The sequence below is a fragment of the Pandoraea thiooxydans genome (genome assembly GCF_001931675.1).
GTDB lineage: Bacteria > Pseudomonadota > Gammaproteobacteria > Burkholderiales > Burkholderiaceae > Pandoraea > Pandoraea thiooxydans.
On sequence record NZ_CP014839.1, the window covers coordinates 2,508,807 to 2,566,477 of the forward strand.

Here is a 57,671-nt window from a genome sequence, read left to right on the forward strand (position 1 = left end):
CTCCAGCTGCTCCTGCGGGAACGGCGCCACATCGCGGCGAATGAAAACGACAACTTCAATGTCATGGACACCAAGCAGATCGCCGAAGCCCTGTCCGGCACCACCAATGTGCTCACCACCCTGCTCGGCGCGGTGGCGGCGGTGAGCCTGCTGGTGGGCGGCATCGGCATCATGAACATCATGCTCGTGTCGGTTACCGAACGCACCCGGGAGATCGGCATCCGCCTGGCCATCGGCGCGCTGGAGCGCGAGGTGCTGCTGCAGTTCCTGATCGAAGCGGTCGTGCTGTCCAGCCTGGGCGGCCTGATCGGCATCGCCATCGCCACGGCGGCGTCGATCTTCCTGGCCGGCGTCATGCAGGTGCCCTATGTCTTCAACCTCGGCATCAACGTGCTTTCCTTCGCCTTCTCCGCAGCCATCGGCGTGGTCTTCGGCTATTTCCCGGCCCGCCGCGCAGCGCGGCTCGATCCTATCGAGGCGCTCAGGCATGAGTGAGGTTGGGTGGCGGGCCGGGGGGGTAGATGGGTCGGAGCGGGTGCGGGGTGGAGGGTGCGGAACTGGTACACGCGACGCCGCATGACGCGGGCGCGCAGGTCGGGTTGGTGTGTTGCTTAATATCGATCGGCGCTTGGCGACCCATACCCGACGTCGGCAGTACGGGTTTGGGCGCCCAGTAGCTGACGCTCGTACAGTCGAGCAACGAAGGAGATGTCGCCGCAGGCCCGTGCTCCCGATGGAGGTTGACTGCCCCTTAGGGGGCCGGGGACAGTCGCCCTGGCACCGCTGCATTGCAGTCGACCGCTGTCTGCACCTGGCGCTCGGCCTCAACTCCGCCCTCGGCCAAAAGCGCTGGAACTTTGCTCTCTGCGAACAATGTCCGCAACAACCGTCCGAAACGATTGTCTTCCTCGGCTCTGACGATGCGCCGGCATGCTTCCAAGAAATTCATCCCAGCCTGGCCGAAGTGTTTCTCGTACATTTCGTGCTGCTCGAGAATGTCCAAACTTTTGAGTACGAAAAGCTTAAAATCACGACCTTTCAACGTCCGCATCGCAGTCTCGAAATCGTCGATCGTAGCCGCTCGCATCGCCGCTTCTTCCCGATGCCCCCATCCGTTGTTCTCATGAATGTGCTTGATGGCATCGACGACAGTCGCACTGTGAATTCGAGCATCGCGCGCTTTGTCGATTGCTGCCTTAAGTCTTGGATGTAGCGGCTGATGGCCCGGTAATTCTCCGAATTCGGTGTTGTCGGCGATGGTCGCGAAGTGAACCAACCAACCATCAATCAAATCATTTTCAAGTTTGGCACCGCCGGGTAGATCGAACATCTGCTTTCCGAGCGCCGTGACAGTGTAGGGGTCAAGGTCCGCCACTCTGGCGATGAGCTTGACCGCATCATCTACGAGATCGTCGTCGCAGTCTGTGACGTACCAAACGGAGCGCTCGAAGAATGCACGCGCGAGATTTCTAGCTTCGGTGCGATTCTCGTTGTGTTGGTAGCCTTGGACGATGGCCTCAATCGCCCTTGCGTCGTGCCTTCCGTCGCGAACGAAGCCGACAACCAGTTCTTCAAATTCGTCCGAAGAATTGATCTCTAGCTTTGACAGCAGAACTTTCCATGCGGCTGGTGTGGACTCCTCGCTTTTCTCCTTTGACGCATCGCCTCCCTGCCTGAGGTGGCGGCTAAGAAAGTCGCTCGGACCTCGGTTGTAGCCTGCGACATACTCCAGAGTCGGTCCGTCCTTGATGGCATTGTTTGCAAGAGCGGAAATGAGCACAATCGAGGGAACGGTCCGTGCCTGTATCCCGAGAGGCATGTCGCCAGTGTCACCGAGGAGCTGAACCACAAGACGGTAAGCCTTACGGATGACCCGGATATTGGTGATCCCGCACGCGTCCACCGCAGTCTTGGCCGTCGCGCGGTAAGGACTATTCAAGTTCGGAACCGCGATTTCAAACGCTTCCCCAGGTGTCGGCGTGAAACGAAGCTCTTCTTCGACCACCTTCTCTCGGAATGCCACCCAGAGCGGGCTGTCGGTAGGCGCGGAGAACTGGTCCGAGTTGAGAATCAAGAGGAATCGCGTACCAAAATTCTGAGAGTATTCGTTGACGAAGCCTAGGACCTCGTCGACTGACAACGAGGCATGCTTTCTTTCGATGTCATCGATGACTACGAATCGGTCGCGCAAAGCGACAGGAACTGCTACCAGCGCAAGCTCGTCGAGCGCCAAAAACCCCGGGTGGACCTTCTTCAAGGCGTCGACGCTGGCCTTCCAAGTCTTCATCAGACCTTCTGTCAGCGAGCTGCTGTCGCCGCCTACTGGGAGCGCGCTTTGGACCACCTTGAGCTTGAGCTGATTGATGTCTTTCAATCCAAAGAGGGACACGTAGCGCGCGCCTTTGACAATCGGGTCCTCCGACTCTTTGCGAATCTCGTTCCAGAGGTGAGTTTTGCCGGTGCCCCATGCGCCTGTCAGCGCGATGACTTTTAGGTCGGCGTTGTCGATGAGCGAGATCAACTGCGCTTTAGAATGTTCGATCGTCATTTGCTTTATTCGGTGCTGAATCCAGCAGGCAGTCCCGCCAGTACGACGTTTGGGTTGCATCACTGGCGCACTCGACCAGCCAGATCCTGTGAAGATTGTTCGAGATTCAAGGATAACGCGTCGTCATATTGCGATTCTAAATCAGCACCGGGCCACCGCGAGTTTATGGGACGCTCCGAAGCTGCCGGTCGAGAACGGCAGCAAATGGCCGATCGCCGCCCGACGCATTCCCCTGAAATCGACCCCGAATAGACGTTTGCGTCACCCGGAAACGGCCATTCGCCAAGCAATGAACTGCGGATCTATCGATAGCCAGGTCGTGCGCTGAAACCAGATTTGTGCGCGCCCGAGCTGGCGATTTTATGCGTCGAGCACAAGTGGCCCCAAGGAATTGTCGATCAGGACCTTCCAGCCGCCGCCGGGCTGCTTGCGGAAGACCGTCGTTGCGACGAGTTGCCTCGTGGCAACCTCCCCATTCGATTCCTTGTACTCCAGCGTCCACCGAGACAGGAACAGCGCAATCCCATCTGCCTCGAAAACACGGCTTTTGAGCTGCGTGGCCGACGCGCCCGATTTCATCGCACGCTCGAAAAACTCGAGTAGCTGCGCTCGTCCGCACACTGCTTTCCCCGGCTCAGTGACGACGACCGCCGTGTCTTCATAAAAGCTCATGACGGTATCAATGTCACGCTCATTGAACGCTCGATCCAGTAGTTCTACTGCATGCTCGGGGCTGTGCGCGATCATAATTTTCCTCTGAGACACATCACATGGTGGACGGGTGACCGGTCAGAAACGGGCGCAATCTATTAGGAGAACGTGTTCGACCTGGCCTCTATCGTATCCTGCGTAGCAATGCACTGGCTTGTCGGCGGTCTGTGCATCGGTGTCGATTGACGCTTCCTGCCGACGATGCCACTTCAGCGCTCGGGTGATCTGCCCCGCCACTCGTACCAATGGGCTTCCAGTAAAGCTCAATTAAATTAGCGCCTGCATGGCGGCATGAGAATCCTCGGTTGCTCTGTGCTTGGCCGCTGCCGCCATTGCAGCATCAGCAGCTATGGTTGCTCGAAGCGAGCCAGATCATGATTACACACGCGGCCAGTGTCGAGGTAATGCCCTCCCGCAAACAGACGCTGGGAGAAATAGAATCTTCTCGTTAAGGTGGAGTCCTGCAGATAAAGAAGTCAAGATTTACGGACAGCCAGACCATGGACGCGCTCAAGCATGCGGAGTCCGACTCACCGACCGCCCGTGGCCAGTGCACTGCTGCTCGCAAGAACGTACGAGCTCAGATCTCGATCGCTGTACTGCCGCGCAAGCGCCGATCCGGCCGTTTGAGCGACCAGGACTGCACCCCACACTTGCGCGAACGGCCATTCAAAGGAGTCATATCGCGCCGAGACGTCGGGAAACACCAAAGCATTTCTCACAATCGTGTCGAACACCTTGTTCCCCGTGATTGTGTGGCAGTGCATCGCTATGTCTCCTATCCGATGACCGAAGCGCTTGAGTTCAGATTCGCTCGCATTCGACTCTTGTATGAGCACTGCCTTGAGAAAAATTTCAGTCGCCATTCGAAAACCAAGGATCGATTTCGTGTTTGGCTTCGGAACAGTCAGTTGAGCTATAGCTCCCGCGAGTTCCTTTGCACCGCTCAGTGCGAATTCGAGGGCACGGCTTGACAGCGACTTTAGTTTTCCAATGTCGTCAAGCCCGTATGCATAATCCACGCAATCAGCCCAATAGAGCGCGAGTCGCCACAGCTCCCCCGGTTGCTTAAGAACGCGATCCTTGACGGGCCGAGGCATCGCTTCCAAGCAGTCTAAGGCGCTTAACTGCACTTGACCATGGACGATGGGAACATGAAGCGGCCAAAAGGAAGCGTCGAAGTAGAAGGCGCCGGTAAACATAGCACCTACGGTGTGAGATCCAGGCGCACTATTCTCTCTAAACCAACAGAATATCTCGCTGGCTACGGGCGATGAGAGTTCTAGTGTGCAACGATACTCCCTTGTAAAATCGCTCATTGCACGAAACGGCCGCGCTTGATGCGGCAATTCTTCTTCACTGTATCGCTCGTTCGCATACTCAAGCCAACGGTGTAGTGCCGTTCGGTTCATGTTAAATGAACAATGGATCTAGTATGGTGCATTGACGTGGATCTCTGTGGCGAGCGCCTTTAGATTATTGGCTATTTTTGAAAATCGCTCTTGCCTTTTGAGCCAAGCGCCACTACACGACAATCTTTTCGCTCCGATAGCCTCCAGGGCTGCGCGTTTAGAAGGGGTGCTTTCATGAGCGGCAAAGTTGCGAAGAGTTGCAAGCCGCTCAAGCGCTACCTTATACACAGGCTTCTTGATGATCACAACCAGATAGTGCGTATCTGGAACGAACGACTTTATGGTTTTGATTAGTCCAGAACGCCCCTTGAAGTCAAAGTACCCCGTTCCTGTTATCAAAAATTCACATACTTCGTCGGTTAGGTGTTTTGGAAACTCCACGTCTGTGGTCGCGGCCAGAGTAGAAGTGTCGTTGTTTACAGCGCCAACGAGCGCGTCGAGCATTAGTCCTTCGAATTCTTTGTAAAGTCGAATAATCGCGTAGTTGTGAAGCCAAGTTACATGCTCATCAGTCTGTGCCATGGACACGGAGGACAGAAAGGCACTTATCTTATCGACCTCCGTATTGAAGTCGTGTGCCGAAAGTTTGATACTTTTTTTTCGTGGCATGGAGGCAGTTATCGTAGATCCAAGTGATTATTTGTTATCTATACAGATAGTTCGGGCTAAAAAATACGGGAAGCAGCTCATAAACCCATCTGGACAACCCTCCAAAAAGTCCCGTCCACATTCACATCGCAGGGGCATTGTTTAAAAATTAGCAGACAATCACGTGAAAAACATAGTTCTCTTCCAACAGAAACCGCGCGATTGACGGGGTATGCTCCCACGAAATTATGGCACGAGCAAAAATAAATCGCCGGGGGGAACGAATAGCCGGCTCCGGGGCCTATGGCGCCCGATGCAACCGGCGCTTGGCAACCCGGTGTCCTCCTCCGGGTTGCAGTGGTACGCGTGGTCATTCTGAATGCATATCTATTGCTAAACATTCGCATAGTTGGCACATATCCGACCATGCCTTACCCGGCCGGGCGCGGCTCATTTGAGGTACTCGCCAGGCTACCGGCTTTGGCGGGTGTGCGTCGGTTATTTCGGGTGACCTGATGACCCGCAGAATCTTTGCCCCTTGGCCTTGCCGACTTCCCATACCGACCCCATAATTCTGATTGCACCGACATCTCTCGCACCAAATATGTCGAATACAAAATTACGCGACGAACAAATCGAAAAGCTACGACCACTAGAGAAGCGGCTACAGCAAGCCGTTCAAGGAGCAGAGTCGGAGATGGCGGTTGAGATTGCAACTGAAATCCAAGCGTTATTTCCGAATGATCGAGGTCATCATCGTCTTTTAAAAGCAAAATTGTGGGCGTACGAGGCATGTATTGACGCCAATCGGTTGACATACGCCGAAGCCGGGTTGATAGGGGTTAGAAAATTATCAAATTCAGATACCCGCCTCTACCTTGAGGCAACCTCTTTGCTCGCAGTTTGTAGGCTTCGCTTAAAGAAAATCGAAGATTCAAAGATTTTGATAAAGGAGGTGATATCCAAGCTCAACAATATTCAGTCAGACAAAACTCGTCATCGTTTTCAAAAAAGTTTCATTGAACGAATTGAAGAGGAATGTATCCTCGCTGAGTTGATAGGAACGGAACAACTGCCAATGAATGCCACTGAAATTCAAGCAAAAGCCGTGCTCCTGCTGCATCATAGTACCGATGATGAAATATTCAGATTCATCGGGAATAGTGTTCCTGTTGCAAGCCTGAATTTGCTGGGGGATATGCGATCGTTCTCAGTGAAGCAGATTGCCGCACCGGACCGAAAGCTATTGCCGCCGCCAGAAAGGGCAGCTGATCCAAAACAGATTGGCCGAACCACTTTTGCTTTGCTTCGGCGCGTCGCGTGGAAAACTTTCTGCAAACCATCAAGCCCAATTTACAAGCTTTGGTCAAAAAATATGCCTAAAGTATTTAATGATGAATACTTCTCAGCCGCAATAATAACGACCATGAGCGACTTTAAGATCGGAGCGCCACTCCTCGCCAGCGGCATCGTGGCTTTAATAATGAAATACTCTGCGGAGGAATTTTGTTCGCTGGCGCAACCGAAAGGATTGATGTCTGAGAGAAATAACAAATGAGGTTTCAATAGAATCAGGATTTATAGAGAGCCTAGCGCATCCTTGCCCTCCATCCAGCACCTGCGTTTTGATGATGTAGGGCTGCCTATTGGCTGGCGCAAAGTCCATGTTTGGATGTCGACTGAGAACACGAGTCAACGTTTCCTCTGCCCCCTTTCTGCTTTGCAGCAAGCAATGCTTAGCAAACCAATGTTGACCCTCAGTTTCTGAGTTCGATAACCGTGGCGTAGCCATTCATGATCGGGTCGACTTGGAGTGGCGCAATGAGTGTACCATTGCCGTCACAACGAAATCGCACTGCAACACAACGCTATGTCTAAGCCAGTCAATCCAAAACCTGCGACTGAAGATCTACTGCTAGAAGCGCTCCGTTCTATTCAAATCGCGGCCCGGGAGTACCCTGGAGGACTAAGCGCCGCGCTTAGGTCAGTTGACCGACGCGTTAATTCAAGTGCGACACTCCGACTGCAGGAGTTATCGGAATGTTTATCAGACATTATCGTCAAAGACAGCAGGTTCCTTGGTGACGTTGTACACATGGTCGCCTCGGTGGGTGGCAAGTCGGGATTCTATCCAATGTTCGTCGGACAGAAGTTGGTCCTACAACTCTTGGAACTAGGATCATCCGAGAAGGCTATCCAATGGTTGGACAAGGTCCTGCATACGTCTGAGGCGGACGGACAGATGATCACGCTCATCCGCGGCGCTCCCGTCACGACATCTGTCGATCTGACGTCTCGCCTCAGACTTGTCCCGCTGAGCGACCTACCAGACAGCCCGCAAAAGCGCCGGATGACGAGCTTTGATTTTAGCCAACGTCCAAGTGTCGCGGGCATGCTCGATTGGGAGCCGCCAAGCTCTGCATTGGTCATCTCGTACCCCAAGCACCCTTTTCTGGTTGGCCAAGAAGATCCTGTTGCGGGCGACTACATCGCCGACAGCGATCTCGTTTCGGACGCCATCTTGGCTTTGACTATTGTTGGCCCGCGCATCGTGATCCACGCGGTGAATTGGTTCAGTTTCGATGATCCTGATTTGGAAGCCGCCCGCCTTGGAGTCTCATTGAGTAGCCGGAATGTGGAAGTCATTCCGAACCGAAGACTGGAAGCATTTCCACCTCTTGATGCGGCAATGGCTCAGCAAGCGGTTGAGGCTTTCATATCACTTAAGGGCAGCGCTAAGGAGAAGGTGCGCATCGCATTGTCGCGTCTCCGGTTGGCGCTTTCGAGACATAGCACTGGGGACAAAGCGCTTGAGGTAGCGATAGCTTTCGAGACACTACTGGAAGACGGTGGCAACGCGGAGATGACTCACAAGATCAAGGTGCGCACGGCACGTCTAATCGGCGGCTCCCCGGCTGAACGCGAACGTAACGCCGCGATCGTTGGAAAGACCTACGAAGTGCGAAGTGCGGTCGTGCATAAGGGCCACGTCGACCCATCAATGTCATTAAGGCTCCGTCAGGGCGAAGCAAAGGTATCCGCTGAGAGCGTAGTGGCACTTGCCATGGAAGTCTGCGCCAAACTCATTTGGACGATCCTCCGACGCCAGAACATTCCAGTCTGGACCAGCTTTGACGTTGCCGAGCATACTGGGGGCGAGTGAGGATTGACGCTCCCCACGACTCCCGAGACCGCCGATGCATTCCACGACGGACTGTGGTGAGCACGGCCGAGATTGGCTTCTTCCGACCAGACATCCACCGGCGCAGTAGGCATCGGTTTCGTCTCGAATCTACATATGCCCGCGGGAAAATGAGCGCATACTCGTCCGACATGCCCGACACGGATGGACTCTGACTGTTAAGTCGTTAGCCGAAGCTGCCCTACCCCCCGTTTTTCCCTCCGGTTTTTGTTCCGTTTTTCTCCCCCCGCTTTTTCTCTCTCCAGCACCAGCAGCTTCGAGCGGCCCCCCGCTATCCGCCGCATCCTTGTGCTAAATCAAGCCGCCGGTCCGCATCGGGTGCAACGATGACAAGGCGCCGTTATCGCATTTAGCGTCGAATTCGCCTGGGCATCGCGTCGGCGCGCAGCCGGCCTGCTGGCCCAGCCCGGTTGCCGGGTCTGGCGGGTTTGGGAGGAGACGGCGATGAGCAACGATATTTCACGGGTGATGTGGTTCGAGGATTTGCGGCGTAGCGACGTGCCGACGGTTGGCGGCAAGAATGCCTCGCTTGGCGAGTTGATCAGCGCGCTGGCGCCGCACGGCATTCAGGTGCCGCCCGGTTTTGCGTTGACGGCGGCGGCGTATCGCGAATATCTCGACGTCAATCATTTGCGCCCGGTGATTGCTTCGCTGCTCGACGATCTGGCTGCCGGCAAGCGTACGCTGGCCGAGGCCGGCCAGGCGATTCGTCGCGCGATTCTGGATGGGAACTGGCCGGCGGCGACCGCGCAGGCGGTGGCGCAGGCTTACGCCGAGTTGAACCGCCGCAGCGGGCGGCCCGAGGTGGATGTGGCGGTGCGCTCGAGCGCGACCGCCGAGGATTTGCCGGATGCGAGCTTTGCCGGCCAGCAGGAGACTTTCCTGAATGTTCGCGGCGAGCGCGCGGTGCTCGACGCGAGCCGGCGCTGCTATGCGTCGCTGTTTACCGACCGGGCGATCAGTTACCGGCAGGCCAAGGGTTTCGATCATATGAAGGTGGCGCTGTCGGTGGGCGTGCAGCGCATGGTGCGCTCCGACCGGGGCGGCGCCGGTGTGATGTTCACGATCGATACGGAAACCGGCTTCGACAAGGTGGTGCTGATCAACGCCGCCTGGGGGCTGGGCGAGAGCGTGGTGCAAGGCACGGTCGAGCCGGACGAGTACGAGGTGTTCAAGCCGCTGCTGGCTGACGAGGCGCTGGCCCCGATCATCGGCAAGCGCTGCGGCGCGAAGGAGCACAAGCTGATCTATGCGACGAGCGGCCAGGGCACCACGCAGTACGTGGCCACCGCCAAGGCCGAGCGTGTCGCCCTTGTGCTCGACGACGCGCAGATCCTCGCGCTGTCGCGCTGGGGCTGCCTGATCGAGGCGCATTACGGCCGGCCGATGGACATGGAATGGGCCAGGGACGGCGAGACCGGCGAGATGTTTATCGTGCAGGCACGGCCCGAGACCGTGCAGTCACGGCGCGAAGCGGGCTCGACAAAACTCTATCGCATCAAGAAGGCCGGGCGCACGCTGGCCACCGGCGTGAGCGTGGGCGACGCGGTGGCCACCGGCCAGGTGTGCATCATCGAGAGCCCGCGCGAGATGGCGAAGTTTGTCGACGGTGCGATTCTGGTCACGCAATCGACCGACCCCGACTGGGTGCCGGTCATGCGCCGCGCCTCGGCGATCGTGACCAACGAGGGCGGCCGCACGTCGCACGCGGCGATCGTGAGCCGCGAGCTGGGGCTGCCGGCCATCGTCGGCACCGGCAACGCCACCGAGGTGCTGCACGATGAGCAGCAGGTGACGGTGTCCTGCGCGCAGGGGCGCGAGGGCTTCATCTACGAGGGCCTGGCCGAGTACGACGTCGAAGACGTCGATTTCACGCAGTTGCCGGCCACGCGCACCAAGGTCATGCTGAATCTGGCCAACCCCGCCGCGGCGTTTCGCTGGTGGCGGGTGCCGGCCGACGGCATCGGCCTGGCGCGCATGGAGTTCGTGGTGAGCAATCTGATCAAGATCCACCCGATGGCGCTGGTGCGCTACGACACGCTGGCCGATGCGCAGGCCAAGGCCGCCATTGCCGCGCTCACGGCGGGTTACGAGAGCAAAACCGAATATTTTGTCGACCGGCTCGCGCGCGGGCTCGGCCGAATCGCCGCGCTGCAATACCCGCACCCGGTGGTCGTGCGCATGAGCGATTTCAAGACCAACGAGTATGCGCACCTGATCGGCGGCGCCGCGTTCGAGCCGAAGGAAGAAAACCCGATGCTGGGTTTCCGGGGGGCTTCGCGCTATTACTCGCCGCGCTATCGCGAGGGCTTCGCGCTGGAATGCCAGGCGATTGCCCGCCTGCGCAATCAGCTGGGGTTCACCAATGTGATCGTGATGATTCCGTTTTGCCGCTCGGCCAGGGAAGCCGACCGCGTGCTCGCCGTCATGGCGGAAAACGGCCTGGTGCGCGGGCAGGCGGGCCTCGAGGTGTACGTGATGTGCGAGATTCCGTCGAATGTGATTCTGGCGCACGCGTTCGCGCAGCGCTTCGACGGCTTCTCGATCGGCAGTAACGACCTGACCCAGCTCACGCTCGGCGTCGACCGCGACTCGGCCGAGCTCTCCGACCTGTTCGACGAGCAGGACGACGCCGTGAAGTGGATGATCCGCAACGTCATTACCGAGGCGCACAAGAGCGGCGCCGATGTCGGCCTGTGCGGGCAGGCGCCGAGCGATCACCCCGAGTTCGCCGAGTTTCTGGTCGAGTGCGGCATCGACTCGATGTCGGTGAGCCCCGACAGTTTCATTGCGGTCAAGCGGCGCGTCGCGCGCGCCGAGGCTGCCCACCAGCCGGGCGCGACGCCCCCGGCCCTTTGAGCGAGGCACAGCCCTGCGATGCCCGAGATCCTGACCTTTACGCCGAACCCGTCGATCGACGTGTTCACCACCGTCGAGCGTGTCGTCGATACGCGCAAGATGCGCTGCGGCGCCGAACGGCGCGACCCTGGCGGGGGCGGCGTCAACGTGGCGCGCGTCATCCAGCGGCTGGGCGGCGATTGTACGGCCGTGGTGATGGCCGGCGGCCAGACCGGCGAGATGCTGCGGCAGTTGCTGGCCGCCGAAAAAGTGCCCACCGCGTGCGTCGGCATCGCCGGCCACACGCGCGAGAGTTTCTCGGTGCTGGAGACCGGCACCGGGCGCGAGTTTCGCTTCGTGCTACCGGGCCCGGTCATCACCGGCAACGATTGGCAGCGCTGCCACGACGCGTTGGCCGCGTTCGATCCGGCGCCGCGCTTTCTGGTGCTCAGCGGCCGGCTGCCGCCGGGCGCACCGGTCGACGGCTACGCGCAACTGGCGCGCGCGGCTGCCGCACGCGGCACGCAGGTCGCCATCGATACCTCCGGCCCGGCATTGGCCGCGGCGCTCGAGGCGGGCGTGGCGATCGTCAAGCCCAGCGTCGATGAATTGCGCGAGCTGACCGGCCAGCCGCTGACCGACGAGACGCAGTGGTGCGCCGCCGCGCGGCAGATCGTGCGGGACGGCCGCGCGCGCATGGTGGCGCTTACGCTGGGCGGACGCGGCGCGCTGCTGGTCGAGCGCCATCGCGTACTGCGCGCGCCCGCCCTGCCCGTCAAGATGGTCAGCGCGATCGGCGCGGGCGACAGTTTTCTGGCGGCGCTGGTGTGGGCGCTGAATCGGGGCGCGGGCACCGGCGAGGCGTTCCGCTATGGCATGGCGGCGGCCGCCGCGGCGCTCTTGAGCGCGGGCACCGGGTTGTGCCACAAGGAGGACGTCGAGCGCTTCTACCGCGACATGCCGAGCCACGCGGCGACGCTGGAGTAACGGTCGAGTAAGGGTCGGGCAATGGGTGGAATAAGGACCGCCCGCTCAGCGCTGCCAGGCGATCTGCGAGGCCTCGGCGGGCAGGAAAGCGTCGGCGTGCCAGGCACGCACGCGCGGCGTGTAGTGTTCGGCCGGGCGCTCGGCCGGGATATGCGCCGAGAAAATGTAGCCTTGCAACGCGCCGGTAATCGGGCCCAGCGACTGCATCGGAATCGCTTGCGCCGGCAGCTCGCCATAGGGCATCGCATACAGCTCGACCTTGACGCCGTCGGGCATGATTTCTCCCAGATAGACCGGTACGTCGAAGCGCCATTGATCGCCCTGCCGTTTGACCTCCACGCTGCCGAAGTGCACTTCGTGCCACTGCGCGGCCAGGGCGGCCTGCCACGCGCACAGCTCGCGCGCGAGTTTGGCCTGGTTGTCCTCGCGGCGGCGCACCGCGCGAATCGCCGGCAAATAGAACTGCTCCAGATATTCGGCCAGCATCCGGTTGCTGCTGAACCGGGGCGCCAGATTCGCCATGCTGGCCCGCTTGCGCTTGACCCATTCGCGCGGAATGCCTTGCGCGTCGCGCGCGTAAAAGAGCGGCAGCACTTCGTCTTCGAGCAGCCGGTATAGCCGCTCGGCGTCCGCCGCGTCGTCGCTCGGCCCGCCCTCGCCGATCGCCCAGCCGAAGGCCGGCTCGTACGCTTCGGCCCACCAGCCGTCGAGCTCCGACAGATTGAGCCCGCCATTGGCGAGCACCTTCATGCCGCTGGTGCCGCAGGCCTCCCACGGGCGGCGCGGCGTGTTGATCCAGACGTCGACGCCCTGCACCAACTGCTGCGCCAGCGCGATGTCGTAGTCTTCGAGCAGCACCACGCGCCGCCGCAGTTGCGGGAGGTGCGAGAACTCGAACCAGGCCTTGATCAGGCGCTTGCCCTCTTCGTCCTCCGGGTGGGCCTTGCCGGCAATGATCAGCTGCGCGGGGCGCTGGTCGCAGCACAGCAGGCGCGCCAGGCGCTCCGGATCGCTCAGCAGCAGATTGGGCCGCTTGTAGGCGGTGAAGCGCCGCGCCATGCCCAGCGTCAGGATGTTGGGGTCGAGCACCTGCGCGGCCACCGCCACCACCTGCGCCGATTCGCCGCGCTGGCCCAGATGCCACATCAGGCGCTGCCGCGTGTACTGCACCAGGTCGCGGCGCTGCGCGGCGGCCAACTCCCATAGCTTGCGGTCGTCGTTGACGGCAACCGCGGCGGGCAGCGCGTCCACCGCGCCCAGCCAGCGCTGCTTGCCGCAGGCTTCGGTCCACAGCCGGTCCGACCATGCCGAATCCCACGACGGCACGTGCACGCCGTTGGTAACGTGCCGCACCGGCACTTCGTCGATCGGCCAGCGCGGATACAGATCGGCGAACAGGCGGCGGCTGACCTTGCCGTGCAGGCGGCTGACGCCGTTGACCTGCGCGCAGCCGCGCAGCGCCAGGTAAGCCAGTTTGAAGGGCTCGTGGTCGTCGAACGGATCGAGCCGCCCCAGGCCCAGGAAGTCGCGCTGCGAGACGCCGACGTCCTGCAGATATTCGTGGGCGTACTTGCACACCAGCGCCGGCGCGAAGGCATCGAAGCCGGCCGCCACCGGGGTGTGCGTGGTGAACACGTTGCCGGCGCGGGTCGCCCACCAGGCCTCCCAGAACGAGGTGCCCATGCGGCGCATGAAGCTGCGCGCGCGCGCCAGCACCAGCAACGCGGCATGCCCTTCGTTGAGGTGACAGACGTCGACCTTGAGGCCCAGCGCCCCCAGCATGGCCCAGCCGCCCACGCCCAATATCACTTCCTGCAGCAGGCGCATTTCCGAGCCGCCGCCATAGAGCTTGGCGGTGATGCCGCGGTCGCCCGGGCCGTTGCGCACGTCGTTGCTGTCGAGCAGATAAAGATGCGTGCGCCCGACGATCGCCTGCCACACGCGCAGATAAACCTTGCGCCCCGGCAGCCTGAGCCCGACCTTGACCCACGCGCCGTCGCTGCCGATCACCGGTTGGATCGGCAGGCTGTTCGGGTCGTTGTACGGATAGGCTTCGCGCTGCTGGCCGCCGGCGTCGATGGTCTGCCGGAAATAGCCTTCCTGGTAGAGCAGGCCGACGCCGACGATCGGCGCGTCGAGATCGCTGGCGGTTTTGAGGTAGTCGCCGGCCAGCACGCCCAGCCCGCCGGCATACAGCGGAAATGCCTCGCTCAGGCCGAACTCCATGCTGAAGTAGGCGATCGTCGCCGGCTCGCCCTCGCCCACGCATGCGCGGCACCAGCCGGGTTCGTCGTGGTAGCGCCGGTGGCTCTCGAGCACCCGTGCGAGCTCGTCGAGAAACGCGCTATCGCGGCTGAGCTCGTCGAGGCGGTCCTGCGAGACGTTCTGCAAAACGGCCCACGGGTTGTGCGTGCGCTCCCACAACTCGGCGTCGATCGTGCGCCACAGGGTGTCCAGCTCATGGTTCCAGGTCCAGCGCAGGTTGAGCGCCAGATCGGTCAGCATCGCCAGCGGCGCGGGCGTTACTCGCGGCAGGAAGGCGAACATGAGGCGCCACGCTGCGATACCGGCGACGCAAAATGCCGCCGCGCCGTCGCCGGCACCGCCGTTTGCGCCGTGGTTTGCACGGTTGTCTGGGCCGGGGCCCGCTCGTCCGGGGCGACACGTCCGGGCATGCTGCGCGCGGGCGCGAGTGTCGCATAGAGGCTGGCGTAGCGGCGCGCCGAGGGTCCCCAGCCGAAATCGGCCGCCATGCCGCGCTGCTGCAAGGCGGTCCATGTCTCCGGGTGGTTGCCGTACACATCCAGGCAGCGCGACAGCGCCGCGTCGACTGCCTCGGCGGTCGGCTCGTCGAAAGTGAAACCGGTCGCGTCGGCGGAGCCGGCCGCGGCCTCGGCATCCGCGTCCAATACGCTGTCAGCCAGGCCGCCGACGCGCCGCACCACCGGAATCGTGCCGTAGCGCATCGCATACAGTTGCGTGAGCCCGCACGGCTCGAAGCGTGAGCCGTGCAGCAACAGATCGGCGCCGCCATGCAGGCGATGGGCCTGCGCCTCCTCGTAGCCGATGCGCACCGCCATGCGGCCGGGATAGTCCTGCGCCAGGCGGGCGAAACCCGATTCCAGCGCGTGCTCGCCCTGGCCATGCAAGGCGAATTGCAGTTGCGGAAATCGCTGCATGATCCCCGGCAACTGCGCCAGCAGAACGTCGGCCATTTTTTGCGAGGTCAGGCGGCTCAGAAAAAGCGCCAGCGGCGCATCGGCGTCGATGCGCAGCGCCAGCGCCTGCTGCACGGCCGTCTTGCAGGCGCGCTTGCCGGCCATGTCGTGGCGCGAATAGCGGGACGGCAGGTAGCGGTCGGCTGCCGGGTTCCAGACCTGCGCGTCGATGCCGTTCATGATGCCGCTCAGGTCGTCCCCGCGCGCGTCGAATAGCCCCTCCAGCCCGCATCCGAATTCGGATGTGCGGATCTCGCGGGCGTAGGTCGGGCTGACGGTGGTGACCTTGTCGGCATAGCGCACGCCCGCCTTGAGAAACGACAGCTGCCCGAAAAATTCGATACCGTCGGGCACCAGCACGTCGCCCGGCAGGCCCAGGCGCGCGGCGCCCGCGAGCGGAAAATTCCCCTGAAACGTGGCGTTGTGCACGGTGAATACCGTCTTTGGCCGCTCGGCGCGGCGCGCGCGCAGCAGCAGCGGCAGCAGCCCGGCATGCCAGTCGTTGGCATGCACCACGTCGGCCCGCCAGCCCAATCCGGCCTCGTCGCAGGCCAGGCGCGCGGCGGCGTGGCACAGCACCGCGAAGCGCAGCGCGTTGTCGCCCCAGTCGGCGCCATTGGCGTCCTGATACGGCGAGCCCACCCGGTCGTATAGTGCGGCGCATTCGACCAGCCAGATCGGCAAGCCGGAGTCTTCGGTGCGCCCGGCGATGATCCGCACGTGCGCGCCCGGCAACACTTCGCCGAGATCGGCCGCGATGCGCGGCGCGACGACATGCGCCAGCGCCTGCGGGTAACCGGGCATCACCAGCCGGACGTCGGCGCCCAGCCGCGCGACGGCAACCGGCAGCGCGGCGCATACGTCCGCGAGCCCGCCGGTCTTGGCCAACGGATAGATTTCGGAGGCGACGAACAGCAGCCGCAAGCCCTCGGAATCCTGTCGATAAGCCTGGGCGCTCGATGGACCGGATCGGTCCGACAGCATTGTCTTCATGCCGCTCCCCTGCCTCCACCACGATCAGCCCCGATCGATGTCGCTTTCTTTTACGTTCATTGTGGGGATCGCCGATGAGCTCGGATTGATCTGAATCAACAATTGGGCAGCCTGGCCGATGCCGCGTGTTGACGCTGCCGATGCCCACGCCTAGCATCGAAAGCAACTGGCGACGTGAGGTGCGCCAGTGTTTCTTTCCGAGGGTCGGCCATGATGCACGAGCCTGCCGGCATCGCACCCATTGCAGCGCGTTGCGACGCGGGGCGGCATGGATAACGTCCATCGCCCGCCCGCCGCCGCATGGCTGGTCGACGCCACGGACATGGTGCGTTTGCTGCGCGGCGAACACGACGACCCGTGCGCGGTTCTCGGCATGCATCCCGGGGCGGTCGCGCATGAGGTGATCGTGCGTTGCCTGCTGCCCGGCGCGCGGCGCGTCGAGGTCATCGAGCGCGGCTCGGGTGCCGAGGCACCCCAGGTGCGCGGCGTTTTGGAGCGGCTCGACGCGCGGGGATTTTTTGCCGGGGCGATTCCCGCCCCGCTCGGGCGCTTTCGTTATCGGCTGCGCGTGACCGATGCGAGCGGCACGCACGATGCACTCGATACGCACTCTGCGGCCGCAGTGCGCGAGATCGACGACCCCTACGCATTCCCGCCCTGGCTGGGCGAGCTCGATTGCCATTTGCTGGCCGAAGGCGAGCACTGGCATATCGAGACGCGGCTGGGCGCGCATGCGTGCGAACTCGACGGCGTGGCCGGCGTGGCCTTCGCGGTGTGGGCGCCGAACGCGCAGCGCGTGAGCGTGGTGGGGCCCTTCAACGGCTGGGACGGCCGCGTCCACGTGATGCGTCGCCGCGCCGAGTGCGGCGTGTGGGAAATTTTTCTGCCCGATGTGAGTGACGGCGCGCTCTATAAATTCGAGGTGCGCACGCAAGCGGGCGAGATCCTGTTGAAGTCAGACCCCTGCGCCGCGCAAGCCGAAGCCGCGCCCGGCACCGCCTCGCGCGTGTGCGCGAAGCGCCGGTTCGACTGGGGCGACGCCGACTGGATGGCGCGCCGCGCTGGCCCCGACGGGCCGAACGGCTTGCATATGCCGCTGGCGATCTACGAAGTGCACGTCGGTTCATGGCGGCGTCATCCCGACGGGCGCGCCTATACGTACGACGAACTGGCCGACGCGCTGATTCCCTATGTGCTGGAGATGGGCTTCACGCATGTGGAGCTGATGCCGGTCAGCGAGCATCCGTTCGCCGGCTCGTGGGGCTACCAGCCGACCGCGCTGTTCGCGCCCTCGGCGCGCTGGGGCGAGCCCGACGGCCTGCGCCGGCTGATCGACCGCTGCCACCGCGCCGGCATCGGCGTGCTGCTCGACTGGGTGCCGGCGCATTTTCCGCAGGACGCGCATGGCCTGGCCCGCTTCGACGGCACCTGCCTGTACGAGCACGAAGATCCGCGCGTCGGCCAGCATCGCGAATGGGGCACGCTGGTCTATAACCTCGGCCGCCGCGAAGTGGCGAATTTCCTGCTGGGCAACGCGCTGTACTGGCTGCGCGAATTCCATATCGACGGCTTGCGGGTCGACGCGGTGGCCTCGATGCTGTATCTCGACTACAACCGCGCCGCAGGCCAGTGGCGGCCCAACCCGTTCGGCGGGCGCGAAAATCTCGAGGCGGTGGCCTTCCTGCGACGCTTCAACGAATTGGTTCACAGCGCGCAGGCGCCTGCCGGGGCGATCACCCTGGCCGAGGAATCCACCGCGTGGCCGATGGTGACGCGCCCGACCTATCTCGGCGGCCTGGGGTTCGACTACAAGTGGAACATGGGGTGGATGAACGACACGCTGGCCTATATGCGGCATGATCCGGTGCACCGCCGCTACCATCACGGCCAATTGACCTTCGGCCTGCTCTACGCGTTCAGCGAGCAGTTCGTGCTGCCGCTCTCGCACGACGAGGTCGTGCACGGCAAGGGCTCGCTGCTCGGCAAGATGCCCGGCGATGCGTGGCAGCGGCTGGCCAACCTGCGCCTGTATCTGGCGTTTCAAACCACACAGCCGGGCAAGAAGCTGCTGTTCATGGGCGGCGAGTTCGCCCAGCCGGGCGAGTGGAATCACGACCAGGAACTGGCCTGGCCGCTGCTGGCCGATCCGGCCCACGCCGGCGTGCAGCACGCGGTGCGCGATCTGAACCGGCTTTACCGCGAACTCGCCTGCCTGCATCGCCACGACAGCGACGAGCGCGGGTTTCGCTGGATCGATTGCAACGACAGCGAGCAAAGCGTGCTGACCTGGCGCCGCCACGGCGACGATCCGAACGACTTCGCGGTGATCGCCTGCAACTTCACGCCGGTGCCGCGCCATGGGTACCGCGTGGGCGTGCCCGTCGGCGGCACCTATCGCGAAGTGTTCAACGGCGATGCGCTGGCGTATGGCGGCAGCGGCCTGGGCAATGCCGGCGCGGTGCGCAGCGAGCCGCTGCCCTGGCATGGACAGCCGCATTCGCTGGCCTTGACGCTGCCGCCGCTGGCGGCGTTGATCCTGCTGCCGCCTCCGGCGTGAGCGCCGCCGATGTCCGCGATCGCGCTTGAAGCCGGCACGAGCGCCCCGCTGGGCGCCAGCTGGGATGGCCGCGGCGTCAACTTCGCGGTCTATTCCCGGCATGCCGAGCAAATCGAGCTTTGCCTGTTCGATGCGGCCGGTCACCGTGAAATCGCCCGCGTGCCGCTGCCGGCGCGCAGCGGCGACATCTGGCACGGGTATCTGGCAGGCGCGTCGCCCGGGCTGCTCTACGGCTACCGTGCGCATGGCCCCGACGCGCCGTGGCTGGGCCACCGATTCAACCCCGCCAAGCTGCTGCTGGATCCCTACGCGCGCGAGCTGTTCGGCACCTTCACATGGCACGACGCGGTGCTGGGCGCGACGCCCGACGGCACGCCCGACCGGCGCGACAGCGCGCCGTATATGCCGAAGTGCCGCGTCGTCGTGCCGCTGCCGCGCTTCGGCGCGCGCGCGCCGGATGCCGCAGCCGAGCTCCCCCGCCAATCGCTCCACCCTCGCCCCCCTCGGCCGGACACGCCGTGGCGCGACACGGTGCTCTACGAGCTGCACGTGCGGGGTTTTACGTTGTGCCACCCGGAGGTGCCGCCGGCGCTGCGCGGCACGGTGGCCGCGCTGGCCGAGCCGGCTATCGTTGCGCACCTGCACCAACTGGGCGTGAGTGCGATCGAGCTGTTGCCGATTTCGGCGTTTATCGACGAGAAGCATCTGGTCGATCGCGGGTTGCGCAATTACTGGGGCTACAACCCGATCTCGTTTCTGGCGATGCATCGCGCCTATCTGGGCGAAGAAACGATCGAGGCCTTCGTGCACACGATCGACCGCCTGCACGAGGCCGGTATCGAGATCGTGCTCGACGTCGTCTTCGCGCATACCGCCGAAGGCGATCAGGCCGGCCCGACGCTGTCGTTTCGTGGGCTGGACAACGCCGTCTATTACCGGCTCGCCCCGGCCACTCCGGGCGCCCCGGCGCGCTATGTCGACGATACAGGCTGCGGCAATACGCTCGATTTCTCGCAGCCGGCGGTGGTCGCGCTGGCGCTGGCGGCACTGCGCTACTGGGCCTTCGAGGTTGGCGTGGACGGTTTTCGTTTCGATCTGGCGCCGGTGCTCGGGCGCGATCGCGACGGCGTCTTCCGCGCGCACGCGCCGCTGTTCGAAGCGATCGCGGCCGACCCCGATCTTTGCGCGCTCAAGCTGATCGCCGAGCCGTGGGACATGGGCGCACCGGGATATTTCCTGGGTGCGTTTGGCGCGCCGTTCGGGCAATGGAACGATCGCTATCGCGACGGCGCGCGACGCTTCTGGCGTGGCGACCGGGCCGCGCGCGGCGAATTCGCGACCCGTCTGGCGGGCTCGGCCGACATCTTCACGCACGCGGCGCGTGCCCCCCAGGCCAGCATCAATTTCGTGACCGCGCACGACGGCTTCACGCTGGCCGACTTCACCGCCTACCAGGCCAAGCACAACGAGGCCAACGGCGAACACAACCGCGACGGCACCGACAGCAACTGGAGCCTGAATTGCGGCGTCGAGGGCGACACCGCCGAGCCGGCCATCCTGGCGCGGCGGCGACGCCTGCGGCAGTCGTTGCTGGGCACGCTGCTGCTCTCGCACGGCACCCCGATGCTGCAAGCCGGCGACGAACTCTCGCGCAGCCAGCGCGGCAACAACAATGCCTACTGCCAGGACAATCCGACCAGCTGGATCGATTGGTCGGCGCGCGGCGATGCCCTGCGCGATCTGCGCGCCTTCGTGCAACGCGCCGCCGCGTTGCGCCGGCATCTGCCGCTGCTGCGCCAGACGCGGTTTTTCGATAGCCACCCGCTGCCCGCGCATCCGGGCTACGCGGACATTGCCTGGCTGCGTGCCGACGGCACGCCGATGACCCCGGCGGACTGGAACGACGACGCGGCGCACGCCGAGAGGGCCGCCAATACGCTGCTCATTCTGCTGACGGACCCCGCTGCCACGGCCGGCGCGTGCGACCAGCTGCTGATCGCCTGCAATGCCGATACGCGCTCACGGCATGTGCTTCTGCCGGCACCGGCGCGCGGCACGGATTGGCTTTGCGTGCTCGACAGCGCCGCCGCGCCGCATCAGGGTGCGGCGGCGCTGCATGCGGCGGGCAGTTGGATCGAGTTGCCCGACAGCACGCTGATCGCCCTGGTGCCGCGCGATGCGGGACCGCTCACGCACGACCTGGGCGTGACGCCCGGGTTGGCCCGGCGTGCCCGGGACGCCGGCGTTTTGGACGAATACGCGGATATCGACGGCACGCGCCGTCAGGTGCCGGCGCAAACACTCGAACGGCTGATCGCCGCAGCGATGGGCGCCTCGCCGGTAACAGCAGCGGCCGCGGCCACGCACCTGCTCGCCGCCAGCCAGGGTCCGCCACCGGCCTGCTGGCTGCCGGCCGGCCTGGCCAAAGCGCCGGGCCGCTGGGCGCTGTCAGCGCAAATCTACAGCCTGCGCTCGGCGCAGAGTTGGGGCATTGGCGACTACGATGACCTGGCGCATCTGGTCGAATTGGCGGCCCAGGCCGGCGCGGACGGCGTGTTGCTGAGCCCTGTGCATGCGTTGTCGCTCACGCGCCCGGACTGTGCCTCGCCTTACGCGCCGAGCGATCGCCTGATGCTCAACGTGCTGCTGATCTCGGTGCCGCGCGCGGCTGGATGTGAGCCGCCGGAGCGCTATCGCCGCTTCATCGAGCGTGACGACGTGCGCGCCGAGCTTGTGCGCCTCGAAAACGCGCCGCTGATCGACTATGCGGCGGTCGCCGCCCTCAAGCTGGGTGCGCTCGCGCTGCTGCACGAGGCGTTTGCCGCCCGCCATCTGGGCACCGCGCCAAGCGCGCTGGGTGCGGCCTTTTTGCGCTTTCGCGAAACGGCCGGCACGGCGCTGCGCGATTACACGGTGTTCGAAGCATTGAACGAAAGTCTGGCGCGGCAGCACGGCCGGCATCTGCCCTGGTCGCAATGGCCGCAGGCGCTGCGCGATCCGCGTTCCACCGACGTCGAAACGTTCGCCGCCACGCATGCCTCGCGTGTCGAATTTTTTGCGTATCTGCAATGGCTGGCATGGCGGCAATGGCGCCATGCCAGCGCCCGCGCGCGCCGTGCCGGCATGTCGCTGGGCTTGATCACCGACCTGGCGCTGGGCGCCGATTGCGACAGTGCCGAGACCTGGCGATGGCCCGGACTCGCCGCGCTCGAGGTCGAGCTGGGCGCGCCGCCCGATGCCTTCTCCCCCAAGGGGCAACGGTGGGGCGCGCCGCCGTGGCGCCCGCGGCGACTGGCCGAACTCGACTATGCGCCGTTCGACGCCTTGCTGGCCGCGGCCATGCGCGGGGCCGGCGCGATTCGTCTCGATCACGTGATGGGGCTGATGCGGCAGTTCTGGCTGCCGCGCGAAGACACGGCCGCGCAAGGCGGCTACGTCGCTTATCCGTTCGATGCGCTGCTGGCGCGGGTCGCGCTGGCGAGCCGGCATTACCGCTGCGCGGTGATCGGCGAGGATCTGGGCAATGTGCCGCCCGGCTTGCGCGAGCGGCTGGCCCAGGCGTGCATCCTGGGTTGCCGCGTGGTTTATTTCGAGCGCGCGAGCGATGGCCGCTTCGTGCCCGCGCAGGACTTCACGCCATTGAGCGCGGTATCGATTGCAACGCACGATTTGCCGACCGTCGCGGGTTTTCTTGGCGGTGCCGACATCGACGAGCGTGAAGCGCGCGGCCTGTATGAGAGCCCCGGACAAGCGGCGAGCGCGCGCGCGGAGCGCGCCGACGCGGTGGCTTGCCTGCGCCGCGCGCTGGCGCCGCATGGCCTGCCGCAGGAGGGCCCGCAGCCCGACGCCGAGGCATTCGCACGCGCGCTGCACCGCTTTCTCGCGGCCAGCGGCAGCCGCCTGGCCATCGTGCAGTTCGACGACGTCGCGGGCGTGCGCCGGCAGGCCAACCTGCCCGGCTGGGGCGACGCCGCGCCGAACTGGCGCCAGCGCCTGCCGCAGAGCCTCGAGGCTCTGGCGCACGACGGCAGGTTTGGCGAATTGGCGTCGATCTTCAGCGTGCGTTCGAATTCGCCCGACGGGCCCGGTGCCGTTTAGCGACAGGCAAATCCCGAGCCGGCCAGAGCGCGCCGGACGCCGGTGTGGCGCGACGCTCAGCAGATGCGCGGCAATTGCTCGCCGCTGAGCCAGTCCAGCTCCCGCAGGCCGCCAAGTGTCGCCAGATGCACGCCGGACGCGCGCTCAGGTGCGATGACGCGCCCGATCGCCGCGGCCTGCGCGTCGAACCGGCGCAAATGCGCCAGTGCGCGCTCGGCATGATCGGCCGGCACCACGGCGACGAAACGTCCTTCGTTGGCGACATAGAGCGGATCCAGCCCGAGAATTTCGCAGGCGCCGCGAACCGGCTCGGCGACGGCAATCCGGTCTTCGTCGAGTTCGATGGTCACGTTGGCATCGCGCGCGATCTCGATCAGCCCGGTCGCCAACCCGCCGCGGGTCAGATCGCGCAGGCAATGCAGCTCGACGCCGCCGTCGATCAGGTCGAGCACGGCAGCGGCCAGCGGCGCGCAGTCGCTGGTAATCTCCGTCTCGAACCCCAGTGCCTCGCGCACGGCCAGAATGGCGACGCCATGACGGCCGATGTCGCCGCTCAGAATCACCGTGTCGCCCGGCCGCACGCGGCGCGGCGCGATCGGCCGCGGCGCGCGCAGCAAGCCCACGCCGGCCGTGTTCACATACAGGCCGTCGCCCTTGCCCCGCTCGACCACCTTGGTGTCGCCCGTGACGATCCGCACGCCCGCGGCCAGCGCCGCCTGTCGCATGGAGGCGGCGACCCGGCGCAAGTCGTCGATGGGCAACCCCTCTTCCAGGATCAGGCCCACGCTCAGATAAAGCGGTTGCGCGCCGCACATCGCCAGGTCGTTGACGGTGCCATTGACCGCCAGCGAGCCGATGTCGCCTCCCGGGAAAAACAGCGGCCGCACCACATACGAGTCGGTGGTAAAGGCCAGCCGCGCGCCGTCGATCCCCAGTTCCGCGCCGTCGTGCGTGAAGTCGTCCGGCGCCAGGCCGAAGGCGGGCCGGAAAATATCGTCGATCAGCCGGCACGTGAGGCGGCCGCCGCCGCCGTGGGCCAGTTCGATGATGTCGCTCGCGCCGGCCGGCAACGGACAAGCCGGCGCGGTGAAGGATGAATCGCTCATGGTGCCCCCCTGCCAGGATTGGCGCCGTCGGCACGCTCGGCGGCCTGCCGTGGCCGATATCGGAAATAGGCCGCGCAGACACCCTCGGACGACACCATGGTCGCGCCCAGCGGATGCTCCGGCGTGCAGCGCGTGCCGAACGCGGGGCAATCGCACGGTTTCTTGCGCCCGCGCAACAGCTCGCCAGCGATGCATTCGCCCGGCCGTTCGCGCGGCGCCGGTCCGCTCGCGAAGCGCTCGAGCGCATCGAAGCGTTTGTATGCGGGCGCCAGGCCGAGCCCGCTGGCCGCAATCTCGCCCATGCCGCGCCATTGCTGGGCCTGCACCGTGAACACTTTGGCAAGCGCCTCGCGCGCCAGCACGTTGCCTTCGCGCCGCACGACCCGGCTGTACTGGTTTTCGACGACGGCGGCGCCGGCCTCCAACTGCCGGATGCACAGATACAGGCCCTGCAGCAGATCGATGGGCTCAAAGCCCGTCACCACGATCGGGATGTTAAAGCGCCTGGCGATGGGTTCGTACTCGGCGTACCCCATCACCGTGCAGACGTGGCCGGCCGCCAGAAAGCCCTGCACCAGATTGCCGGGGTCGCCGAGGATCGTCTCGATGGCGGGCGGCACGAGCACGTGGCTGACCAGCAGGAAAAAATTGTCGAGCTGCTCGCGCTCGGCCTGCAGCACCGCCATCGCCGTGGCCGGCGCGGTCGTCTCGAAGCCGATCGCGAAAAACACCACCGCGCGCTCGGGGCGCGCTCGCGCCAGCGCCACGGCGTCGAGCGGCGAGTAGACGATCCGCACGTCGGCGCCGCGCGCCTTGGCCGCCAGCAGGCTGTCGCCGTCGCCCGGCACCCGCAACATGTCGCCGAACGAGCAGAACGTCACGTCGGGCCGGGCCGCGATCGCGACGGCCGCATCGATCACGCCGGCCGGCGTCACGCACACCGGGCAACCCGGGCCATGCAGCAGCGTCACGCCCTCGGGCAGCAGCCGGTCGATGCCGTAGCGCACGATCGAATGGGTCTGCCCGCCGCAGATTTCCATGATGGTCCAGGGCCGTGTCGTCACGCGCGCGATGGCCTCGGCATAGCGGCGCGCCTTGGCCGGCTCGCGCCATTCATCGACGTATTTCATGCGTCGCCCTCCTCTGCATTCTCCTCGGTAAAGCAGGCCAGCGTGCGCAGCGCCTCCTGCTCGTCGAGCACCGCGATGGCCAGCCCCGCGTGCACCAGCACGTATTGCCCGGCCAGCGCTTGCGGCACATAAGCGAGATTGACCTGTTTGACGATGCCGGCGAAGTCGACTCGCCCTTGCCGCGTCAGCGGATCGTCGCCATCGGTGTCCAATATCCTTCCGGGAACGGCAAGGCACATTATGTTTTCTCCTCCATCAACGGGTGGCGGGCGAACGCCGCCTGGCCGGCGGCGAGCCCACCGTCGTTGGGCGGCACGCGGTGGTGCCGCCAGACCGCCAATCCGGCCGCGCGCAGCCCGGCGGCGGCGCGCTCGCTCAGCAACGCGTTCTGAAAACATCCGCCGCTGAGCAGAACGCGCGGCTCGCCCACCCGCGCGGCGACTTCGACGACGAGCTGCGCGAGCGCCTGGTGAAAGCCGGCGGCCAGATCGGCGGCGTCCACCCCGTTCAGGCGGGCCCGCACCAGTGCGGCCAGCGTCGGCCGCCAGTCGGCGACGATCCGGCGCGCGGCTTCGCGAAGCACGGGCGCGGCCAGCGGGTAACACCCCGCCGCGCAGGTCGCTGCAGCTTCCAGCGCGATCGCGGCTTCGCCATCAAAGCTGCTGCGCGCACACAGGCCGAGCAGCGCGGCAACCGCGTCGAACAGCCGCCCGGCGCTGGATGTCCACGGGGCGTGTGCGCCGCGCGCGAGCATGGCCGCGAACACGCGCCGCTCACGCGGCGCCAGCGCGGCGATGGGCGGCAAAGCAGCCAGCGACGCGTCGTCGAACATGGCATCGCCGAACACCGCATGCAGCGCACCGAGCGCCGCGCGATCCGGCTCGCGCACCGCCGCTTCGCCACCGGGCAGCCGAAACGGCTGCAGATGGGCAACGCGGCAATAAGCATCGCGCTTGACCAGGATGAATTCTCCGCCCCACACCGTGCCGTCGCCGCCGTAGCCGCTGCCATCCCAGGCTACGCCGAGCAACGGAGCGGACAAGCCGTTGTCGGCCATGCCGGCCAGCACGTGCGCCAGATGATGCGGCACATATTGCACGGCGCTCGCCTCTCGTTCGGCCACCTGCGTGCTGTGGTAGTCCGGATGCGTGTCGCATGCCACGGTTTGCGGCCTCACGCGGTAAAGCCGCCGCATCGCCTCAATGCCGCCGGCAAATGCCGTGCGCGCGCGCACGCCTTCGAGATCGCCGACATAGGGCCCCAGCACCAGTTGCTCGGCATAGGCGAGCGCGACCGCGCTTTTGCCATGCCCGCCCAGCGCCAGGGTCGGGTTCGGGTTCGGGGTCAGGGTCGGGGATGCATCGGACTCATCGTTTGACGACAGCACGAGCGGCGCGTACCCGCGCGCGTTGCGCAGCACCACCGGCTCGCCGCCGATCACGCGCGTGACGGAGTCGTCGACCGGATGCGCGATCGGCCGGTCGTGCACGAGAAACAGGTCGGCGAGCCCGGCCAGCTGCTCGAGCGCCTGCGTTTCGTCGGCGACGATCGGATCCCCGCCCCGGTTACCGCTGGTGGCAACCACCGGGGCGCCGAGTTCGCGCATCAGCAGGTGATGCAGCGGCGTGTACGGCAGCATGATGCCGAGCCAGGGGTTGAGCGGCGCGACACTGGGCACGACGCTCGGCGGCACGCCGCCCATGCCGTGCGCGCCGGTGGCCGGCGAAAACCGTATCGCACCCTCGCGCGCGCGCAGCAATACGATCGGCGCGGCGGGCGAACACAACAGTTGCCGCTCCAACGGGTCGACCTCGGCCAGTGCCTGGGCCGCTTCACAATCCGGCACCATGAGCGCGAACGGCTTGGTCGGCCGGCCCTTGCGCTCGCGCAGGCGGCGCACCGCCAGGTCGTTGCGCGCATCGACCAGCAACTGGAAACCGCCCAGGCCCTTGAGCGCGACGATCACGCCGTCGCGCAGCGCACCGGCCGCGCCGAGCAGCGCCTGGTCGCCGGCGGCGATCTCGCGCCCGGCCGCATCCCACAGACGCAACTGCGGACCGCAGCGCGGGCAGGCGTTCGTTTCGGCGTGAAAGCGCCGCGAACGCGGGTCGTCGTATTCGGCCTGGCACGCCGCGCACATCGCGAAGCGCCGCATCGTCGTGCGCGCCCGGTCGTATGGCACGTCCTCGATCAGGCTGAAGCGCGGGCCGCACTGCACGCAGGTGGTAAACGGATACCGGTAGCGCCGGTTGCCCGGCTCGCGAATCTCGGCCAGGCAGGCCGCGCAGGTCGCCAGGTCCGGCAGCACGACCGGTAAGCGGGGTTGGTCCGGCGCCCGTTCCTGCCGGCTCGGCAAAATGGAAAAGTCCCGCTGGCCGGTCGGCGCGATCCGACGCACGCGCCGGGCGCGCATTGCCGCCGGCGGCGCGAGTTCCGCTTCCAGCCTCGCCAGGAACCGCGCCAAGGCCGGCGCCACGCCTTCGATCTCGAGCGCGACGCCCTCGGCCGTATTGCGCACGAAGCCGGTCAATCCCTCGCTCACGGCCAGGCGATGCACAAAGGGCCGAAAGCCGACACCTTGCACCGCGCCGCCCGCTTCGATCCTTAGCCGGCCCACCTCGTCCGGGTCTTGCGACAACGCTTCGGCATCCTGACATTGATTCACGATCCAGATTTCCTCCGGGTTCTGGCGACCTATCACCCCTCGCCCTCGTCGTCGGGCACTTCGAGTTCCAGGCTCTGCAAAACCACATGCTGCGCGTTCGGATCGAGCGGGTCGTGCGAGGTGACGATTTGCAGACTCGCATGTTCGGCCAGCGTGCCGCGCGCGGCCTCCTCGAAATGCTCGCGAAAATGCTCGGGCGAAAACTGGCTGAGCGCGCCAAGCCACACGCACACCTGCTTGATGCCAAGCGCATCGGCCTGGGCCGCGGCGACCGTCAGGCGCTCGACCAGGTCTTTGGCAATTCCGGTTTCATGCATCGGGGACCTCCGTTGACGGAGCGCGTCGCAGCCGCTCCACTTCCTCTATCACGCGCTCGACGACTGTCTCGACGGCCGCCGCGACGGCGGGGGTAAGCGGCGCGCCAGGATCGAAACAGGCGCCCTCGAGCGCATATACGATGGTCGTCCTGGGCGCCAGGCCCAGAGCGTCGGCCAGCGCCAGCGACTCGGCCAGGCCGAACGCGTGGCTGGACGCGGGCGACGCTTGCAGCGCGAGCGCCTCAAGCCCGGTTTCGGTCGAGTCGATGCGGCTGACCCGCCCGGGCACTCCTCGCGGCGCCGCGGCATCGACGCACACCAGCGCATCGATGCCAGCGACGTCGTCGCTCAATAGGGTCATATCGCCGCCGCGCACCAGCACACGCACGCCGTCGGGCAGGCGGCCGGCCAGCCGGCGCGCGACCTCGGGGCCCGCGCCATCGTCACCGCGATCCGGATTGCCGACGCCGATCACGCAAACGCGGAGCGAAGGAGCGGCGCAGCGCATCATGCCCGCTCCACCGATAGCTTGAGAAAGTGGGCGGAACACGAAATGCACGGGTCGTAGTTGCGGATGCTGCGCTCGCAGCCGTCGCGAATGACGTCGTCGGATCGATCCAGCAGCGAGCTGGCCACCGCGACCAGGTCCGCCTCCATGCTGGACTGGTTTTGCGAGGTCGGCGGCACGATGCGCGCGGCGTCGATGGTGCCGTCGGCGGCGAACGCGTAGCGATGCCAGCATATGCCGCGCGGCGCTTCGGTACAGCCGAAACCGACGCCCGCGCGCGGCTCGACCGGCACCGCTGCCAGGGCCGGCGGCTCGTAAGCGGCGATCAGCCGCAAGGCCTCGTCGCACGCGTAGGCGATTTCGAGCGAACGTACGATGATGCTGCGAAACGGGTTATTGCATACGGGACCGAGCCCCGCCTCGCCTGCCAGCTCCCGAAGCCAGGCCGGCAGGCGGTCGAAGTTCAGCGCGTAGCGTGCGAGCGGCCCGACCAGATAGGCGCCGCGCCGTCTGAGCAGCGAGTGCAGCGCGGTCGAATGGCGCACGTGCCGCTCCTCGAATTCGCTTTCGTAGGCATCGATGCCGATGTCGATATCGCGATTCGAGACCAGGCGGCCCTCATTGAACGGATATTCGTCCGGGTGGCGCAGCGCGACGAATTCGTAGTCGCGCTCCAGTTCGGGAAACGGAAACGTCGCCACCCATCGCACCAGCTTGATCGCCAGCTCGCGCGCGCGCTCGAGGCTGGCGGCAACCGGGGCCAATTCGGCCCGCGTGGGCAGACGGTGAAAACCGCCGACCTTGACGTTGACCGGATGAATTTCGCGCCCGCCCAGCACCCGCATCAATTCGTTGCCGGCTTTTTTCAGGGCGAGGCCGTCGCGCACCGCGTCGCCGTGTTCGCGCGCCAAGGCGATGGCGTCGGGGTAGCCGAGAAAATCCGGCGCATGAAGCATCACCACGTGCAGCGCATGGCTCTCGATCCATTCGCCGCAATACAGCAGCCTGCGCAACGCCCTGAGTTGCCCGTCGACCCGCACTCCGAAGGCATTCTCGATCGCATGCACCGCGCTCATTTGGTAAGCGACCGGGCAAATACCGCAGATGCGCGCGACGATGTCGGGCGTCTCGGCATAGCCGCGCCCGCGCAGCATCGCCTCGAACAGGCGCGGCGGCTCGAAGATTTCGAGCCGCGCGGACGTCACGCGCCCGTCGCGAATGCGCAGGTCGAGCGCGCCCTCGCCTTCGACGCGCGCGAGATAATCGACGTGGATTCTTTTAGTCGCCATGGGCCTCGCTCTCTTTGCGAAACGGCTCGGCCGCGGCGTTGAAGGTTCGCAAGGCACGGAAGACGTCGCGCCGCGTCGCGCCGAGCGTTTGCCATTGGCGCGCCAGCGATGCGGTGTTGGGTGTTTCCATCGGACCGTAGCAGCCATAGCAGCCGCGCCGGAACGACGGGCACAGCGCCCCGCAGCCGGCGTGCGTGACGGGCCCCAGGCATGGCGTGCCCTGCACCATCACGCAGACGTTGCCCTGCTGCTTGCACTCGACGCACACGCTGTGCGCGGCGATCGCCGGCTTGCGCCCCGCCAGAAACGCGGCAATCACTTCGAGGAGTTGGGTCTTGTTGATCGGGCAACCGCGCAATTCGTAGTCGACCGCCACATGCGCCGAAATCGGCGTCGAGGTCGACAGCGTGTCGATGTATTGCGGCGAGGCATAGACCGCCGCGACGAATTCGTCGATGTCGGCAAAATTGCGCAGCGCCTGGATGCCGCCGGCGGTCGCGCAGGCGCCGATGGTGACGAGGAATTTCGATTGCCGCCGCACGCGCCGGATGCGCCGCGCGTCGTGTTCGGTGGTGATCGACCCCTCGACCAGCGACAGGTCATAGGTGCCGCCGGCCGTCGCGCTCGACGCTTCGGGGAAGTTGGCGATCTCCACCGCGTCCGCGAGCAGCAGGAGTTCGTCCTCGCAGTCGAGCAGGGAGAGCTGGCAGCCGTCGCACGAGGCGAATTTCCAGACGGCCAGCCGAGGACGCTTGCGTTCGCTCATCTCAGACCTCGCGCACGGTGAAAATGCCGGCGATCGCGTCATAGCGCATGACCGGCCCGTCCTTGCAAATGAACGCCGGGCCGAACTGGCAGTGTCCGCACAGGCCGATCGCACACTTCATATTACGCTCCATCGACAGATAAATATGCTCGTCGGCCACGCCCCGCTCGCGCAGGGCGCTGAGCACGAAGCGCATCATGATTTCCGGGCCGCACACCAGCGCGGTGGTCTCGCGCGGGTCGAATTCCGCTTGCGCGATCAGCGCCGGCACCACGCCGACGTGCCCGCGCCAGCCGGGCTCGGCGTGATCGACGGTGACTTCGACGTCGACGTCGAAACGCCGGCGCCACTGCGCCAGCTCGCTGCGATAGAGCATCTCGCCGGGATTGCGGCAGCCGAACAGGATCGTCACCCGGCCGTAGCGGGCACGCTCGGCGAGGATCGCGCGGATCGCCGGACGCAGCGGCGCGAGGCCCAGCCCGCCCGCGACGATCAGCACGTCCGTGCCGGCGGCGGCCGCCACCGGCCAGGCGGTGCCGAATGGCCCGCGCACCCCGAGGGTCGCGCCCGGGCGGAGCTGTCCGAGCGCGCGGCTGACCGCCCCGACTTCGCGGACGGTATGCACGAAAGTATCGGTATCGGATGCGGCGCCACTCATGCTGACAGCGACCTCGCCGACGCCGAACGCATACAGCATGTTGAATTGCCCTGGCGCGAATGCGGGCGGCGCGCCGGATAGCGGCGCGAGCTCGAGCGTGACGACGCCGGCCAACTCCCGGCGCCGGCGCGCCACGCGATAGACGCTCGGTGTGAAGGCATTGGCGGGCATGGCCCGAGCCGGGTCAGCGCTTGCCATAGACGTCGAGAATCTGCAGGCGGGTGGCATGCAGCCGCCGGGTCACCACCGGCAGGAAGCGCTTCATCATTTCGTAGCCGAAGTCATGATCGGCCTCGCACTTGCCGCGCAGGCACGCGGCGTCGATGCCGATCACGCGCGTGAGCGCCACGGCGCGCGCGTCGAACATCCAGCGATACGGCGGCACCACCCAGGACGCGCCGAGGATCTCGCCTTGCCCAAGGGTGGCGAATACCACCGGCGCGCGGCCGGGTTCGGCGATTTCGAGCGCGACGCGGCCGTGGCGAATGACGAAAAATTCGTCGGCCGGCTCGCCTTCGCGGAACACGTACTGCTCGGCGTCGAAGCGCCGGTTGCGCGCGCAGCCGGCGACCAGCCGCAGGTGCTCGGCAGTGAAGCCGGCGAAGAACGGGTGTTCCTGCAGAATGTGTTCAAGTCCCTCCATGCGGGTCTCCATCGGAGCTCCGCTGCGCGGGTTCGGCCGCACCGCGCAACGCGTCGATCTCCTCGGTAATGTCGATGCCTACCGGACACCAGGTGATGCAGCGTCCGCAGCCGACGCAGCCGGAAGTGCCGAACTGGTCGATCCAGTTGGCCAGCTTGTGGGTCAGCCACTGCCGGTAGCGCGCCTGCGTGGTGTGGCGCACGCTGCCGCCGTGGATATATGAGAAATCCAGGGTGAAGCAGGAGTCCCAACGGCGCACCCTTTGTGCCGAAGCGCCGGCAAGATCGCTATGGTCTTCCACGGTGGTGCAGAAGCAGGTCGGGCACACCATGGTGCAGTTGCCGCAGCTCAGGCATCGATCGGCCACCTCGGCCCAGCGCGGATGGCCCGGATTGTCCTGCAGCAGTGCCTTGATGCCGTCGGTATGCATGGTGCGGCCCATCTGGCCGGCGGTGCGCGCGACGATGGCCCGCGCGGCGGCAAGCTGCGCGTCGCTGGGCGGACCGTGCGGCACCTGGCCGAGCAGTGCGGCGCCGGCCTCGCTGCCGACCTCGACGAGAAAATCGCCGCCGGCCGCATCCGGCGTGCCCGATTCTTCCGGCCACGGATGGAGTTCGGTCAGCGCCAGATCGAATCCGGCGTCGGCTTTCGGGCCGGTTTGCATGGAAGCGCAGAAGCACGTGCCGCCGGCCGTGCCGCAGTTGAGCGCAACGATAAACGTGCCGGCGCGACGCGAGGCATAGCCCTGATCGACGTAGGCGCCCTCCTGAAAGACCCGGTCCTGGATCGCGATGGCGTGCAACTCGCAGGCGCGCACCCCGACGAAAGCGAATCGTTCGGGCGCTTGCGGTGCCTCGCCGCTTCCCTCTTCGCTCCCCTCGCCGCCTTCGATCGTCATGCCGGCCTGCCCGAGATGCGCGGTAAAAAGCAGCTCGAGCGGCGGATGCAGGAAGCGCTTCCAGGATTGCGGGCCGACCGCATAGCCAAACAGCGCCTGGTCGTCGCGCCGCTCGAGCCGGTAGCTGCCGGGCGCCTGGCGATCGGTCCAGCCGGCCGGCAAATCCTGCACGCCGGCGATGTCGTCGTAGACGATCGCGCCGTCACGCACGGTCGGCCCGATCACCCGATAGCGGCGCTCGATGAGGCCATCGATCAGCGCCTGCAAGCCGTCTCGCGACAGGATCGCGGTTTGGCCGATGGCGAGAGGCGTCTGGTTCATCGTGTTTGGCGCGTCGGGCGCCGATATGCCTGGCGCGGTGCAGCGGGGTCGAGCGACGGCGGCCCGCGCAGCGGCATCTCGGCGTGAGGCTAGAGGCCGATGGGAATCGGCGGCTGCTCGGTGTGATCCACCACGCTCTTGACGCCGGGTATGCGCTCGGCCGCCACGCGCACCGCGTCGACGGCGGCCTGCGAGCGGAACACGCCCCACAAATGTACGACGCCGTCACGCACGATCACGCCGCGTCCGGCGAAGCCCCAAGGCTGATCCTCCAGCTCCGCCAGAAGCCGCTCGCGTATTTCGCGGTCCGAAACGAATTCGTCGGCCGCCGATGGCGCCGAGCTGCTGGCAAGCGCCTGGACCAGATTGGCACGGCTGACCAATCCGACCACCTTGCCCCCGCGCAACACCGGCACCCGTTTGATGCCGCGGGTCTCGAGCAGGCTCGCGACGTCGCCCAGCGGCGTCTGTTCGTCGACCGAGATGACGTCCCGGGTCATCACGTCGGCGACCAGGAGGCCATGCGATTTGACGTATTCCTGCGCCTGCGCATCGGTCGAAAACAATCCGAGCCACCAGGACCGGTGCGGCTTGTCCGTACCGATTTCGGCGCGCCGGATCAGATCGCCTTCGCTGACGACACCGACCAGTTTGCCGCCGTCGTCGATAACCGGGGCGCCGCTGATGCGGTGCTCCAAAAAGAGGTTGGCGACATCGCGAATCGTCGCATTGGGTTTGACTGAAATGACGTTCGGCGTCATGACATCGAGAGCACGCATTGTCCGTCTCCTGACGAGGTATTAAGGCATTAACGGATCCGAATGCAATTCCGGACTCCAATCGATACTGCGATCGCATTCCAGCTTAGCCCTGTGCGCCGGCACGCTCTTGATATTTGTCAACCGACGGGCACGCATGTCGGTCATCGCCGCACCCGCGCAGGATGCAAAGCACGCCACGGCACGAAAATTGCGTCCCGCGCGTGAGCGGCGAAGGCCGTCGCACGATCCGGTCCGACAGCCGCGGATGGCCTCGGCAACCAATTCGGTATGTGGTGCGCCCTGCGGGAATCCGCGCTCGGCAAGCCGCCGTCGCAACTCGCGGGCGCAAATAAGCGCGACGCATCAAATCAATTGAAATACAATTAAAACAATCCTGATTCGATAATTTACAAGCGAGTGCCGATCGGGCCGCACGTGTGCCGCTTTCCCATTGCCTGTATCGATATGCCAAAAAAGACGCTCCCCACCCCGGGCGAATCGCAACGCGAGCCACGCGAGCCGCGCTCGTCGCTGTTCGTCGGCTCCACCGAAAAAGCCTTTCAGGTCCTGCATGCGTTCGACGGTCCGAGCCGCCATATGACGCTGGCCGATATCGCGCGCAGTTCGGGGCTCGATCGCAGCGCGACGCAGCGGGTGGTGTACACGCTCGAGAACCTGGGCTACCTGTATCGCGTCCCGGAGACGCGCAACTACGGCCTGACGCCGAAGGTATTGCAGTTTTCCTACAATTACGTGCGCGCCAACGAGTTGATCGACAAGGCGTCGCCCTACCTGCTCGACATCAGCCGGCGGGTCGGCGAGACCACCAATCTGCAGGAACTCGACGGTAACGAGATCGTGTTCGTGGCGCGCTTTCCCGGGCACCATCTGGTCAATATCGACATCGTGGTGGGCAGCCGCCTGCCGGCGCTTTTCACCGCGTCGGGCACGGCGATCCTGGCGCGCCTGCCGCAAGAGCGGTGCGAGGAAATTTTCGCGCAGACGCGGCTCGAGCCGATCACCCCGTACACGGAAATCAATCCGGACAGGCTGCGCGAACGAATTCGCAAGACCGCGCAAACCGGTTATGCGATCGTCATGAACGAGACGGTGCTGGGGGATATTTCGGTGGCCGCGCCGGTCACCGATCACCGGGGCATCGCAGTGGCCGCCATCAATATTTCGGTGCCGACCTCGCGCTGGACGGTCGAGCGGGTCGAGGCCGAACTGGCGCAGCACGTGCAGGTCGTGGCGACCTCGATCTCGAAAGCGAAATTCAGCAGCTACACGCGATAAGCCCGGGCCTGCGCCAGGCTCACGCCTGCCGCTCGAACACCGCGAGTTGCCTGGCCAGTTCGTCGCGCAGGCTGGCCTGCAGCGCCGGCGCCGCGGCGACCAGCGGCGCGAGCAGGTCCGGGGCGTTCACGCCGATCAAATCGATGACCGATTTCATCGGTCCGGGATTGGTTTCCGAGAACGCGAGGTTCATCAGCGGCATCAGTTGGCGATGGACTTCGAGCGCCTGTTGCGTGTGCCCCTGCGAGGCGAGCCGATACATCTTGCGCCATGCGCTGGGCAGGAGATTGGCCGTGACCACGATGCCGCCGCGCGCGCCGGCGGCCACATGCAGCGGAAACAGCGTGTCTTCGCCGCTGAGTACCGCAAACGATGCATCGACACCGGCGATGGTACGCAGGAAGTGATACATGTCGGTGTTGCAGGCCTTCATGCCGATGATGCGCTCGTGTCGCGAGAGTTCGTGCAGCACTTCCGGAGCGATCGAGATACGGGTGCGGTAGGGAATCTCGTAGATCAGGATCGGCACCGGCGAGGCGTCCGCATAACGCAGAAAGTAATCGCGAATGCCGGCCTGGGTCGGGTTGGTGTAGTAAGGCGTGAGCACCAGCAGCGCATCGACGCCGGCCGCGGCGAATTCCTTGCCGGCCTGCAGCGCGTCGTAGTACCCCGGGTCGAGCACGCCGGCGATCACCGGCACCTCGCGCCCCACCGCATCGACGGTGATCTCGGCCATGCGGATGCGCTCGGCGTGCGGCAGCGAGCCATACTCGCCGGTGCCGCCCAGCGGCACGACGCCCTCCACTCCCTGCTTCAGCAAATAGGCGATCAACGCGCGCGTGGCGGATTCGTTGATCGTGTCGTCCGGATTGACCGGGGTCGGTATCGCGGGCATGACCCCGCGTAACTGGTTGGCATTGAGCATGAAATGTCCTGGTATGGAAAAAATCGGCCGGCGCGATCAGCTCGGCGCGCCGCGGCGATGCAGCCTGGCGGCGACCCAGATCAGGCCGGCGGTAAAGAGGAACAGGCACGTCGAGACGGCGGCGATCACCGGCGATATCTCCATGGTGATGGTGTCCCAGAACTGCTTGGGCAAGGTCGTGCTCAAGCCGCCCGAGGAAAACAGCGCGATGGTCAGTTCGTCGAACGACGTGGCGAAGGCGAACAGGAACGACGACATCAGGCCGGCGGCCAGAATCGGGAAGGTCACGAAGCGCAGCGTGGCGCCCGGGCGGGCGCCCAGGCTCTGCGCGGCCTGATCGAGGCGCACGTCGTAATTGCGCAGCACCGCCATCATGGTGATGACGACGTAGGGTACGGCGACCACCGTGTGGCCCAGCACCAGTCCCAGCGACGTGCCGACCAGGCCGATATGCGCGTAGAAATAGAACAGCCCGACGGCCAGGATCATGCGCGGCACGACGATCGGCGCCATCACGAACGCCAGCATGAGCGCCTTGCCGCGCAGCTTGCCGCGTGCCAGCAGGAATGCCGCCGGCGTGCCGATAAGCATCGACAGCAGCGCGGTGCAGGTGCCGACGATGAACGAGCGCGCGATCGATTGCATCCACAGCGGCGAGCGCAGCATCTGGTGATACCACTGCAGCGAGAAGCCGTGCGGCGGCCAGGTGAGCCCGGAGGCGCCATCGAACGAGAGCGGAATCATCAGGAAGGTGGGCGCGCTCAGGAACAACAGCAGCAGGATCACCACGCCCCAGTTGAAACGCGACTGCCCTGGGGCGGCCGCGCCGGCGCGGCGCCGGCGCCTGGGCAGGCAATCGATCAGCCGGTCGGTCAGCACGGCCAGCACGGTCAGCACGGCGTCGCCCGCCCGGCGCGGCCAACTGCCGAGCGACGACTGGCGGGCGCGGGCCTCGCCGCCGGTCATGGTGGACAGCCCCACCAGCTTGTCGTAGACGAGAAACACGATCAGCACGACCACCAGCAGCAACACCGAGATCGCGCCCGCGAACCCCCAGTTCAGGGCCTGCAGCACCTGGTCGATGATCAATTGCGTGATCATCGTCTGGTGGCGCCCGCCCAGCAGCGCCGGCGTGATGAAGAAGCCGATCGCGGTGACGAACACCATCAGCGCCGCGGCGGCCACGCCCGGCATCGACAGCGGGAAATAGATCTTCCAGAATGCCGTGCCGGGGCGCGCACCGAGCGTGGCGGCCGCGCGCGGCAGGTTGCCGTCGATGTTCTCCATCACCGACAGCATGGTCAGCACGGCCAGCGGCATGAGCGCATGGACCATGCCGACGACGACGGCGCCCAGGTTATAGAGCAGATTCAGCGGCTGATGGATGAGCCCGACGGCCATCAGGAAATCGTTGATCACGCCATTGCGCCCGAGCAGCACGACCCAGGCGAAGGTCCGCACCAGGAAGCTGGTCCAGAACGACAGCAGCACCCAGAACAGCAGCGCGTTCTTGCGCCGGCCGCGCAACGACGAGATCAGATAGGCCACCGGGTAGGCACTGAGCACCGAGAAGAACGTCGTCCACAACGATATCTTCAACGTGATCATCAGGACGTCGAGATAGACCGGGGTGGCAAACAGGCGGCGATACTCGCCCAGGTTGAAGCCGGTGGCGTTGTGTATGCTTTGCAGCAGCAACTGGCCGACCGGATACACCAGCATGACCACCAGCAGGATGACCAGCGGCGCGCCCATGAGCACGGGTCGCCACGACCGTTTGACTGGCCGGTCGGCCGGTTTGCGCGCCAGGACAGCGGATGTCTGCATGGCGTTACTCCGCAAGCGCCACGGCGTCGGCCGCATGCCACGACAGGCCGAGCGTCTGTCCGATTTCATAATGCTGGCCCAGCTGGCAGGTCGGATACGAGGCCACCAGCGAGGTGCCTGCATCGGCCGTGGCCGCGAGGTAGAGCTTGGTCAGGCTGCCGGTCACCATGATGTCGCGCAGCTGGCAGGCGATCTGGCTGTCGGCCGGCTCGCTGGCATTGACCCGCAGATTCTGCGGGCGCAGCATCAGCTTGACCTTCTGCCCGATGCGCGGCGCATGCCCGTTGACGGTCGCCCGCCCGATGCCGGCCTGGCCACGGACGCTCACGCCCACCTGATCGCCGTCGAGATGTGTCACCACCGCGTCGAGCAGGTTCGATTCGCCGAGGAAATCGGCTACGAACACGGTGCGCGGCCGGAAATACAGGTCGGCGGGCGTACCCAGTTGTTCGATCGCGCCGCCGTTCATCAGGCAGATGCGATCGGACATCGTCATCGCCTCTTCCTGATCGTGGGTCACGTACACGATGGTGGTGCCCAGTTCGCGGTGAATGCGCTTGATCTCCAGTTGCATGTGGTCGCGCAGCTTCTTGTCGAGCGCGCCCAGCGGTTCGTCCATCAGGATGATCGACGGCCGGTAGACCATGCAGCGAGCCAGCGCGATGCGCTGCTGCTGGCCGCCGGAGAGCTCGCGCGGCAGACGCTGCGCGAGTTGCGGCAGATGCACCATCTCCAGCACTTCGGCCACGCGCTTGCGCACCGCCGCGCCGTCGACCTTGCGCATCTGCAGGGGAAAGGCGATGTTCTGCGCGACCGTCATGTGCGGGAACAGCGCGTAGTTCTGGAACACCATGCCGATGTCGCGCTCGTACGGCGCGCCGTAGGTGACATCGACACCGTTGATCAGCACCTGCCCGCCATCGGGCTGCGCCAACCCGGCGATCAGGCTGAGCAAGGTCGTCTTGCCCGATCCGGAGGGGCCGAGCAGCGTGAGAAATTCGCCCTGGGCGACGTCGAGATCGGTGGGCGCCAGGGCGACGAAGTCGCCATAGCGCTTGCACAGTTTCGAGATTTTCAGGTTGGCTGAAGACATGGTGTCCAATGGCAATGATGAAACGTCGAATCAGGTCAGGATCCAGCTATTGAAGCGCTCGAGCGCCTTGCTCTGATTGTCGAGCCAGAACTGCGCGTCGATGTGCAGGCCGTCTTTCATGTTGACGGGGTATGTCGGGCAATTCTTGGCCACGGCGGGTTTGACGTAATTGAACGCGGCCGGCTGGGTCAACCCGGCCGGGAAGAACTCGACCAGTTGCGCCTGGCGTTTCGGGTCCGAGGCAAACTTGATGAACTCGCGGCAGGCTTGCGCGTTGGGCGTGCCCTTGAGAATGGACCAGTTGTCGCAGCCCCAGATGTTCTGGTTCCAGACGATCTCGACCGGGGCGCCGGCGGCCATCGCCGCTTGCGCGCGCGAGACCCACGTGCCGATCATGTCGACTTCGCCGGAGCCCAGCATCTGCTCGACCTGCGCGCCGGTCGTCCACCATACGTCGACGTGCTTGGCGATTTTGTCGAGGCTGGCGAAGGCGCGGTCGAAGTTGCACGGATAGACCTGCGAGGTCGGCACGCCGGAGGCCATCAGCGATTCCTCGATCGTATCGAACGGATATTTGCGCAAGCCGCGGCGGCCGGCGAATTCCTTGACGTTCCAGAAATCGGCCCACGACTGCGGCGCCTTGCGGCCCTTGAACGCATCGGTGCGGTACGCCAGCACGGTCGTGTAGACGTTGGTGCCCACCCCATACGGCGACATGTATTGGTGCGGTATCTGGGCGATGATCGGATCGGACTCCAAGCCGTGCTTTTCCAGGTAGACCTTGCCCGGGCGCGTGAGCAGCAGAATCGCCGGCTGGCTGATCTTGGCCATGTCCCACGTGTAGCTGCCGGTCTCGACCATGCTGCGGATCTGCGCGGTCGGCTCAGCGTTGGCCTGCACGCCGACCACTTCGATGCCGGTCTTCTCCGTGAACGGACGGTAGAACACCGCGCCATAGGCCTTGCTGTAGATGCCGCCGTCATCGCGCACGACGATGCGCTTGTTGGCCGCGGCGCGCGCGCTGGTCCATACGGCAGGGAATGCGAGGGTGGCGGCGCCGGCTGCCGCGGCCTTGATGGCGTTGCGGCGCGACGGATTCTTGGGGCTGGATTTCTTTTGCATGGCGACTCCTGAGGCTGAAATAAGAAGAACGTGAAACTTCCATGACGACCACCATCTCCGATGCGGCGGCAAGCCTGTCGGCCCCCGCGTCCCGCACCGGCTTCACCGCATACGGATAGCGCTACGGAAGTAGCCGACCCGGGTTAAACAAATGCCGTGGATCGAAGGCGCGCTTGACGGTTCGCATCATCCCCAGCTCGAGCGCCGACTTGTATCGCGCCATCTCGTTCAGTCCGGTTTGCCCGATACCATGCTCGGCACTGAAGGTGCCGCCCAACGCGTTGGCGATGTCGTTGACGCTGCGCCGGATCGCCGCGGCCATCGCGCCCTGGTCGGGTACCCCTTGCCACTGCTCGAAGGAAAAGAACGGAATGAAATGCACATTGCCGTCGCCCAGGTGGGCGACCACCAGCACCGGCAGGTCCGCGACGATCGCTCGCACCGCGCGGGTCGCCTGCTCGATAAAGTCGGGCACGGCCGACACCGGCACCGCGCAATCGGTGGTCAGGCCGACACCGGCCTTCTTGTTCGCTTCGGACACGCTATGGCGGATTTCCCACAGCGTGCCGCGCTGAGCCTCGCTGCCGGCGATCACCGCGTCCTCGAGCAGGCCTTCGGCGGCGGCGGCCTCGAGCACCTGCTGCAGCTGTTGCGACAATGCTTCCCCGCGGCCGGTATCGGCGAGTTCGACCAGGCCATGCCAGCGATGCTTGCCGGCCAACGGGCTGCGGCGGTTCGGCACGTGTTCGATCACCAGGTCGAGCTGCATGGCGTCGATCATCTCGAAGGCCGACAATTGCGCGCCGCACGCGGTCTGGAACATGCCGAGCATGCGTACCGCGGCAGCCGGGTCTTTCGGCGCAAACCAGGCAAGCGCATGGCGGGTCGGCAGCGGGTGCAGTTTGAGCACCGCGGCAGTGACGATGCCCATGGTGCCTTCGGCGCCGATGAACAGATGCTTCAGATCGAACCCCGTATTGTTCTTGCGCAGCGCGGTCAAGCCGTTCCATACGCTGCCGTCGGGCAGCACGACTTCCAGGCCCAGAACGTTCTCGCGGGTATTGCCGTAGCGCAGCACACCCGTGCCGCCGGCGTTGGTGGCAATGGTCCCGCCGATCTGGCACGAGCCTTCGGCGCCCAGGCTGATCGGGTAGAGCCGGCCGACGTCGGCCGCCGCTTGCTGCACCGTGGCCAGCACGCAGCCGGCTTCGACCACCATCGAATTATTGGCGGCATCGATGTGGCGAATTCGGCGCAGCCGCGACAGATTGACGATTATCGGCGGATGCCCGTCGGCCGCAGGCACCGCGCCGCCGCACAGACTGGTGTTGCCGCCTTGCGCCAGCACCGCCACACCGTGCTCGCCGCACAGGCGCACGATTGCCGCGACCTGGGCGGTGCTCGACGGCAGCGCGACGCACAGGGCCGCGCCGCGATACCGGCCTCGCCAATCCTCGGTGAAGCCGGCCAGTTCGGCATCGCCGCGCAGCACGCCATCGTTGCCCAACTGGGCAACCAGTGCTTCGATCAGGCTACCGGCGTCAGTCATTTTCGTGATTCCTTCGCATGGTTTTTCGAATGGCAATGAACACTGCTGTGACACAGCATACGAACAAAAAAATTGTATTGAAATGAAAGTAATTGTAATTCAATTGAAAAAGGGGTTTACCATGATTTCGCTACCGAACCCGGTTCGGCGCACGACGGGGATTCGGTGGGTGGTGAGGTTTGCTGCAATCGTCGGGCGCGGGGGCGATGCGCCCGGCCGGATTATCGGAAGCGCGGTGCGCGGCGATTGCCGGGGCTTGCGTTCAACGAGGTTGAACCCGGCATAAGGGATGCGGAGGTGCCGCGCGATGGGTGATGGTTGCTCGCATCGACACAGGCCAAGGGGGAATGGGTTCGGGGGCTGTGCGCCGGTTTGGCGTGCTAAAGGCTGGCTCAGCGAGCCGTCGGGCAAACCACGGCCCGCGAGACGGGGCCACCACTGGCGAGCCTGCGGCGGGCCGCTTCGGTGCCGCCAGTGGCAGGCATGGCGCGCTTATGCGCTGGCCGTCGTGGCGCCGCGCCGCGCGATCTGCTCGATGGCCTCACGCCGTTGCGGCATGGTTCTCGCGTAGCTTGCGGCGACCACTTCCCGTACTTCGGGCGGTGCCAGATCGGGGCGTCCGGCATTGAACGGCGGTTGCGGGGCGTATTCGAGCCCCAATTGCACGGCCTGCGCGGTGATCGGGTCGGTCAGCTCGGCAGCCACGGTGAGCGCGAAGTCGATCCCCGCGGTGACGCCGCCGCCGGTGATCAGGTTGCCGTCGCGCACGACCCGGCCGTCGTCCGCAATCGCGCCGAACAACGGCAGCATGTCGCGCCAGGCCCAGTGGCAGGCGGCGCGCTTGCCTTGCAGCAACCCTGCCGCGCCGAGAATCAGCGAGCCGGTGCATACCGAGGTGATATAGCGCGCGCCGTCGGCGAGCCGCCGCACGTTGCGCATGAAGACGTCGTCGAGCATGGCCTCGGTGACGCCGGCCCCGCCCGGCACGCACAGCACGTCGCATTGCTCGACCGCTTCGAGCCGGGCCAGATCGGAAAACACGAGGCCGTCGGCGCCGACCGGCGCGCCGCCCACCGAGGCGACGGTGACGTCGAGGCCGGGCGTGCGGGCGAAGAACTGGTGCGGGCCGGTGAAATCGAGATGGGTCATGCCACGGTAGAGCGGAAACACGATGTGAATGGTATCGGCCATGAGCGTTTTCTCCAGAGGGGTGTTTGACATGGTCAGTGTAGCGATTCACAATGATGTCCGAAATGACATTATTCCGGCGAATACTGACATGCCTCGCACGATCACTTTTTTGCTGTTTCCCGGCTTTCAACTGCTCGATATGAGCGGGCCGCACACGGCTTTTCGATTCGCCGGCAATCTGGTTCCGGATGCGTATCGCATCGACCTCGTGTCGGCTGCGGGCGGCATGGTGACAAGCTCATCCGGTGTGAATGTGGGCACGACGCACGTGCGCGGCAACCGGCCCGATACGCTGATCGTGCCGGGCGGCAGCGGCGTTCATGCCTATGCCGCGGCCCCTGCCGCGCTGCGGCTCACGCAGCGCCTGGCCGCACGCTCGCGGCGCGTCACCAGTGTTTGCACCGGCGCGTTCCTGCTGGCCGCCGCCGGCTTGCTCGATGGCCGGTGCGTGACCACCCATTGGCGGCACGCGGCGAGCCTGCAGGCCGCTTACCCGTCGCTGCAGGTGGATCCCGACAGGATTTTCATTCGCGATGGATCGGTCTGGACCTCAGCCGGCGTGAGCGCCGGCATCGATCTCGCGCTCGCGCTGATCGAGGAAGATCTGGGCGTGGACGTCTCGCGCGCGGTTGCCCGCGAGATGGTGGTGTACCATCGTCGGCCGGGCGGCCAGTCGCAATTCTCGGCACTGCTGGATATCGAACCGCCGTCGGACCGCATTCGGGCAGTGCTGCATTTCGCGCGCGAGCATTTGCACGAGCCGTTGCCGGTGGAGCGTCTGGCCGAAGTCGCACGCTTGAGCCCGCGGCAATTCGCGCGCGCGTTCGTCAGCGAAACCGGCCAGACGCCGGCCAAGGCCGTCGAGCGCATGCGCGCCGAAGCGGCCCGCCCGCGCGTCGAGGATGGCCGCGAGCCGCTCGAGATCATTGCCTGTGCCAGCGGCTTCGGCGATCCGGAGCGCATGCGCCGGGGCTTTATCCGCGCGTTCGGGCAGCCGCCGCAAGCGCTGCGCCGGCTGGCACACGCGCGGCAACGATCGCCGTGATGGCGTCGGGAGATTCTTCATGACCGTTTTTGTCGCACTGCTGCGCGCCGTCAACGTCGGCGGCACCGGCGTCCTGCCGATGAAGGTGCTGTCGGCCCACTGCACTGAGCTCGGCTTCGAGCGGGTGCGCACTTATATTCAGAGCGGCAATGTCGTGTTCGAGAGCGCTGGCGACGAGAACGAGGTACGGCGCCTGCTGGCGGATTCGCTGGCCGATCTGATGGGCAAGCCGATCGGCGTAGCGGTGCGCAACGCGGCGGCGCTGGCCGCCGTGCTCGAAGCCAATCCGTTTCCAGACGCACCACCCGCGCAGGTGGCGGTGGCCTTTCACCACGCCGCGCTGCCTCGCACGCTGCTCGATGGTTTTTCGACGCCGGGCGGCGAAGAGGTGCGACTCGGGCAGCGCGAGCTTTATGTGCACTACCCGAACGGCATGGGCCGCTCGCGGCTCAAGCTGCCGCTGCCGCCTGGCGAGGTTACCGTACGCAATATCAATACGGTGTCCAAATTAGTCGCGCTGGCTGGCGACTGACGCACTCAGCGGCCGATACGACGGTTGTTGCCGTCAAGCTGTTCGTTCAAAACGCGCTGTTCCTCGCCGCTGATACCGCCGCCTTGTTGCGAAGCCATATCGTTGAGTTCACGCTGGATGGCGTCGACACGCCGGTGCAGCGCGCCGCCGTAGCCGGGATCGATATATCCCTGGCTCACCCTGGCGTCGATGCGGTGATGTTGCGTGGCGATGCGGTGCTCGATCTGCGCCTTGCGCTGCAGGCTGACCTGATACGGGGTGGGCCCCACGCGGGCCGGCGGTGCCGGCTGATAGACGGTACAGCCGTATAGTGCCGCGCAAGCCATCGCCAAAGTCAACGCCGTTTTCTTTGTGTCATGCATCATGAGCTTCCTGGGATCGGCAAATACGCCGGGTGGTTGGACGCTGATATAACGCCATCGAGCATAAGGCGGTTGACCGGTCACAAGTGTTACCGAGGGTAACGCCAGCAGCCGCCCCCCCCCGGCGCGCGCCTTAGTCGCGCTCGAATACCGCGATCGATTCGACGTGCGACGTATGCGGGAACATATTGACGACGCCGGCGCGCGTGAGGCGGTAGCCGGCCTCGTGCACCAGCAGGCCGGCATCGCGCGCCAGGGTGGCGGGGTTGCACGAGACGTACACGATGCGGCGCGGCAAGCCCGGCGCGTTTTCCTGCGCCAGCGCGGCCAGCGCCTTGGCGACGGCCAGCGCGCCTTCGCGCGGCGGGTCGATCAGGTAGCGGTCGAATGGGCCGAGCGCGCGAAGTTCATCCGCCGTGATATCGAACAGGTTGCGGCAGGCGAAGCTGGTCTTGTCGCCCAGACCATTCGCCTTGGCATTGTCCAGCGCGCGCTGCGTCAAGGCTTGACTGCCTTCGATGCCGAGCACTTCGCCGGCTTTGCGCGCCAGCGGCAAGGTGAAGTTGCCGATTCCGCAGAACAGGTCGAGCACGCGCTCGCCGGGCTCGGGAGCCAGCAGATTCAATGCGCGATGCACCAGCACGCGATTGATCTGGTGATTGACCTGGGTGAAGTCGGTGGGCCGGAACGGCATGCGGATCTGGTATTCGGGCAGCACATACGCCAATTCCCGATCGAGCGGATAGAACGGCACGGCCGTCTCGGGCCCCTTGGGCTGCACCCAGAACTGCACGCCGTGCGCATCGGCGAATTCGCGCAGCAGCGGCTCGTCGGCCGCGCCAAGCGGCTCGAGAATGCGCAGCACCAGTGCGGTCACGTCGGCGCCGATCGCCAGTTCGATTTGCGGCAGCCGGTCGCGGATCGACAGCGAAGCCACCAGATGACGCAGCGGCACGAGCATGTCGGAGACGTGCGGCGGCAGGATCTCGCAGGAGGTCATGTCGGCCACGAAGCTGCTCTTGCGCTCGTGGAAGCCGATCAGCACGCCGCCTTTCTTGACGACGTGGCGCACGGTCAGACGGGCGCGGTACCGGTAACCCCAGTCCGGCCCCTGGATCGGGCGCAGCATGGTCTCGGCCTTGACCTTGGACAGATGCCAGAGATTGTCTTCGAGCACGCGTTGCTTGATCGCGACTTGGGCGCGCGGCTCCAGGTGCTGCATCGAGCAGCCGCCGCAGGTGCCGAAAAACCGGCAGCGCGGCGTCGCGCGCAAAATGCTCGGGCGCAGCACCCGCACCAGCTCGGCCTGCTCGAAGCTGGGCTTGCGCCGATAGCTCTTGTAGATCACGCGCTCGCCCGGCAATGCGCCCTCGACGAAAATGACCTTGCCTGGACGGTCGTCCACGCCCGGCAGGCGGCCGACGCCGCGCGCCTCCATATCCAGCGATTCGATTTCGAGGGTGTCGGCGACCAGGTCGAGGACCTGGCTCGAGGGTACGTTAGGGGATTTTGCGTCTGTCACGGCGGCGATTCTCTTCAGCGAAGCCGCGATTGTAGACCATTCGCCCGCCGGTCTGGGTGCCGGCGCTCAGGCCGCGAAGGCCGCCAGGTACTCGCGCCAGTGCGCCGCGCTCTCGCCGGCGAGCGCGGTTTTGACCAGCTCGACTTCCTGTTCGTATTCGGCCGGAGAGAATCCGCCGCGCATGAGCTGAAACCGGCAATACACGAGGTACGTATTGACGACATCGGTTTCGCAGTAATTGCGGATCTCGGCCAATTGGCCTTGCTGATAGGCCTCCCACACCTTGCTGCCGTCCATGCCGAGCTTGCCGGGAAAACCGCAAAGCTTGGCCAGATCGTCGAGCGGCGCGTTGGCGCGGGCCTGGTACATCGCGAGCAGGTCCATCAGATCGAGATGGCGATGATGGTAGCGGCTGATGTAGTTGTTCCATTTGAAGTCGCGATCGTCTTCACCCATGTCCCAGTAGCGCGGCGCGACCACCGAATTGATCAGGCCGCGGTAATGCAGCACGGGCAGATCGAAGCCGCCGCCGTTCCAGGACACGAGTTGCGGCGAGTATTTCTCGATCACGCGGTAGAAGCTCTGGATCAACGCGGCTTCGCCGTCTTCGAGGGTGCCCAGCGAGCGCACGCGAAAACCGTCGCGATCGCGAAACACGCAGGAGATCGCCGCGACCTTGTGCAGGTGCAGCGGCAGAAAGTCGCCACCGGTTTTTTCGCGCCGGGCGGCAAACGCCTGCTCGGCAACCTCGGCGTCGGACATCGTGTCCGGCGCGTCCTGCAGACGACGCAGACCCGCGACGTCGGGAATCGTCTCGATGTCGAAAACCAGAACGGGAATCACAATACGGAATCCTTGCGCACGCCGTTGGAGGCGAAATAACGTTTGAGCTTGACCAGGGCTTCCTGCTGGATTTGCCTGACCCGCTCGCGCGTGAGGCCCATCTCGTCGGCCAGTTCCTCGAGCGTGGCCGGCTCGATCCGGTTGAGCCCGAAGCGACGCTCGATCACATAGCGGTGCTTGGTGGAAAGACGCGAGAGCCAAAGACGCATCAGGTCTTCGAGCTCCCGGTGCTGCACTTCCTGCTCCGGCGCCTGGCTGTGGTCGTCGGAGAGCAGATCGAGCAGGCTGCTGCCAGGGTCGATTTCGAGCGGCGCGTCGAGCGAGGCGACGTGTTCGTTGAGCGCGAGGATGTCGATGATTTCATCGGCCGTCTTGCCCGTCAGGTCGGCAATGTCGTCGATGCTGGCATCGCGCCGTTCGGCGCCGTCGACGTATGGCGCGCTTTTCTCCAGGTGCCGCTTGGCGCGCAGCACCTGATTGAGCTCGCGGATCACGTGCACCGGCAGGCGCACGGTGCGCGCCTGGTTCATGATGGCGCGCTCGATGCTTTGCCGGATCCACCAGGTCGCGTAGGTCGAAAAGCGGAATCCCCGGCCCGGATCGAATTTTTCGATGGCATGCATCAGCCCGAGGTTGCCCTCTTCGATCAGGTCGAGCAGCGGCACGCCGCGATTGAGGTAACCCTTGGCGATGCTCACCACCAGGCGCAGGTTGCGCTCGATCATGACCTGCCGCGCACCGAATTCGCCGCCCTGGGCAAGCGTCGCGTAATGAAGTTCTTCGGCGGGCGTGAGAAGCGGCTTGATGCTGATGCGGTTCAGGTAGTGCTGAACCGTGTCGGCCGTGAGTTCGGCCTGCAGGATGGTGGTGAACTCGTCGGGCTCGGCCGCAGCGGCCTGCGGTGCGTCGAGTTCGCGCGCCTCGCCCGGCTCGCTGGACTCGCCGTCGCCTTCGACGAACGGGTCGTCGGCCGGCGCGTCGTGGCGTTCCGACTGCTCGCCAGCCTCGTCGGCGGCGAGCTCGGAGTTTTCTCCGTGATGCGAGAGATGACGCTTCTTTTTCAGCATCCCACCCTGCTCAAGGTTGATCGACTCACTTCGGCGGCAGATAGGTCGTTGGATCCACCGGCTTGCCCATGCGGCGCACTTCGAAATGCAACATTACTTGAGAACTGTCGGAGTTGCCCATCTCGGCGATCTTTTGCCCCTGGCTGACGACATCGCCCTCTTTTACCAACAGTGTGCGGTTGTGAGCATAGGCCGTCAAGAACGTTCCGTTATGTTTGATGATGATCAGGTTGCCATAGCCGCGCAAGCCATTGCCGGCGTAGACGACTTTGCCCGCCGCGGCGGCCATCACAGGCTCGCCCGCCGTGCCTGCAATGTTTATCCCTTTGTTGGTGCTGTCGTTGAAGGTACCCACCACCTTGCCATGGGCCGGCCATATCAGCGAGATGGTCGTGCCGGCTGGGGCCGACTGGTTCAGCGGCGCGGGCGGGGGGGTCGGCGCGGCCGCGGGCGGCGTCATCGCGCCGCTGCCGGACGCGGCAACCGGCGCGGATGCGCCCGGCGGCAACATCGGCGTGGCGCTCTGGCCGGGCGGCGGCACTACGCGCAATACCTGTCCGACCTCGATCTGGTCGGCGTTTGACAGATTGTTCCAGCTGGCGATGTCGCGATAGTTCTGGCCGTGATCCAGCGCGATCCGATATAGCGTGTCGCCTGGCTTGACGCGGTAATACCCCGGCGCCACCGGCAGGCTTTCCACCACCGGCGCGTTGTTGGGAACCGGCGTGCCGGGAGCCACGGACATGCTGCCCGCCGCAGTACCGGGGGCCTGCACCACCGGCGCGCCGACCTGACGCGTCGCGCATGCTGCCAGCGTGCTGATCAGCACGGCGCTAGCCAGGCGTTGGTATAGTCTCGATCGCGAGTTCACTCATTTCCTCCGCGTAATTTCTTCGGTATCAGATGATCCCGGATTTTAAAGGGACAAAGAAAACCCGATCAAGCCGCGTTTCGCGCCATTGATGCGCTCCGGTGCGCTCGATCAGGGTCAATATTTGTTGTTCGCCGCCCAGCGGCGCCACCAGGCGCGCGCCGATATCGAGCTGCTCGAGCAGCGCCTGGGGAATCTCCAGGCCCGCCGCGGCCACCACGATCCCGTCGAACGGCGCCACCAGCGGCATGCCCAGCCGGCCGTCACCGTAATGCAGACGAATATTCGGCACCCGCAACGGGCGAAGGTTCGCCTTGGCGCGCTCGTGCAGCGGGCGAATCCGCTCGATAGAATAGACTTCGCGCGCCACCTGGCTCAGTACCGCCGCCTGGTAGCCGCACCCGGTGCCGATCTCCAGCACCTTGTCGAGCGGCCGCCCGGAAGCGAGCAGCAATTCAATCATGCGCGCCACGACCGACGGCTTGGAAATCGTTTGCGCGTGCCCGATCGGCAGCGCGGCGTCTTCATAGGCCTGATTGGCGAGCGCCGCATCGACAAACCGATGCCGGGGCACATGGCCGATCGCCGCCAGCACGCGCGAATCCCGAATGCCGCCTTCGCCCAGACGCTGCGCCAAACGTTGCCGGATCCGCTCGGAGGTCAGGCCCAGCGCTTCGTGCGGGACCTCCTTGAGCACGGTTTGCTTGCCGGCACCGGCCTTGGCGTGCGCTGCCGCCGTCGTCGCGCCAGCCTTGCGGTGCGAACCGGACGTGCCGGTACGCGCCGGCGACGCGGCGCGCTTGCCGGAACGATCGATGACTTCGGACAGCGCCAGGGGAAATCGCTTGGCCGGCAATTGGCTCATTTGGCGGCCACTCCCGCGTTCTCCAGCCAGTCATGAACTGCGTGCAGTTGCGCGGTGTAGGTCAAATCGAGCTGTAGCGGGGTGACGGAGACATGGCCGTGGGCGACGGCATGGAAATCGGTGCCTTCGCTCGCATCGCGCGCGTCTCCAGCCGGCCCGATCCAGTAGATCGGCTCGCCGCGGGGGCTTTCCTGCCGGATCACCGGCTGCGATTGATGGCGTTTGCCCAGGCGCGTCGCGCGCGCACCCTTGATCGCCTCGTAAGGCAGATTGGGAATGTTGACGTTGAGCAGGAATGGCGAGGCCAGCGGCTGCTCGAGATAGCGTTCGATGATTTCACGGGCCACACGGGCGGCCGACTCGAGGTGATCCCAACCCTTGTTGACCTGCGAGAAGGCAAAGGATGGGATGCCAAACATGAAGCCTTCGGTGGCCGCCGCGACCGTGCCGGAGTAAAGCGTGTCTTCGCCCATGTTCTGGCCATTGTTGATGCCCGATACGACGATATCCGGCCGGTGCTCGAGCAATCCGGTCAGGGCAATGTGCACGCAGTCGGTCGGCGTGCCGTTGATGAAACGGTATCCATTGGCGGCGCTGAACACCGACAGCGGCCGCTGCAGGGTCAGCGAGTTCGAGGCACCGCTGCAATTTTGTTCGGGCGCCACCACGGTGATGTCGCCAAGCGGCGCGAGCGCCTCGTAAAGCGCGGTCAGACCGGGTGCCTGATAGCCGTCGTCGTTGCTGAGCAGAATTTGCATGTCTGGATTGTAACTTAGGAAAGCGGGTGCCAAACGCCTTGGCGCCGCGCGCAGCCCCGCGCCGGCGCGCTTCGCGCAAATAGCGCCCAAGCCTAACACACCCGCGTCGATCGCCGGCGCAGCCGAACGTCGGCATGCTGCCGACGTTTTACCGCAAAAGAATGTCAGGTTCGAGTCGTGGCCGGCGCGGACCACGGGAGCGACGGGCGCGACCGATGTTGCAATGAAGCAACGCCGCGCCCGTCGCGATGAGCTCAGATCGAGCGGTCTTCGAACAATTGGCGGGCGCCGCGTTGCGCGGCAATGTAGATCGCTTCACCGCGATTGCGGGCGCCGAGTCGGCGATACAGCGCGCTGATGTGGGTTTTGGCGGTGCCTTCCGAGATCAGCAGATGCTGGCAGATCTGTTTGATCGAAAGGCCGCGCGAGAGCAGCACCAGGATTTCGTGCTGCCGGCGGGAAATCCCCAGCAGCGCCAGCTCGTCGCTGCCATAGCCATTGGCCGCCGCGCCGCGCCCGTCTCCGACCATGGCGGCGGCGGGATCGGACAACAGGTGCGAGACGACGTCGCGCGGAATGTAGTATTCGCCGCTCGAGACGATGTAGAGAGCGCCCAGGATCACGTGGCTCTCGGCCGGATAGGCCAGGCACCCGCCAGCACCCAGGCGCAGCCAATGCAGGATGTCGTCGAAGTGCGGCTCGGCGGTGGCCACCAGGGTGGGGGCCAGCCTGAGTACACGGGCTTGCGTCGCGCTCGGCGCGCCGTGCTCATCGCGCAGCGCTTCGTCCTCGATAACCACGCACTGAGTAGATTCGGAACTCGCCAGCCAGGCCACGGCGGCCGGACAGGAGGGTACGACGTGCAGCTCCGCGGACGCTTCGCGCGCCGCCAGAGCTTCACGCATGGCATCAGCGATCTGCTGATTCTCGCCAACAAATAAAACGCGCATGGAATCCCCGGTTTTTGTTGTTCACCCCGCCGCTCGCGTCGCTTGAGCTCGACTTGTTATGCGCAACGGTGTTCAGTCAATCCAACGCCAGTCAACTCTAACAAGGAAGTCGCCAGAAAATCCTCAGCGGATTTACCCTAGTCAGTGCGCCAACCGCCCTATTCAGGGGTCTTGCCGATGCGTCATCGCAACACCTGCAATATCGACACCGACCCCATTTATTTCCCTTTCCTTTGCCCGGGTTCGCCATACAATGAAACCTGTACCGGGTTCGGGGACCAACGGTTCAACCAATTCTCATGACTTCCACATTCGCGCGCCTGACGCTCGGCACAGCTTTGCTTTGCGTGCTGGGCACAAGTGCCTGTCAGGCGCGGCAAGCGTTCGCCACCGCCGCGCTCGAGCGCGCTGGCGCCGAGCCGATCGACGACATCACGTTGGCCGCGGCCCGCGGGACACAACTACACGCAAATACGATACTCCTGGCGCAAAACGTCGCCATGAGTTCGGTCAAGCTTTGGGACGAAATCCTGCCGCCCGTCCCGGCGCCGAAACCCCAGGACCAGGCGGCTTCGCCGGCCAACTTCCAATCGACGTCGCTCACCGTTGCAAGCGGCAACAGCCTGCGCGTGTCGGTCGGCAGCCCTGCCGCGCCAATGCTCCTGCGGGTTAATTTTTCGTCCCGCCTGACGAACCTGCCGGCCCGCTGAATACCAGCCGCACGAAAGCGTTGCCCCCCGGCGCACAAGTGTGTGAACCTGGCCGCGAATAATGTCGCGGCCAGGCCACCCGCCGGCGCGGGACTGCGAGCCCGACCGGCGATAGCGTCGATGCCTCCGCGTGCTTCCATGCCCGACCTCAGAACGTGTATGGGAAGCGAATCCCGATCACGTAGTTCGGCGCATCCGGCGACATGCCCGCATCGAAGTAGCCGTTAAAGGTCCAGTGCTTGTTGATCACGTAATTCAAGCCGACATTGAGCGACGCGGCATTGCTGGAACTACCGGGCACCGTCACGTAGCTCTCACCCGGGGCCTGCGTCTTGGTGGCCTGGGAAATAGCCGCCGAATAGGACAGGCTGAGCGCGGTCCTGTCGTTGAGCGCCAGCGCGATGCCGGCCCCGACTTGCAGTACATCGCCCAGTTTGACCTTGGCCGGCGTGACCACGCTCGGGATCGGCGAGATGTCGGAGAACGAGCGCGGCAAGTTATACGTATAGGCCAGGCTGCCGAACAGGATGACCGGGTCGTAGGTCCGCAACACGGAAATGCCGGCGGTCAGCGCCCACACGCCGTTGCCGGTAGGCAGCGAGGTCGGGAAATTCAGGTTGTTGTTGTCCGCCGGCGAAGTGAACTTGATGCCGAACGGCGAGCTCCCGGTCGGTGCCGTGACCCGCAAGCTGCCAACGATGTCGGGCCAGGTCGCGGACTCCTTGACGAACTGGTAATAGACCGACGCGGTCACATCGCCGATCGACCCGGCGTTCTTGGTTTGGTCGCTCAGCGCCGTGGCCGCCCCGCCCGCGCCGGCAGAGATGAAGTCACTGCTGCGGTACAGGTAGGGGACATCCAGCGACACGCTCAACCGGTCGGTGATGCCGTAGCGCGTGTTGACGTCGAACGTCCACACGCTCGCCTTGGTTTCGGACAGGTTGATGTTCCCCAGAAAGATCGCATCGAGGGCGAGAAACCCCGTCAGCGCCAGTTGCCGCCGATCGTAATAGCCGTAGCTCACGCCGGCATCGATGGTGAGCTTCTTGTCGAAAAGCGGCGCGTGCTGCTCCTGCACGACGGCGTTCTCGCTGGGCGAGCGATACGCGGCTGCCGTGTTCTTTTGCTGCTGCTGGGTCTGGCCTATTGCAGCGGCGCCGCCGTCCTGAGCGCTCGCGGCGTCCGACGCGCCGCCGGCATCGCCAGTGGCGGTGGCGCCGCTCGGCGTGTCGGCCTGCGCGGCATCCCAGGCCGTCACGCCGCGTCCTCTGCGGGACATTTCGAGCTGCGTGAGGCGCTTCTTCAAAGAAAGAATTTCCCGCTGCTGCTGGTTGATTTCACGCGAGAGTTGCGTGATCTGATCGTCCAGCGAGGGCGGCGCTTGCTCCTGCGCCTGGGCCGATAGCGCGAACAGCAACACCCCCCATGCGATTGCGTCAACGGGAAAAAAACGGTTCCTGTTATTCATAATATCCCCCGGTCAAAGTGGCGATTGCAGAAGATCATTCCGGAATCGCCATGAAAATCAATTACATCTTCTTCGGTATCCTTATTTATCTTCGCAAGCCGAGCGTATTGGCCAGCGCCTGGTTGACCCCGACTTGCCGCAAGGCATTCATCGTCACGGGATTGGTTCTCAGGTGCAGCAACATGCTGTTGAGCACCTGCTGGTTGTTACCTGCGACCTGGATGACCTGCATGATGCGGTTCATCGGACTGCCCCCGCCCGACGTGATGGTCTGCACGACCGAGCCGAACGGCGATTGCAGCGAAACGTTCACGCCTGATTGGCCCACCGCCACGTGTGCGTTCATCCCGTCGAGCGAGGTGCTGCTGGCACCGCCCGAAGGCAGCCCCAGGCCGCCCTGGGTCGGCGAGAAATCGATCACGGTCTGGTTTTGCACGGCGTTCCCATTGCCGGCGACTTGGGTAACCTGACCTACCCCATTGACTTGAATTAGGTTGCCCCCGTGCACGGATGCAAGACCAGGGCCGTAGTTGGTGCTGTTGTTGCCGGGCAAGATGCCGGTCTGGCTGCCCGTGTTGACCGTATATCCATTGCTGCCTTGTTGCACATTGACCGAGCCGGCGGCGTAGAGACTGGCGCCGGACGGTGTTTGCCATTGCGAAATCAGATCGAGTTGAAAACCCGAAATCATGTTTTGATCCATGTATTTGCCAGTGGCGTGAGCCAACACCTCATCGCTCACCGGCTGCCAGGACATCGGCACCTCATGCGCCAATGCCGGTATTGCGCCCATGCACAGCGGCAGGGCCAGCAATCGTGCATAGTGGTTCATGACCTTTCTCAGAACAAATTCGATTTGATGAGCCCGAAGTCGACCTCGGGGGTCGGCCGCGCGCTCGTCGCCAATGCGCCGGCGCGTTGGCGCAAGGCGAGTGAATAGTTACCCTGCAATAACGGGGAATCCTCCAAAAATGGCTTGCCGACCACGGCCAGGATGAGTCCATCCCATTGCCTGGCGAAATCGGCTTCCTCGACAACGCGATTGCCCAGCGCCGGATCGGCCAGAAAAATGCGGCCGTCCCGGGCACCCTTGATCAGTACGAAATGTTGATAGCCGTTGATGTCCATCAACGCGATGACTGGAATGCGCAAGTCGTAGAGCGCATGGACGTTGACGCGAAAGCCGCGGCCTTGAAAACCCAGCGTTTCGACGAATTTCTTCATGTCCAGCATCGAAAATCCGCTCTTGATGACCACGGCGGGTGTCGAATACACCATCATCCGTTTGATCATTTCGGCTTCCGGGATGTTGATGCCGTAGCCGTATTTGAGCAGCGTGGACAGCGCGGCGGAGCCGCAGCTGAAGTCATACTCCTGCCTGACAATGTCCCGATACCGCATGTCCTTTATCGAGCGCATTGTCTTGAATGCGGGGATACCGGCGACCGACTCCAGATCGACCTGCGATTGCGCACTGGCGCCGAGCGCCAGGCAGGCAAGCACGATCGTCGAACCGAATCTCAGCCACCGGGTGTAATGCATCATGGCCTCTCGATAGAGACGGCCGGCCCGAGACGTCCGGGCCAGCCTTGGCACTGCTGCGCGAAGCGTTACTTCATGACACTGACCGACGAAATGGCCAGGCTGTTGTTTTGCACGTTGCCGATGCCGGCGGCGATATTGACGCCGACATTGCCGGTCGCACCCGCCAGAGCGCCGCTACCCAGGTAGGCGGTCGGCACATAGGCGCCGGAAGCGTACATCGAGGCCTTCTGGTCGGTTTGTGCGGTGGCCGTGACGGCGCCGCCGGTGTCTGCACCAGCCTTGGTGGTGGTGACCGAAGCAGCCAGGTTATTGGCCTGCACGTTACCGATACCCGAGGCGATGTTGACGCCGATGTTGCCCGAGGCGCCAGCCAGCGTACCGTCACCCACGCTTGCATTCACGTACATGTTGTGAATGCTGCCACTGCCATCCGACGACTGCGTGCTGAAGGTTTGCGCCGAGCCGTAGACCGGGCCCGAGTTCATCGCCGACAGAGCCGCGTTGTTGGCTTGCGCATTGTCCACACCGGCGGCTTCGTTCAGGCCGACGTTACCCGAGGCGCCAGCCAGCGCACCGTTGCCGGTACCCGCACCCATGGTCGGCATGACGTACGTGGTGGTGTGAATGATCGTCGTGCCGGACACGGAAACGTTGTTGGCAACGTAGTCGTTGGAGAATCCCCAGATGGCGCCGGCTGCGATCGATGCCGATTCGACGTCGGAGTAACCGTGGTTGTCGGTCGCGTGGAAGCCAGCGTCAAAGCTGCTTTGCGTATTCTTGTAGCCACTCGCCTGGAAGCCGCCAGACGATTGATGCTGTTGGCCATACGCATAGCCGCCCCAGATCGAACCCGATCCGCCCGAGGCGTGGTAGCTGCCGCCGTAGCCGTAGCCGCCGCCACCGCCGGGCGTCCAGAAATGTCCGCCCGCACCACCGTGAGCACCGAATTGATAGCTGCTTTGCTGATACCCGCCGCCGGCAACGAAGCCGCCCGAGCCGCTGGACTGTTGTCCGGCCGAATACTGGCCACCAACCTGAGCTCCCTGGCTGGTGTTCAGGTGGCCGCTGGCAGTCTTGTTGACCCAGCTGGTATCGTTGTCGTAACGGGTGGTCGTCACACCGCCCACTAGGTACGCGCTGCCGGTGTCTGACACCGAGTTGTTGGTGTAATTGGTGTTGATCCGGGTGGTCGAGTCGGTGAAGTTGCCGAGCCACTTGGACGGCGCGCTGATGGAAATTTCGCTCGCCCAGACGTGCTGGTCGTTTTGCACGACAGCGTTCGCCGTGTTATCCGCGAATACGCAACCCCTGATGCCGACCAGGCCGAAAATTGCGACGTTGTTCAGCACATTGGTTGCGTTGCCGATCTCCGAGAAGCTGAGCTGGTCGTGGTCGTTGCCACCGTGCGGGTAGGCCATCGCCGACCCAGTCGCCAACAGCATCGCCGCCACCGCAATTGCTTTGTATTTCATGACAATCTCCTTGACGCGAGAGTAGTGAGTTTAAAAAGATGTGCCCGCCGGGGGACGGAGCACAAAAACGTTTGAGGCCACGTTGCCTACACCGGCCGACTGGTTGACCTGCACGATTCCGGCGGCATTACGAAAGGCTTCCGGGGAAATCGAAGCCTCGCGGTATTGCTCGGAAATGCCCGGGTGTCCAGTCCAGCCACCTCTAGAGATCGCACCGGACAGTGCCGTGTCCGATGCGATCTCCACTCCAGACACCGCGCCGCCGACGATGACGGCGGCGTTGTGTTGAAGGTTGCCGCTGCCGCTGGATTGATTGACTTGCGTCAACCCGGCGACACCGGAAAATGCCGTGCCATCGATGCTGCTTTTGGCCGCGCCAGCCAGTGCCCGGCCGAGCGAGATTTGCTGCGAGCCGAGCACGCCGACGCCGAGCGCGGCGGCGCC

At 64.9% G+C, this 57,671-nt stretch carries 48 protein-coding genes (2 of these 48 cut by a window edge); 11 read left to right on the forward strand and 37 right to left on the reverse strand.

Features of this window, described 5'->3' with window-relative positions:
• On the forward strand, positions 1-495 hold the 3' portion of the coding sequence (locus PATSB16_RS11520; RefSeq protein ID WP_047214266.1) for an ABC transporter permease. 714 nt of this gene lie to the left of the window's left edge; 495 of the gene's 1,209 nt are visible here — the last part of the coding sequence; its start codon lies off the left edge, out of view; its stop codon occupies positions 493-495.
• 256 nt (positions 496-751) lie between these two features.
• Here PATSB16_RS11520 and PATSB16_RS11525 read toward each other — a convergent pair whose 3' ends face one another.
• The 4 genes from PATSB16_RS11525 to PATSB16_RS11540 form a co-directional block, all read right to left on the reverse strand.
• Positions 752-2,548, reverse strand: coding sequence for a P-loop NTPase fold protein (locus PATSB16_RS11525; protein ID WP_047214267.1), 1,797 nt, complete (start codon positions 2,546-2,548; stop codon positions 752-754).
• 360 nt (positions 2,549-2,908) lie between these two features.
• Positions 2,909-3,295 (reverse strand): YybH family protein, encoded by a 387-nt coding sequence (locus tag PATSB16_RS11530; protein ID WP_047214268.1) that lies wholly within the window; start codon positions 3,293-3,295, stop codon positions 2,909-2,911.
• Positions 3,296-3,789: 494 nt separating this feature from the next.
• A complete protein-coding gene (locus PATSB16_RS11535; RefSeq protein ID WP_047214269.1) occupies positions 3,790-4,461 on the reverse strand; it encodes a hypothetical protein in 672 nt (223 codons plus the stop codon).
• 228 nt (positions 4,462-4,689) lie between these two features.
• The gene (locus PATSB16_RS11540; protein ID WP_047214270.1) at positions 4,690-5,280 is read right to left on the reverse strand and encodes a hypothetical protein; all 591 of its coding nucleotides are present in this window, start codon (positions 5,278-5,280) and stop codon (positions 4,690-4,692) included.
• A gap of 583 nt (positions 5,281-5,863) precedes the next feature.
• On the opposite strand from PATSB16_RS11540, the gene PATSB16_RS20880 reads away from it, so the two are divergent.
• The 4 genes from PATSB16_RS20880 (at position 5,864) to PATSB16_RS11555 (ending at position 12,286) form a co-directional block, all read left to right on the forward strand.
• A complete protein-coding gene (locus PATSB16_RS20880) occupies positions 5,864-6,817 on the forward strand; it encodes a hypothetical protein (RefSeq protein WP_156884725.1) in 954 nt (317 codons plus the stop codon).
• 684 nt (positions 6,818-7,501) lie between these two features.
• Complete coding sequence (locus tag PATSB16_RS11545; protein ID WP_156884727.1) at positions 7,502-8,422, forward strand: HEPN domain-containing protein; 921 nt, start codon at positions 7,502-7,504, stop codon at positions 8,420-8,422.
• A gap of 483 nt (positions 8,423-8,905) precedes the next feature.
• Complete coding sequence (gene ppsA, locus PATSB16_RS11550) at positions 8,906-11,320, forward strand: phosphoenolpyruvate synthase (protein WP_047214272.1); 2,415 nt, start codon at positions 8,906-8,908, stop codon at positions 11,318-11,320.
• A gap of 18 nt (positions 11,321-11,338) precedes the next feature.
• Complete coding sequence (locus PATSB16_RS11555) at positions 11,339-12,286, forward strand: 1-phosphofructokinase family hexose kinase (RefSeq protein WP_047214274.1); 948 nt, start codon at positions 11,339-11,341, stop codon at positions 12,284-12,286.
• Between the two features lie 45 nt (positions 12,287-12,331).
• Here the strand turns inward: PATSB16_RS11555 and glgP are convergent, their stop codons facing one another.
• Complete coding sequence (gene glgP / locus PATSB16_RS11560; RefSeq protein WP_047214276.1) at positions 12,332-14,833, reverse strand: alpha-glucan family phosphorylase; 2,502 nt, start codon at positions 14,831-14,833, stop codon at positions 12,332-12,334.
• Positions 14,809-16,497, reverse strand: a complete 1,689-nt coding sequence (gene glgA / locus PATSB16_RS11565) for a glycogen synthase GlgA (RefSeq protein WP_062551276.1) — start codon at positions 16,495-16,497, stop codon at positions 14,809-14,811. Before glgA ends, glgP begins: the two co-directional genes overlap by 25 nt.
• Positions 16,498-16,765: 268 nt before the next feature.
• On the opposite strand from glgA, the gene glgB reads away from it, so the two are divergent.
• Both glgB and glgX read left to right on the forward strand, forming a co-directional pair.
• Positions 16,766-19,054, forward strand: a complete 2,289-nt coding sequence (glgB, locus tag PATSB16_RS11570) for a 1,4-alpha-glucan branching protein GlgB (RefSeq protein WP_047214277.1) — start codon at positions 16,766-16,768, stop codon at positions 19,052-19,054.
• 9 nt (positions 19,055-19,063) lie between these two features.
• Positions 19,064-23,152 (forward strand): glycogen debranching protein GlgX, encoded by a 4,089-nt coding sequence (glgX, locus tag PATSB16_RS11575; protein WP_047214279.1) that lies wholly within the window; start codon positions 19,064-19,066, stop codon positions 23,150-23,152.
• Between the two features lie 56 nt (positions 23,153-23,208).
• Here the strand turns inward: glgX and hypE are convergent, their stop codons facing one another.
• The 12 genes from hypE to PATSB16_RS11635 form a co-directional block, all read right to left on the reverse strand.
• Entirely contained in the window at positions 23,209-24,258 is a 1,050-nt protein-coding gene (gene hypE / locus PATSB16_RS11580) for a hydrogenase expression/formation protein HypE (protein ID WP_047214280.1), read from the reverse strand.
• On the reverse strand, positions 24,255-25,388 hold the full coding sequence (hypD, locus tag PATSB16_RS11585) for a hydrogenase formation protein HypD (RefSeq protein ID WP_047214282.1): 1,134 nt from the start codon (positions 25,386-25,388) through the stop codon (positions 24,255-24,257). The genes hypE and hypD overlap by 4 nt, the downstream gene beginning before the upstream one ends.
• A complete protein-coding gene (locus PATSB16_RS11590; RefSeq protein WP_047214283.1) occupies positions 25,385-25,627 on the reverse strand; it encodes a HypC/HybG/HupF family hydrogenase formation chaperone in 243 nt (80 codons plus the stop codon). The genes hypD and PATSB16_RS11590 overlap by 4 nt, the downstream gene beginning before the upstream one ends.
• Positions 25,627-28,053, reverse strand: coding sequence for a carbamoyltransferase HypF (hypF, locus tag PATSB16_RS11595; protein ID WP_206093646.1), 2,427 nt, complete (start codon positions 28,051-28,053; stop codon positions 25,627-25,629). The genes PATSB16_RS11590 and hypF overlap by 1 nt, the downstream gene beginning before the upstream one ends.
• A 32-nt stretch (positions 28,054-28,085) precedes the next feature.
• Entirely contained in the window at positions 28,086-28,370 is a 285-nt protein-coding gene (locus tag PATSB16_RS11600) for a hydrogenase maturation nickel metallochaperone HypA (RefSeq protein ID WP_047214285.1), read from the reverse strand.
• Positions 28,363-28,881 (reverse strand): hydrogenase maturation protease, encoded by a 519-nt coding sequence (locus PATSB16_RS11605; protein ID WP_083566764.1) that lies wholly within the window; start codon positions 28,879-28,881, stop codon positions 28,363-28,365. Before PATSB16_RS11605 ends, PATSB16_RS11600 begins: the two co-directional genes overlap by 8 nt.
• On the reverse strand, positions 28,878-30,167 hold the full coding sequence (locus tag PATSB16_RS11610) for a Ni/Fe hydrogenase subunit alpha (protein WP_047214286.1): 1,290 nt from the start codon (positions 30,165-30,167) through the stop codon (positions 28,878-28,880). Before PATSB16_RS11610 ends, PATSB16_RS11605 begins: the two co-directional genes overlap by 4 nt.
• Entirely contained in the window at positions 30,157-30,933 is a 777-nt protein-coding gene (locus PATSB16_RS11615) for an NADH-quinone oxidoreductase subunit B family protein (RefSeq protein WP_047214287.1), read from the reverse strand. The genes PATSB16_RS11610 and PATSB16_RS11615 overlap by 11 nt, the downstream gene beginning before the upstream one ends.
• 1 nt (position 30,934) lies before the next feature.
• A complete protein-coding gene (locus PATSB16_RS11620) occupies positions 30,935-31,762 on the reverse strand; it encodes an FAD/NAD(P)-binding protein (RefSeq protein ID WP_156884729.1) in 828 nt (275 codons plus the stop codon).
• A 13-nt stretch (positions 31,763-31,775) separates the two neighbouring features.
• Complete coding sequence (locus tag PATSB16_RS11625) at positions 31,776-32,234, reverse strand: cyclic nucleotide-binding domain-containing protein (protein WP_047214289.1); 459 nt, start codon at positions 32,232-32,234, stop codon at positions 31,776-31,778.
• Positions 32,221-33,453 carry a 4Fe-4S dicluster domain-containing protein gene (locus PATSB16_RS11630; protein WP_047214290.1) on the reverse strand — a complete coding sequence of 411 codons (1,233 nt, stop codon included), beginning with the start codon at positions 33,451-33,453 and terminating at the stop codon, positions 32,221-32,223. The genes PATSB16_RS11625 and PATSB16_RS11630 overlap by 14 nt, the downstream gene beginning before the upstream one ends.
• 89 nt (positions 33,454-33,542) lie before the next feature.
• A complete protein-coding gene (locus tag PATSB16_RS11635) occupies positions 33,543-34,232 on the reverse strand; it encodes a CBS domain-containing protein (protein WP_047214291.1) in 690 nt (229 codons plus the stop codon).
• A gap of 447 nt (positions 34,233-34,679) precedes the next feature.
• Between PATSB16_RS11635 and PATSB16_RS11640 the strand changes: the two genes are divergently transcribed.
• Positions 34,680-35,510 (forward strand): IclR family transcriptional regulator, encoded by an 831-nt coding sequence (locus PATSB16_RS11640; RefSeq protein ID WP_047216499.1) that lies wholly within the window; start codon positions 34,680-34,682, stop codon positions 35,508-35,510.
• A 19-nt stretch (positions 35,511-35,529) separates the two neighbouring features.
• Here the strand turns inward: PATSB16_RS11640 and dapA are convergent, their stop codons facing one another.
• The 6 genes from dapA to PATSB16_RS11670 form a co-directional block, all read right to left on the reverse strand.
• Positions 35,530-36,435 (reverse strand): 4-hydroxy-tetrahydrodipicolinate synthase, encoded by a 906-nt coding sequence (gene dapA, locus PATSB16_RS11645; protein ID WP_047214292.1) that lies wholly within the window; start codon positions 36,433-36,435, stop codon positions 35,530-35,532.
• Positions 36,436-36,471: 36 nt separating this feature from the next.
• Positions 36,472-38,262, reverse strand: a complete 1,791-nt coding sequence (locus PATSB16_RS11650; protein ID WP_047214293.1) for an ABC transporter permease subunit — start codon at positions 38,260-38,262, stop codon at positions 36,472-36,474.
• Positions 38,263-38,266: 4 nt separating this feature from the next.
• Positions 38,267-39,355, reverse strand: coding sequence for an ABC transporter ATP-binding protein (locus tag PATSB16_RS11655; protein ID WP_047214295.1), 1,089 nt, complete (start codon positions 39,353-39,355; stop codon positions 38,267-38,269).
• Between the two features lie 30 nt (positions 39,356-39,385).
• Positions 39,386-40,477 carry an ABC transporter substrate-binding protein gene (locus tag PATSB16_RS11660; RefSeq protein WP_047214296.1) on the reverse strand — a complete coding sequence of 364 codons (1,092 nt, stop codon included), beginning with the start codon at positions 40,475-40,477 and terminating at the stop codon, positions 39,386-39,388.
• Between the two features lie 121 nt (positions 40,478-40,598).
• Entirely contained in the window at positions 40,599-42,026 is a 1,428-nt protein-coding gene (locus PATSB16_RS11665) for an FAD-binding oxidoreductase (protein ID WP_047214297.1), read from the reverse strand.
• A 492-nt stretch (positions 42,027-42,518) separates the two neighbouring features.
• Positions 42,519-43,217, reverse strand: a complete 699-nt coding sequence (locus tag PATSB16_RS11670; protein WP_047214298.1) for a DJ-1/PfpI family protein — start codon at positions 43,215-43,217, stop codon at positions 42,519-42,521.
• A gap of 88 nt (positions 43,218-43,305) precedes the next feature.
• Here PATSB16_RS11670 and PATSB16_RS11675 point away from each other — a divergent pair, with 88 nt between their 5' ends.
• Both PATSB16_RS11675 and PATSB16_RS11680 read left to right on the forward strand, forming a co-directional pair.
• On the forward strand, positions 43,306-44,262 hold the full coding sequence (locus tag PATSB16_RS11675; protein ID WP_047214299.1) for a GlxA family transcriptional regulator: 957 nt from the start codon (positions 43,306-43,308) through the stop codon (positions 44,260-44,262).
• Between the two features lie 19 nt (positions 44,263-44,281).
• The gene (locus tag PATSB16_RS11680) at positions 44,282-44,794 is read left to right on the forward strand and encodes a DUF1697 domain-containing protein (RefSeq protein ID WP_047214300.1); all 513 of its coding nucleotides are present in this window, start codon (positions 44,282-44,284) and stop codon (positions 44,792-44,794) included.
• Between the two features lie 5 nt (positions 44,795-44,799).
• Here the strand turns inward: PATSB16_RS11680 and PATSB16_RS11685 are convergent, their stop codons facing one another.
• From PATSB16_RS11685 to PATSB16_RS11720, 8 genes are all read right to left on the reverse strand, one after another.
• Positions 44,800-45,159 carry a hypothetical protein gene (locus PATSB16_RS11685; RefSeq protein ID WP_237170225.1) on the reverse strand — a complete coding sequence of 120 codons (360 nt, stop codon included), beginning with the start codon at positions 45,157-45,159 and terminating at the stop codon, positions 44,800-44,802.
• A gap of 130 nt (positions 45,160-45,289) precedes the next feature.
• The gene (gene rlmD, locus PATSB16_RS11690) at positions 45,290-46,678 is read right to left on the reverse strand and encodes a 23S rRNA (uracil(1939)-C(5))-methyltransferase RlmD (protein WP_418303866.1); all 1,389 of its coding nucleotides are present in this window, start codon (positions 46,676-46,678) and stop codon (positions 45,290-45,292) included.
• A gap of 66 nt (positions 46,679-46,744) precedes the next feature.
• Positions 46,745-47,521, reverse strand: a complete 777-nt coding sequence (locus tag PATSB16_RS11695) for a 3'-5' exonuclease (RefSeq protein WP_047214301.1) — start codon at positions 47,519-47,521, stop codon at positions 46,745-46,747.
• The gene (gene rpoS / locus PATSB16_RS11700) at positions 47,518-48,588 is read right to left on the reverse strand and encodes an RNA polymerase sigma factor RpoS (protein ID WP_047214302.1); all 1,071 of its coding nucleotides are present in this window, start codon (positions 48,586-48,588) and stop codon (positions 47,518-47,520) included. The genes PATSB16_RS11695 and rpoS overlap by 4 nt, the downstream gene beginning before the upstream one ends.
• Before the next feature lie 25 nt (positions 48,589-48,613).
• Positions 48,614-49,417, reverse strand: a complete 804-nt coding sequence (locus tag PATSB16_RS11705) for a peptidoglycan DD-metalloendopeptidase family protein (protein ID WP_237170226.1) — start codon at positions 49,415-49,417, stop codon at positions 48,614-48,616.
• A gap of 70 nt (positions 49,418-49,487) precedes the next feature.
• On the reverse strand, positions 49,488-50,324 hold the full coding sequence (locus PATSB16_RS11710; protein WP_047214305.1) for a protein-L-isoaspartate(D-aspartate) O-methyltransferase: 837 nt from the start codon (positions 50,322-50,324) through the stop codon (positions 49,488-49,490).
• Positions 50,321-51,082, reverse strand: a complete 762-nt coding sequence (gene surE / locus PATSB16_RS11715; RefSeq protein ID WP_047214306.1) for a 5'/3'-nucleotidase SurE — start codon at positions 51,080-51,082, stop codon at positions 50,321-50,323. The genes PATSB16_RS11710 and surE overlap by 4 nt, the downstream gene beginning before the upstream one ends.
• Before the next feature lie 254 nt (positions 51,083-51,336).
• A complete protein-coding gene (locus PATSB16_RS11720; protein ID WP_169834618.1) occupies positions 51,337-51,987 on the reverse strand; it encodes a response regulator transcription factor in 651 nt (216 codons plus the stop codon).
• A 344-nt stretch (positions 51,988-52,331) separates the two neighbouring features.
• Here PATSB16_RS11720 and PATSB16_RS11725 point away from each other — a divergent pair, with 344 nt between their 5' ends.
• Positions 52,332-52,742, forward strand: coding sequence for a hypothetical protein (locus PATSB16_RS11725; protein ID WP_047214307.1), 411 nt, complete (start codon positions 52,332-52,334; stop codon positions 52,740-52,742).
• Between the two features lie 148 nt (positions 52,743-52,890).
• Here the strand turns inward: PATSB16_RS11725 and PATSB16_RS11730 are convergent, their stop codons facing one another.
• The 5 genes from PATSB16_RS11730 to PATSB16_RS11750 form a co-directional block, all read right to left on the reverse strand.
• On the reverse strand, positions 52,891-54,210 hold the full coding sequence (locus tag PATSB16_RS11730) for a hypothetical protein (RefSeq protein WP_047214308.1): 1,320 nt from the start codon (positions 54,208-54,210) through the stop codon (positions 52,891-52,893).
• An 85-nt stretch (positions 54,211-54,295) separates the two neighbouring features.
• Positions 54,296-55,042, reverse strand: coding sequence for a hypothetical protein (locus tag PATSB16_RS11735; RefSeq protein WP_052892662.1), 747 nt, complete (start codon positions 55,040-55,042; stop codon positions 54,296-54,298).
• Between the two features lie 8 nt (positions 55,043-55,050).
• Positions 55,051-55,755 (reverse strand): C39 family peptidase, encoded by a 705-nt coding sequence (locus tag PATSB16_RS11740; protein WP_047214309.1) that lies wholly within the window; start codon positions 55,753-55,755, stop codon positions 55,051-55,053.
• 65 nt (positions 55,756-55,820) lie between these two features.
• Positions 55,821-57,227, reverse strand: coding sequence for a hypothetical protein (locus PATSB16_RS11745; RefSeq protein ID WP_052892663.1), 1,407 nt, complete (start codon positions 57,225-57,227; stop codon positions 55,821-55,823).
• Positions 57,228-57,257: 30 nt separating this feature from the next.
• Positions 57,258-57,671, reverse strand: the 3' portion of a protein-coding gene (locus PATSB16_RS11750) for a hypothetical protein (RefSeq protein WP_237170227.1). Its footprint extends 228 nt past the window's final position; only the last 414 of its 642 coding nucleotides appear in the window; its start codon lies beyond the right edge, outside the window; the stop codon is at positions 57,258-57,260.

Excerpts from the sequence above, each read along its gene's own strand:
- glgA (WP_062551276.1), bottom strand. The coding sequence starts at position 16,497 with ATGAAGACAATGCTGTCGGACCGATCCGGTCCATCGAGCGCCCAGGCT.
- PATSB16_RS11615 (WP_047214287.1), bottom strand. The coding sequence starts at position 30,933 with ATGAGCGAACGCAAGCGTCCTCGGCTGGCCGTCTGGAAATTCGCCTCG.
- PATSB16_RS11620 (WP_156884729.1), bottom strand. The coding sequence starts at position 31,762 with ATGCCCGCCAATGCCTTCACACCGAGCGTCTATCGCGTGGCGCGCCGG.
- PATSB16_RS11745 (WP_052892663.1), bottom strand. The coding sequence starts at position 57,227 with ATGAAATACAAAGCAATTGCGGTGGCGGCGATGCTGTTGGCGACTGGG.
- PATSB16_RS11610 (WP_047214286.1), bottom strand. The coding sequence starts at position 30,167 with ATGGCGACTAAAAGAATCCACGTCGATTATCTCGCGCGCGTCGAAGGC.
- PATSB16_RS11630 (WP_047214290.1), bottom strand. The coding sequence starts at position 33,453 with ATGAACCAGACGCCTCTCGCCATCGGCCAAACCGCGATCCTGTCGCGA.
- hypD (WP_047214282.1), bottom strand. The coding sequence starts at position 25,388 with ATGAAATACGTCGATGAATGGCGCGAGCCGGCCAAGGCGCGCCGCTAT.
- PATSB16_RS11725 (WP_047214307.1), top strand. The coding sequence starts at position 52,332 with ATGACTTCCACATTCGCGCGCCTGACGCTCGGCACAGCTTTGCTTTGC.
- PATSB16_RS11670 (WP_047214298.1), bottom strand. The coding sequence starts at position 43,217 with ATGGCCGATACCATTCACATCGTGTTTCCGCTCTACCGTGGCATGACC.
- PATSB16_RS11665 (WP_047214297.1), bottom strand. The coding sequence starts at position 42,026 with ATGACTGACGCCGGTAGCCTGATCGAAGCACTGGTTGCCCAGTTGGGC.
- surE (WP_047214306.1), bottom strand. The coding sequence starts at position 51,082 with ATGCAAATTCTGCTCAGCAACGACGACGGCTATCAGGCACCCGGTCTG.
- PATSB16_RS11535 (WP_047214269.1), bottom strand. The coding sequence starts at position 4,461 with ATGTTTACCGGCGCCTTCTACTTCGACGCTTCCTTTTGGCCGCTTCAT.
- PATSB16_RS11605 (WP_083566764.1), bottom strand. The coding sequence starts at position 28,881 with ATGATGCGCTGCGCCGCTCCTTCGCTCCGCGTTTGCGTGATCGGCGTC.
- hypE (WP_047214280.1), bottom strand. The coding sequence starts at position 24,258 with ATGAGCGATTCATCCTTCACCGCGCCGGCTTGTCCGTTGCCGGCCGGC.
- PATSB16_RS11635 (WP_047214291.1), bottom strand. The coding sequence starts at position 34,232 with ATGCGTGCTCTCGATGTCATGACGCCGAACGTCATTTCAGTCAAACCC.
- PATSB16_RS11660 (WP_047214296.1), bottom strand. The coding sequence starts at position 40,477 with ATGCAAAAGAAATCCAGCCCCAAGAATCCGTCGCGCCGCAACGCCATC.
- glgP (WP_047214276.1), bottom strand. The coding sequence starts at position 14,833 with ATGTTCGCCTTCCTGCCGCGAGTAACGCCCGCGCCGCTGGCGATGCTG.
- PATSB16_RS11735 (WP_052892662.1), bottom strand. The coding sequence starts at position 55,042 with ATGAACCACTATGCACGATTGCTGGCCCTGCCGCTGTGCATGGGCGCA.
- PATSB16_RS11685 (WP_237170225.1), bottom strand. The coding sequence starts at position 45,159 with ATGATGCATGACACAAAGAAAACGGCGTTGACTTTGGCGATGGCTTGC.
- dapA (WP_047214292.1), bottom strand. The coding sequence starts at position 36,435 with ATGCTCAATGCCAACCAGTTACGCGGGGTCATGCCCGCGATACCGACC.
- PATSB16_RS11720 (WP_169834618.1), bottom strand. The coding sequence starts at position 51,987 with ATGCGTGAAGCTCTGGCGGCGCGCGAAGCGTCCGCGGAGCTGCACGTC.
- PATSB16_RS11540 (WP_047214270.1), bottom strand. The coding sequence starts at position 5,280 with ATGCCACGAAAAAAAAGTATCAAACTTTCGGCACACGACTTCAATACG.
- PATSB16_RS11655 (WP_047214295.1), bottom strand. The coding sequence starts at position 39,355 with ATGTCTTCAGCCAACCTGAAAATCTCGAAACTGTGCAAGCGCTATGGC.
- PATSB16_RS11675 (WP_047214299.1), top strand. The coding sequence starts at position 43,306 with ATGCCTCGCACGATCACTTTTTTGCTGTTTCCCGGCTTTCAACTGCTC.
- PATSB16_RS11590 (WP_047214283.1), bottom strand. The coding sequence starts at position 25,627 with ATGTGCCTTGCCGTTCCCGGAAGGATATTGGACACCGATGGCGACGAT.
- glgB (WP_047214277.1), top strand. The coding sequence starts at position 16,766 with ATGGATAACGTCCATCGCCCGCCCGCCGCCGCATGGCTGGTCGACGCC.
- PATSB16_RS11545 (WP_156884727.1), top strand. The coding sequence starts at position 7,502 with ATGATCACGCTCATCCGCGGCGCTCCCGTCACGACATCTGTCGATCTG.
- PATSB16_RS11555 (WP_047214274.1), top strand. The coding sequence starts at position 11,339 with ATGCCCGAGATCCTGACCTTTACGCCGAACCCGTCGATCGACGTGTTC.
- PATSB16_RS20880 (WP_156884725.1), top strand. The coding sequence starts at position 5,864 with ATGTCGAATACAAAATTACGCGACGAACAAATCGAAAAGCTACGACCA.
- PATSB16_RS11600 (WP_047214285.1), bottom strand. The coding sequence starts at position 28,370 with ATGCATGAAACCGGAATTGCCAAAGACCTGGTCGAGCGCCTGACGGTC.
- PATSB16_RS11525 (WP_047214267.1), bottom strand. The coding sequence starts at position 2,548 with ATGACGATCGAACATTCTAAAGCGCAGTTGATCTCGCTCATCGACAAC.
- ppsA (WP_047214272.1), top strand. The coding sequence starts at position 8,906 with ATGAGCAACGATATTTCACGGGTGATGTGGTTCGAGGATTTGCGGCGT.
- PATSB16_RS11710 (WP_047214305.1), bottom strand. The coding sequence starts at position 50,324 with ATGAGCCAATTGCCGGCCAAGCGATTTCCCCTGGCGCTGTCCGAAGTC.
- rpoS (WP_047214302.1), bottom strand. The coding sequence starts at position 48,588 with ATGCTGAAAAAGAAGCGTCATCTCTCGCATCACGGAGAAAACTCCGAG.
- glgX (WP_047214279.1), top strand. The coding sequence starts at position 19,064 with ATGTCCGCGATCGCGCTTGAAGCCGGCACGAGCGCCCCGCTGGGCGCC.
- PATSB16_RS11650 (WP_047214293.1), bottom strand. The coding sequence starts at position 38,262 with ATGCAGACATCCGCTGTCCTGGCGCGCAAACCGGCCGACCGGCCAGTC.
- PATSB16_RS11640 (WP_047216499.1), top strand. The coding sequence starts at position 34,680 with ATGCCAAAAAAGACGCTCCCCACCCCGGGCGAATCGCAACGCGAGCCA.
- PATSB16_RS11730 (WP_047214308.1), bottom strand. The coding sequence starts at position 54,210 with ATGAATAACAGGAACCGTTTTTTTCCCGTTGACGCAATCGCATGGGGG.
- PATSB16_RS11680 (WP_047214300.1), top strand. The coding sequence starts at position 44,282 with ATGACCGTTTTTGTCGCACTGCTGCGCGCCGTCAACGTCGGCGGCACC.
- PATSB16_RS11740 (WP_047214309.1), bottom strand. The coding sequence starts at position 55,755 with ATGATGCATTACACCCGGTGGCTGAGATTCGGTTCGACGATCGTGCTT.
- PATSB16_RS11625 (WP_047214289.1), bottom strand. The coding sequence starts at position 32,234 with ATGGAGGGACTTGAACACATTCTGCAGGAACACCCGTTCTTCGCCGGC.
- PATSB16_RS11530 (WP_047214268.1), bottom strand. The coding sequence starts at position 3,295 with ATGATCGCGCACAGCCCCGAGCATGCAGTAGAACTACTGGATCGAGCG.